Below are 57671 nucleotides of genomic sequence, written 5' to 3' on the forward strand. Positions count from 1 at the left end.
TGAACATATTTATCTCCATGTTCACTAGCTAACGCTTGTCCAAATCCAATAATATCCTGACCATGGTAGCCATTTTCAGGCATTGGTTTATCAAGTCCTAACGCTTGAAAATAACGTGCTTCTAATGAAAGAATCAAGTTATTGATCTGGTTCCCAGCATCATTAATATAATATTCACGCTCCACATCATATCCTGCTTTTGCGAGCACATTACATAATGCATCGCCAACCGCGGCACCACGAGCATGTCCAAGGTGAAGCGTACCTGTAGGGTTCGCTGAAACAAACTCGACTTGAATTCGTTTTCCCTCTCCAATATTTGTTTCTCCATATGTATCTCCCGCTTGTAAAACAGCCGGAACCACTTCACGTAAATAGCTATTATCCATAAAAAAGTTGATGAACCCAGGTCCAGCAATTTCAACTTTTTCAATAGAAGCACGTTGATGATTTAACTTTCCTACTAATTCATCAGCAATCATACGTGGAGCTTTTTTCGCTACACGTGCTAGCTGCATGGCCATATTCGTTGCATAGTCACCGTGAGCTTTCTCTTTTGGCGTCTCTAGTACGACTTCTGGAATCTCTTCGGCACTTGCCAGTCCTGCTTCTATAACAGCTGCAATAATTTCATCTTTTAATTGCTGTTTCATCTGTTCTACACTGTTCATTTCGATGTATCCTCCTCTAATGTTAACCGTACTTGGTGTGTTCCTGTATCCTGACCTTGCAGGGAAAATTGATAAGTTAATTGAATCCGGCCGCGATTTTTTCCAGACGGCCATTGAACGAGTAATTTATCTGTTGTTGCCGTTGTTTCCCAAGAAGCCTCTGGTGTCACATAGCGACCAATCGTTTTCTTTCCGACTTCAAATCCTTGTCGCATCAAGATCGTTCCTTGCCTAATGAGCATCAATTCACGCCCATCCCACTTCATCGTCGTTTGCACACTTTCACTTTCTGATAACGACTCTTCAAACCGCAAATAATCTTGACTCCCTTTATGAAATAATTGACCACGAGTCGTAAACTCATACGATTCTGTATGTTCACCATGGTCGATTTTTGTTTGAAAACGCATTTTCACTGATCGCTTTATCGTTTTATCCATGCTGCTCGCACACCTCTCTATTGTTCAAGTTTAGCGAGTTTACTTGCCAGTTGCAAGATTGAAATAGATCTAATCGTGTCTGACCCACCTTTAGCGCGGCGGAGTTCCACAGAAGGGTCTGACCCAAAAAGAGCAACCCATCTAGGTTGCTCTTTTTCATGATGTCCATTTCCTTTATTTCACTAAATCGGCTACAAACTTCGGTAAAGCGAATGCTGCTTTGTGAAGTTCTTTCGTGTAGTACTTTGTGTCAATTTCGTGAAAACGACTTTCTTCTACTTCAAGAGGGTCATGCTTCTTAGATGCAATTGTAAACGTCCATAGGCCACTTGGGTATGTTGGAATATTCGCTGTGTACAGGCGTGTAATTGGGAAAATTTCTTTTACATCACTGAACACTTTTGTAATTAAATCGCTATGGAACCACGGGTTGTCCGTTTGCGCAACGAAAATCCCATCCTCTTTTAATGCTTTTTTTATTCCTTCATAGAATCCTTTTTCAAACAATTTTATTGCAGGTCCTACTGGTTCCGTTGAATCTACCATAATAACGTCATACTCCTGCTTTGATTTCGCAATGTGCATGAAGCCATCATCAACTTGAACATCAACTCGCGGATCATCAAGCGCTCCAGCAATCGTAGGAAGATATTTTTTCGAATACTCGATTACTTTTCCGTCGATTTCAACAAGCGTTGCTTTTTCAACAGATGGATGCTTTAAAATTTCACGAATCACACCGCCATCGCCACCACCAACAACTAGAACGTTTCTTGGGTTTGGATGCGTAAATAAAGGCACATGAGCAACCATCTCATGATAGACAAATTCATCCTTTTCCGTTGTCATCACCATGCCATCTAACACGAGCATGTTGCCAAATTCTTCAGTCTCGATCATATCAAGCTTTTGAAAGTCCGTTTGTTCTGTATGGTGAGTTTGCTTAATTTTTGCTGTAATTCCAAAACGCTCTGTTTGTTTTTCTGTATACCATAATTCCATTATAATCACCTCATAAATATCCATACTTGTCATGTATAGAGTCTTCTACTTTTACTCGTTCTACTCTTAACAAATGAAAGTATAAAGCAACGAAAAAAAAAAGCAAGAAAAACTTATCCAAACTTCACCAGTTTCCACGTTTAAAAAAAGCATTTTCTACCAAAACTTGAGAGAAGGATATCTATACAGAATCTCAATCTAAGAAAGGGGTGACGTTATGGAAGTCGTTATTAACCGACGAATACGCCGGAGACGGCGCTTAGTCCGTTTGTTTTTTCGATTATTATTACTTTCACTTGTGTTAGCTGCTGGAGCAGCTGTTTCGCTATTATCCTACACAAAAATGCAAGGACCACCGCCTTTAAATGTGGCACAAACAACCGTCTTTTATGGCGTCGATAACTCACCGATCGGGCAACACCATCAAGGTGAAAACCGACATTGGGTTAGCTTGTCATCGATTGATTCAGATGTCATTGATGCAACGATTTCAATTGAGGACAGACGATTTTACCGGCATTTAGGATTTGATGTGAATCGAATTGGAGGAGCTGTGATCGCCAACCTTCGTGCAGGTTCGATGGCTCAAGGAGCAAGCACACTCACACAGCAATATGCACGAAATCTTTATCTCAGTCATGATAAAACATGGAAACGAAAGTGGAATGAATTACTCTATTCACTTCGCTTAGAGATGAACTATGACAAAGATCAAATTTTAGAAGGTTATTTAAATACGGTCTACTATGGTCATGGTGCATACGGAATTGAAGCAGCTGCGCAGCATTATTTTGGAAAACCCGCGAGTAACCTCACGCTTGCAGAAGCGAGTATGCTCTCAGGGATTCCGAAAGGCCCTAGTTATTATTCTCCTTTATTTGATTTAGAGCGAGCCAAACAGCGTCAAGCTGTTGTCCTGCAATCAATGGTGACAAATGGTGTTCTTAACCAAGTCGAAGCAGATGAAGCTCATGCAGAGCCGTTAGACTTTGTCTACGATGAACTCGATAGTCCATCAACAGTTGGTCCTTATTTTCAGGACGCTGTCGAACGTATTCTCACTGAGGAAGTAGGAATTGATCCAGTGTTATTTGAAGCGGGCGGGTTAAAAGTGTATACAACGCTTGATCCTGACATGCAAAAAGAAGCTGAATATTGGGTTGAACGAGAAATGCCTGACACAGAACTCCAAACAGCCCTTGTCGCAATCGACCCACGTACAGGAGATGTGAAAGCACTCGTTGGTGGAAAAGACTATGTCGAGAGTCCTTTTAATCGCGCCATTCGATCAAGAAGACACCCTGGTTCATCATTCAAACCATTTCTTTACTATGCAGCACTTGAACATGGCTATACACCTGCTTCGACTCTGTTAAGCGAGCCAACCACCTTTCAAGTTGATGATGGACGAGATACGTGGTCTCCAAGTAATTTTAATAATAACTATGCGAATGACTTTATTACCCTTTTGCAAGCAATGGCTTTTTCAGATAATATTTACGCCGTTAAAACGCATCTACTACTCGGAACGGAGAAAGCGGGGGAACTTGCACAGCGGATCGGAGTTGAAAGTCCGGTAGGTGCGAGACCTTCTCTAGCTCTAGGTACTTCTGATGTTGGAATTACTGAAATGGCTAGAGCCTATAGTGCTTTTGCCAATGGAGGAAAAAAAGTAGAACCTCGCTTCATTCGAAAAGTCGTTGATGCAAAAGGCGATGTTCTTTATGAATCAGAGCCTGAACTTGTGCAAGTGCTAGATCCTAAATTAGCCTATATTATGACGGATTTAATGAAGGGAATGTTTGAACCCTATTTAAATGCACATACATCGGTAACAGGACGTTCCGTTGCACACCTTATTAACCGTCCTGCAGCCGGTAAATCCGGTTCCACCGATTGGGACAGTTGGATGGTTGGTTATACACCACAGCTCGTCACAAGTGTCTGGGTTGGGTATGATAGAAAGCTGAAACTTAATCATTCTACCGAAGGACAACACGCGAAGAATATTTGGGCAAACTTTACCGAGCATGCACTTAAAGATCAGCCTGCTTTAAATTTTCCTAAGCCTGATGGAGTCGTTGAAGTGAAAATGAACCCAGAAAATGGCTTGCTCGCAACCGAAGACTGCCCGACAAACCGAGTCACGTATTTCGTCGAAGGAACCGAACCGACACAAGAATGTCCAAAACCAGCACCAAACGGCGAAGAAGTAGAAGCCATTGATGAAGCCACACATGAAAAAGAAAGATTCTTAGACCGCTTCTTTAAGTGGCTAGATCATTAGGAAAACGTTTCTAACAATTCGTGTGTAATGTGAAAAAGCGCGAGGGAAAATTCCCTCACGCTTTTTCGTGTCCTAGTATAAATGTGCTTTTATACTTTCTTCAGTTTACTCGCTCTTGTCGAAAAGCTCAAGAGTCGCATCCAGTGTTCAAAAATCGTTCGAAATTATTTAAATTTAGGGGTTTACAAATACGAAATAAAGAAATTCGGTAATCAAATTACACTGAGTTCGACCTTTTTACCTTCTTATACTTGCAATGGCTCCGCACGCTGCGCGCTTTCTATGAGAAACCCACTCATAGTAAGCTTCAAAGATAGCAGCGGCTTCGCTCATTGCTTCGAAATAGTTCAAAAAGGTAAAGTTCGACCTTTTTACCTTCTTATACTTGCAATGGCTCCGCACGCTGCGCGCTTTCTATGAGAAACCCACTCATAGTAAGCTTCAAAGATAGCAGCGGCTTCGCTCATTGCTTCGAAATAGTTCAAAAAGGTAAAGTTCGACCTTTTTGAACTATTTCTCTAATGCTTCGTGTAAAGATTTGTCTGAGTTTTCCCACATTTGTTCATTATGCGTTTTTAAGAACTCGGCTAAAATCTTCTTTGATTTATCATCCATATCATCAACGAGGATATGACCTTTTAGCGATTTATCCATTTTATTGACATGCTCTGGTAAGCTTTTGTACCCACGTCGGATCTCGATATCAACGGTCATCTCACAACCCGCTACTCCTGCATAATAAGGCTTTCCGTCTTTGGAATGAATCGTTACCCAAACAAGCCAATACAGCTTCCCATTCGGTACCTCTTCTTTATTTTTCAAAAACTTAATACGCTTCTCAACTGCAGAACGTGCATGCAAGGCTCCCATATCAACGAACGCTTCCCCTTCTTCTGGATCAACAAATACAGGAGAGACATTATCTAAATTCATCACACCAGCACCATAGCCACCATGACCATCGGTTGAGTCATTGCTTAAAATATTAAACCCATTCTTTTTCTTTTTGAGGTTGTCATTATTTAATAAATCCATTTTCTTCTTCACCCTTTCTGATTCAACTGGCTCCATTTAATCTTATTAGTCATTTTATCACAGTGATCCAAGTTCTTCACGTCTATTGAATACATACGAAAAAAGCTCTCTTCCCATTCGGAAATTGAGCATTTTTTGATTATTGCTTTAACGAGCGAAGCGATCTGATAAATTGATAAGCTTGCTCGATATCATCTTCCGTGTAATTGGACTTCTTTTTTAACGTAAAAACCTTCTCTTTTACTTCCTCACGCGTGAGCTCTTCAAAATACAAGAGCGTTGAGACAAGTTCTAGAAAACGAGAACTTTGTCCGTTTAAACAATCGATCAGTTCGCTAGTCTCCGGCAAATCAAACTGATACAAATCTAGAAACTTTTGACCTTCTGTTGAAAGAGCATAACGGTATTGATAATAGTTTCCTTTATCCTCTTTATTTTCCTCGACAAATCCAAGGTTGCATAACTCTTCCATTCGCAAGCTTAGTTCTTCTGAATATGGTCCAAACATATGAAATTTAAAGCGCTCTGAAAACGGCACGTCCATTTTTTTCGCAATGTAAATAATCTTTTGCAGCTTCTTCCGTCCAACAACCTCACCAGCTTGCAAAAAAAGTGCCATCACATTTGCATGATCCTTCAGCAATGCTTGTTCCCCCTTTATCCTATACGTTTAGCAAGTCTCGAATCTTCTTCTTCACGTCTTTATGTTCACGCTCGTCTTCTAAGTAATCAAGCGGAAAGTAGAGTTTGTGATCGGTACGTTTCTTTCCAGATATCGCTTCAACGACATCGGATTCACGCGACAATTCGCGTAACTTCCCATTCGGCATAACCAAATGAATTGGCAGGCGCTCTTCTTCTTCACCAGGACGATAAAAGTCATAGGGAAGATCTGATGATGAATCTACTACTAAATAATAGTTTGGATTCAGATTTGCTTGGCGGAACAAGTCTTGCAGTACTGGCCAATCATTCATTCTTAAATTGGGATTAAATTCAACGTACTTAAATAATTTTCTATTCACGAATCTTACACAAAGATCTCGTAAAATGCGATCCTCTTCTTCTTGCCAAATTTGAAAATAATAGAGAGTTATCGCCTCATCTAGTCGTAAATAATCGTCCAAGCTCCCTTTTCCATCAAAAAAGGAATAAAAATGATTTGGCTTATGTTTGAACTCATATCCTTGTTCATAAAGTTCTTTTGCCCGCATAAAAATTTTACTTAAAATGACTTCCGCACTACGTGTAACAGGGTGAAAGTACACTTGCCAGTACATTTGATAACGACTCATAATGTAATCTTCCACCGCATGCATCCCACTTTGTTTAATGACAACTTGATCTTCCATCGGGCGCATGACACGTAAGATCCGCTCCATATCAAAATGCCCGTAACTAACGCCTGTATAGTACGCGTCACGTTGCAAGTAGTCCATGCGATCAGCATCAATTTGACTAGAAATAATACTTGTCACCAATTTATTCGAATACGTCTTTTCAATGACATCCGCTACCGCTTGCGGGAAATCAGCACCGACATTTGAGAGCACTTCGTTTACTTCTGTATCACCTAGAATGATTTGTCTTGTCCATTCTTCATGATCGGTGTCAAATACCTTCTCGAATGAGTGAGAAAAAGGACCATGACCGACATCATGCAAAAGCGCAGAAGAAAGTGCTAGAAGCCGATCCTCTTCATTCCAATGCGGACGCCCTTCGAACACATCAAGAATTCTTTTTGTAATTTCATATACACCTAACGAATGGTTAAAACGTGTGTGCTCGGCACCGTGAAACGTAACGTATGTAGTTCCTAGCTGCCTGACGCGGCGTAATCGTTGAAACTCTTTCGTACCAATTAACGCCCAGATCAACTCATCCCGCACATGAATGTACCGGTGTACAGGATCTTTAAATACCTTTTCTTCTTCTAATTGACCGTAATATGGTTTTGTCATATCCGTTCCTCTCGTTTCACTATTAGTACCTTTATTATAAAGGATCGAAAAACCGTTGTCGCCTCTCGGGAGAAATCTAATGGGAATGAGTTATTTCCAAAAAGGTGAAGGGCGACCTTTTAGCTTGAAGAGTGCGAACATTTTGCAACGGCTTCACTCGCCGCGCGCCTGTTAGGAGAAGAGCACTCCTAAAGGCTTAAAACAAAGCGGCGGCTCCGCTCGTTGCTTTGATGTACTTTAAAAAGGTGAAGGGCGACCTTTTTAAAGTACATCAAAAAACCCCAATTACTATATAAGCAACTGGGATTCATTTTTTCAATTTCTTCAATACTTTTTCAATTAATTGATCTTCATCTGGTGCTGCGACCGGACGATTGTTCACGAATGCAAACGACTTTTTCCTACCTGGTCCACAATACGATTGACAGCGAATATCGATGCTTGCGTCTGAATCCACCTTTTTCAACCGTGGAACGAGTGTTTTAGTATTGGTCGCTTGGCATTCGTCACAAATACGAAATTCGTTTGCCATAGTTATCTGACCCCTTTTATTTACTGTTACCTCTATGTTTAACTAAAATGATCTACTTTTAAACCACAAACTAGTATAACACAAACTTATCGAGAAGCAATGTACAAAACTTGGGGTCTGCCCCCGCCTCCACCACCCTCCAAATACGTGTTATAATAGTTCCTAAACAAATTAGCAGGAGCTTTTGCCTATGAATAACCTTACGATTCCCTTTATCTCTGACACTTGGCGTTTAATCGATCACACGACATTTGGACCTGATTTCGATGCTCTGAAATCTTTTGCCTATGATGATACACTTTGCACATTTGTTGGTCAGCGTGACGGACTTTCAACTGTCCGAGCTTGGGTTCATCACAACACGATCGTACTTGGGATCCAGGATAGTCGGCTCCCTGAAATCGAAGAAGGGCGCGCTTACTTAGCAGCAAATGGATATCAGGTCGTCGTTCGCAATTCTGGTGGACTAGCCGTTGTGTTAGATGATGGCGTTCTCAATCTCTCCCTCATTTTCAAGGAAGAAAAAGGACGGTCAATCGATGATGGGTATGAATTGATGTACTCCGTTATTAAAAAAATGTTCGCTTCCTATCAAGTGAACATTGATGCTTATGAAATTGTCGGCTCTTATTGCCCAGGAAGTTATGATTTAAGTATTAGTGGAAAGAAGTTTGCAGGAATTTCACAACGCCGCATTCGCGGAGGGATTGCTGTTCAGATCTACCTCTGTGTGAAAGGGAGCGGGAGCAAGCGCGCTGAACTGATCAAACACTTTTACGAAAAAGCAGTCAACGGCAAAGAGACAAAATTTACATATCCAACAGTTCAGTCCTCTACAATGGCTTCCTTACAGGAACTTCTTCAAGCGGAATTCTCCATTGCAGATGTGATGAGGACATTATTGCTTACGATTCAAAACGAAGGCGCTCAGCTAACGATTCAACCTTTTTCAGAAGCTGAACAAAGCCTATTTTTAGAGAATTATGAGCGTGTAGTTAGCCGCAATGAAAAAGCATTAACGACGTAGAAGGGGATAGCTTGTGGCATCCTCTTCTGATCCATTTTATAAAACCTCCTTACCCTTCTTTACGTAGTCTGCATCATTACACATGAACAAGCTCATCCCCTGTTAATAAAAAAGCACAACAAAACCTGTGCGATTTTGATGTGCTTTGTTGTAATTTTTTCTATTCAGCAGGTGAACCCGTTAAGAGATTGTTGCCTTTTTTGTATAATATCGGATGAAGCCAAAGTAAGTATAGCTATAACCGTTTAGCTTGTTATTTTTTGGTTAATAGCTTGCATCGCTGTGATCAGTGACAATTTATAAACGTCAGCTGCGTTACAACCACGTGACAAATCATTAACTGGTCTGTTTAACCCTTGCAAAATTGGACCAATTGCATCGTAGCCTCCAAGGCGTTGGGCAATTTTGTACCCTAAATTTCCTGATTCTAGGCTTGGGAAAATAAAGACGTTTGCTTGCCCTTGTAGCGGCGAGTCTGGAGCTTTCTTTTGCGCAACGGCTGGAACAAATGCTGCGTCAAATTGGAACTCTCCATCGATGACTAAATCAGGTCTTGCTTCTTGAGCAAGTTTTGTTGCTTCTGACACTTTTTTTGTTTCAATTGAAGAAGCTGACCCTTTCGTTGAAAAGCTTAACATTGCTACTTTTGGATCTATTCCAAATACTTTAGCTGTTTCAGCTGTTGCAATCGCAATTTCAGCCAATTCTTCATTATTTGGAGCAATGTTAATCGCACAGTCACCAAATACAAATTTGTGCTCATCTTTAACCATGACAAACACACCGGATGTCCGCTTGATACCTGGTTGAGTTTTGATTATTTGCAAAGCAGGACGAACCGTATCACCTGTTGAATGCGCTGCGCCACTTACTAAACCATCAGCTTTGCCCATGTACACAAGCATCGTTCCAAAATAGTTCACATCAATTAACTTTTCACGTGCAGTCTCTTCTGTTTCTTTTCCTTTTCGACGTTCCACGAATGAAGCAACCATCTCATCGATTCCATTATAACTATGTGGGTCGAGTATTGTAATCGTACCTAACTCGATATTATGTGCGCTTGCAGTCGCTTTCACATCAGCTTCATTTCCAATAAGAATTGGTGTTACAACTTGATCCTTTGCTAAATTCGCCGCTGCTTCTAAAATACGTTCATCTGTACCTTCAGGCAACACAATCGTTGGTTTGTGCTTTTCCACTTGGGCTTTTATTTCATTAAAAAGATTACTCAACGTAATTCCTCCTCAATCTCTTACTCTATGATAAGAATACTCCTCTTGCATGCAAAAAGGAACCACCTTTGTCAACTTCATTCAAATGTTATTTCTTTAAAAAACCTTTATGTTTTCGCTTACATGCTAGTTATATTAGGGGTTTTCACTCTTATAGAGGTTGTTTTAAAAAAAATTGTTTTTTAGCTCTTGAACGATCTCTTTTGCACGTTCTTATTACGTACTTTTAGGATGACCAAAGGATTCTTGACTTATGTGTCGAATTATTACGCAACACGCAATGAATGATCATTCATTATTTAGGAGGTTTATGTAGATGACCAACTTACCCATTTTATATTCTGCAGAAAATAATACGGCAACAATCACACTCAATCGTCCACAAGTAAAAAATGCATTGAACAAAGACATGCACATCGCTTTATATGAAGCATTTGAAAAAGCAAAAACTGATGACACAGTCAGCGTCATTATTTTACAAGGTACAGACAATGCTTTTTGTGCTGGAGCTGATTTAAAAAGCATTTCGTTAGAACAAATGAAGACATTTGACTATGGAGATGCTTTAGAGGAAACGTATAACCGGTTAATCCGGCAAATTGTTTCCATTAACAAACCGATTGTTGCTAATATTAATGGCATTGCCGTAGGGGCTGGTCTTAGTATTGCGCTTGCATGTGATTATCGCGTTGCACATGAACAGGCTCATTTAGGATTAGGCTTTTTAAAAATCGGACTTGTTCCAGATGCAGGCGCCTCTTATTTCCTTCCAAGACTTGTCGGACTCGGCAAAGCAATGGAGCTGTCATTAGGAGATATGATTACTGCAAAAGAGGCTTTTCGAATTAACCTTATTAACGAAATTGGACAACCTGAACAACTTGTTAAAAAGTTGGTAAAAATGCCTCCTAAAGCTTTTGGTCTCATGAAGCAAACGTTTCAAGCAAGCTTTGAGCACAGCTTAGAGCAAGTATTAGAAATGGAAGTATTCGCACAACGTCAAGCTAGTGAGACAAATGAACATAAAAGGGCGATTGAGCAATTTTTACGTAAATAGTTATAAAACGTACAAAAACGGATAGACCACTCCTTGCTTCAAAGTTTTAGGTGTGCAACCAAATATGGTATAGTATCGTTGATTGCTTCGCGGTGGTAAAAGCGATTTTTCACATCACATCTATAAACACAAAGGAGTTGTTTTGAATGAGTGAAGCTGCAGTAACGTTAGATGGTTGGTATTGTTTACATGATTTTCGTACAATGAATTGGCCTGCTTGGAAAATGCTTTCAACAGAAGAGCAAGAACAAATTTTAGCCGAGTTTCATTCCATGATTGATAAATGGGAGCAAACAGAAGCTAACGAATTAGGAAGTCACGCTATTTACTCAATCGTTGGGCAAAAAGCAGATTTCATGCTCATGATCCTTCGACCAACGCTGGAAGAATTAAACGTAATTGAAAATGCTTTTAATAAATCACGTCTTGCTGAATTTACGATTCCTACATATTCGTACGTATCGGTTGTTGAGCTTAGTAACTATATGGCTGGTGAGAGTGATGAAGATCCTTACCAAAATCCACATGTACGCTCGCGCCTTTATCCGACATTACCTAAAGCAAATCATGTGTGCTTTTATCCAATGGACAAGCGTCGCACGGGCGAAGATAACTGGTACATGCTGCCGATGGAAGATCGTCGTTCATTAATGCGCAGTCATGGCTTAATTGGTAGAAGCTATGCAGGCAAAGTGAAACAAGTCATTACAGGTTCTGTTGGTTTTGACGATTGGGAATGGGGCGTGACATTATTTGCAGATGATGTCCTCCAATTTAAAAAGCTTGTCTATGAAATGCGCTTTGATGAAGTATCAGCTCGTTACGGGGAGTTTGGTTCATTTTATGTTGGAAATATTCTTAACCCTAGTCACCTTTCGAGGTTCTTTTACGTATAACTATGACATAACCACATTTTCACGATTACGTGATGGTGTGGTTTTTTTTATAGTTAGTGATAACTGGTTTGGTGGCCATGAGACTGGTTCGTTTAAAAACATATGCATACGCCCCTATGCAAAATCATATAGTGAACTAACTGCACCGCCTACGGCAAATCATCCATTTCTTATTTGGATGCAGTTCTTACGTTTCATTTCTTTTGCATCTTTAGAAAGTCAACTTTGATAGGAGGTGAACGGATGGCTGTTATAAAAGCAAATTCAAGTGACATTGATATTTTGGCTCGATTGATGCGAGCGGAAGCGGAAGGCGATGGAGAGCTCGGGATGTTAACAGCAGGAAATGTAATGGTGAACCGTACTCGAGTCCGTTGTTCAGATTTCGCCAACGTCAATACCATTCCTCATATGGCATTTCAATCTCCTGGAGGATTTGAAGCTGTTCAAAAAGGATATTTCTACCAACGCGCTAGAGAAAAAGATAGACGGCTAGCCCAAAGATTAGTCAATGGTGAACGCTTTCATCCAGCAGAAAATTCTTTATGGTTTTTCCGTCCAGAAGGAACCTGCCCCGCACAATGGTGGGGCCAGTGGAACACAGGTCGTTATAAGGCTCATTGCTTTTACTCTCCAACCGAATCAGAGTGCGCTGAAGTTTACAGCACCTATTAATTTAGCATAAAGGGGCGATCAATTGTGTATCAGCAACCATGGTATCCACAGACTCAAGCAACAAATGGTTATGATGGCTATGGACAACAGCACGGCTATCCACAGCAGCAACCAACCGCTCAGCCAACTGGGCAGCTTCCTTATATGTCATCACAAACGTATCAATTTCAACCACCTGGTTTTACGCAACAACAGCAACAGCAACAGCCATTTCCAGGAACACCTGGTCAACAACCCGGAATGCTGCCGATAGAACAGTCCTATATCGAAAATATCCTCCGCTTAAACCGCGGAAAAATTGGAACCTTTTACTTTACGTATGAGAACAACCCAGAATGGAACGCGCGAATTTACCGAGGCCGGGTCGAAGAAGCAGGTCGCGACCATATTATTTTAAGCGATCCAGAAACAGGTCAATATTTCTTACTTCTCATGGTCAATTTTGATTATGCTACGTTTGATGAGGAACTAGAATATGCATATCCATTTGATGGAATAAGTCCATTGGCACAATATTCGCCACGACCCTAATGATTCTTGATAATAAGTCCATAATACAATTAAGGGTCAGACCCCTAGTGCAACATCGGGGCCTGACCTTTTTATCTATTTACAACCCTCTTACTACAGCAACTCCTAGCAAAATCCATCCAATAATAAAGGCCAGCCCACCAATTGGTGTCACCGCACCAAGCTTCGTTACACCCGTTAACGCCATTGCATATAAGCTACCTGAAAAGAGAACGATTCCGATTAGGAAACTCCACCCTGCCCCGTTTAACCCTGGCAATGGAAACTTTAAAGCAATGATTCCAACAGCTAAAATCGCTAACCCATGAATCATATGATACTGCACACCGGTTTGATAGTTTTTCATCATCCGTTCTGTTAACCTAGGCTCAAGCCCGTGTGCGCCAAATGCACCAATGACAACAGATAGCGCCATGACGATGCTACCTATTAATAAAAATAACTTTGCCAACGTAAACACTCCTTATACATAGAAGAAAAATTCAATTTGATTGAAGCCACTGAAAAAGTCCATCGAGGAAGCGGCAATGGCTCCGCACGTTGCGCGCCTGCTATGAGAAACCCACTCATAGCGGGCTTTAAAACAAGGCAACGGCTACGTTCGTTTATGTTAAACAAGGTCTGAATCCTCTACAAGTATTGCCAAACTATTTAGAGGACGATGAATCCCTAAACTACGCCGTACTCGTTGAGTGGAGAAATAACCAAGCATAACAAAACCTAAGGTCTAACCCTTTAGTAAGCCATTTTAAAAATCAAGCAAGTTGCCCTTCTCACCTTCGCCATTCTCAGACTGAGTGGTGAGCGGCCTTGAGAAGGTCATTGGTTGTTGAGGCGCCGAATACTCCTTTTCTGGTACCACTTCAATGTTTGGATTTTGCGTTACGACGGGGGATCCTGATCCCTTTAGCAATTGACAATATGCTTCAATTACTGCACTCGCTTCTCTTATAGAAGTCCGGTCACCATCTGCTACTGCTTTTCGTAATTTGATTACTTGTGTGTCTATATGGTCGCAAATTTGCTTTGCTGGTATGTTCATATAAAACTCTCCTCACTTTCACTAACTACCTCCATCTTAGCATAGAGAGTGACACACACCAACAAAGAAAAGCCTTAGAATAACTACCTTAAGAGCTTAATCGCTCGTTTGATGACCATGTTCTTTCTTCCTTGGCAGATTTCGGACTCATTCCGCTCCTTTGATGCCTTCTTTCTCAAAGCCTAAGTCTCCTATTAATCATTGTCCATAATTTGCCCTTTCTTCAACCGGCAAATGAACGGGCACATCAAACCACCAAAGAAACCCTACCGATACGAGAGCAAAGAATACGTACGTTAACAATGGATGCTTCACGTGCAGCTTTAATAGAGGAAACATGAAAAAAAGAGCAACAATCGACCATCCTAATGTCCAGCCATATTGATACTCAATATGGCCTGTTAACGTATAGATGTATTCCCAAACGGCATAAATCGCTATCCATCTTAACATATGTAAAGTCTGTTTAGTAAATCCTTCTGGGGCATTCCCTAAGAATAGAATTCCTGTTGCAGGAAAAATAATAAATGTATAGAGCATCTCAGTAAGAGTGTGATTTGTTATAAAATCTGAATGCATCCGCCATAAGAAGTAATTGGCTGTTAAGAAGTTATAAACTAAGTTACCAAGAGCAAAGAATAATAACGTCGTATGATATTTCTGCCAATTTCTCCAGTCCCCCCAACCAATAACAGCAAGAATACTAATAATTGCAGTAAGCACATGCATCAGCTTTCATCCTTTATAATTTATTTGATCAGTTTATTCATCATCAAACAAAGAGGCACAGTATGAATAGAAATAGTGTGCTTCTTTACAAAGGATATTATCAAAATTTTACTAATTACCGCCTTTATTTATCGCTCTAATAATTAAAAAATGCGGGTTCTTCATTAATTTTTCGTAATTTTCTCGAGCTTGTAATTTGAAGTTGGTCGTCGGTTGAGGTTCAATGACGTTTTCAATTGTAAAATGACGCATCGTTTCGTTCAAAATCGAATGAATCGGCCTCCTATAGAAAGGAACTTCTATTTCCCTTCCTTCTTTCTTCCACGTATCAATAATCAGTTCTGTAGAAAAATAATCTTTATTCTGAGACATTTTTATATCCATAAAAGGGTGGTGAACTGAAAATAGCAAAACACCTTTTCGCTTAAGGATCCTCCGGAACTCACGGAATGTCTGACTCCATTCCTTAACATAATGAAGAGTTAGTGAACTCACAATGATATCGAAGGTATTGTCTTCAAAAGGCATAACCGTTTCTAAATCTAAACAGACTACTTCAGCCTTCAGTCCGACACGCCTCTTTGTCGCCGCAACCATCTCTGGACTAATGTCCGTTGCGACAACATTTGCTCCTCGTTTTACTAATTGGTCAGTATACCAACCAGCGGCACAACCAGCATCAAGCACTTTCTTATCTGTTAAATCATCTGGAAGCTGCTTTAACATCGAAGGTCTTTCATATTCATTGTTGTATAGACTTGTTGTGTCTACTTTATGCTCATAGATGTGTGCAAGTAAATTAAACGTATCTTTCACTCGTACTTTCATATGTCACCTCACAGCGTCTGCCTCACTACAACTTCTATATGTTTTGCTACGATCCTCCTAAAACTTCTTCAATAATTCAGTTGATTTCACGTAAACAAAAATCAGCTCTCTGCTAATTCTTTTATAACCCTTTTTGCACTCTTCGTAAATTCCACTGATGCGTTATAATACATCTTGCCGTTTTTTATTAGGGAAAAATCACCGATATCCATCTTCAGTAGCGTTTTTCCGTCTTGTTCTTCTAGGTGATACACGTACGCAACATCTCCTTCTGTTGGCTTGATTTCCCAATTCGATACGAATAGTGCAATTTTCAGCTCTTTGTGTTCTACTGCTTTGATGATCGTTGTAATCGATTGCCCTTCGTTCGGCAGATCCCATACGACTTTGCTACCTTCAGTCATATCTTCTTCAGGATAATCTTCCGGAAGTTCATCCCACTGTGCGACATATTTAGGTTTCGTTAGAATATCCCACACTCTTGCAGGTATTGCTCCAATTAGAATCTCATCTCTTACAATTAATTGCTCGGCCATTTTATCTAGCTCCTTTTATGTTGCTATAAATTACAATTCTCTTTTCTTACCCTCTGATTCAAGGATGATATTCACTTCAAAGTAATACCTGCCTTCCACACGATTCTCCACTTGAGACACTTCGACTTCCGTCTCTATTTTCACTTGTTTTTTCTTTCTCTTTAGGCCTTACCATTATTTCATAAGGGGCATTGTTGTTTAGAAGAGGATAATAGCAAAAAATACCGTCCTCCCTTAATATTTTTCAAGAGATTTTGCAAGAATAAGAAAGATAGCAATCTATATACTTTCTATTCTTTATGATCTAAATCAAATCCTTTCGTTACGAAAAATTAATCTAATTTCTTACTTCAGCTATTCTTATTACACTTTTGTTTCAACAAATAAGCTCTTGGCATATGCTTCTCGTTCTACTTCATTAAACAATCTCGTTAACCTCCGCGCATTTACTCGTTCCTTTACTAATTCAGGATCAGCTGCATAGTACAGCTCACCATCCAACATTTTTGCTTTTTCTGTTTTCATAACGAACCTCCTTCACAATCATATTGTTTGTTAACTGAAATTTTATTATAATGAGGCTTTCGAGCAGGAACTATTCCTTTTTAATGAGAACTTAATACGTATCTTTTAAAATTATCGCGGTACTTCTTTTTACTTTGAATGTACATCGACTCCTTCGCCTCATTAACTTCTACATTCGTTAATTTTTGTTTTAGCCTAAGGAGCCCGCAATCATACAAATCGAAATTAACAGCAAGCTATGATAAAATGACAAGTTAATAACATAATTTATTCGTTAGGTGCGTTGAAATGAGTTTACTCGAAAAGTTCTATACGTTAATCATTTTTTTAGCGATTATAATTGGAATAAGCATTGGACACATGGAAGGCATCCGAACAAGTGCGGAGAATTTTATTGTGCCGTTGTTAGTAGCTATGCTGTATCTTACATTCTTGCAAATCCCTATTCAACAAATTAGCACGGCTTTCAAAAATATAAAGTTTACCTACACAACCATTGTCCTCAATTTTGTCTGGACGCCTCTTTTTGCATGGCTTCTCGCTTTGCTTTTTTTAGCTGACAATCCTGCCTTGTATATTGGATTTATTATGTTGATGGTTACACCTTGTACGGATTGGTACTTAATCTTTACAGGGATCGCGAAAGGGAATGTTGCACTATCTACCGCAATTCTGCCTTTAAATTTACTATTACAGGTCATTTTGTTACCTATGTATCTACTTATTTTTGGTGGGACAACAGGGGTTGTCGAACTTTCATTTCTGCTAAAAAGTGTAGTGGTTGTTTTATTCATCCCACTTATTTTAACTTTTCTAACAAACATTTTATTAAAAAACAAAAAACAGATGAAAGAAAAGATCTTATTAAACCTAGGTATGTGGCCAATTGTTTTCTTAAGCCTAGCAATCGTTGCTATGTTTGCATCACAAGGACATTTATTACTTGAGAATTTGGCGTTAATGTGGAACATAACGGTTCCCATTCTTCTGTTCTTTGTTCTTAATTTTATCATCGGTCAAAAGGTTGGACAGTTGATGAAGTTCTCTTATTCAGAGCAAACAAGTTTAAGTTTAACGACCTTAGCTAGAAATTCACCTATCGCATTAGCAATTGCTATGACTGCCTTCCCTGAACAACCTTTAATCGCGCTAACATTAGTGATAGGTCCGTTGTTAGAACTTTCGATATTAGCCGTTATCACTCAAGTGTTATTAAGCAAGCGAAAAATGGGTGCCTTACCCAAAAGATGAGGCACTTTTTCTTCGTGAAGAATTTGATGTAACGAATCAGATTTCACCTTCTTTTCTTTACATAATTGCACCTCTATAAGCAGAAAATATGTTTGTAATTATTTAGTCAACAAGGAGGCAGACAACGACATGAGTAAACGTTCAAAATCAAAGCGTAACATGATTAAATCAAAAGACGCTGTACAACCAAGCACAGGTGAAGAAAGAATTACGATCTCAAAAGTGAGCAGAGAGTTAGAAGATCGAAAAGAATAGTGTTGTAAGAGGGTGATTTAAACTCAAAGGGTCTGACCCTTTTGAGGAAGCCACAATGGCTCCACATGTTGCACGCCTGCTATGAGAAACCACTCATAGCAGGCTTTATAGGTTGCACTCATTGCTAAGAGGTTTCTTCTACATCGTTTCATCATTATCATCCCAATTCCAACTCATGTTTTCTCCTAGATGAAAGGTATGAACTCCTTCAAGTTCTGTAACCGTAATAATTGTTTGACTGGACCCGTTACCGTTACAACTACTCCGTAAGCTTGGAACCTTCATTCTGAACATAACACTGTAAATGCAAGACCCTTTGCTTTTTTAAAGCTTTCATTACATTTTCTTTGATTCATTGTTTGAATGAAAGTAATTTGTTATCCTTTCAATAATGAAAGGAGCGATTTCTTAGAGGATAGAGTGTTACGTAAGCCTTTTAGAGAAATAACAGAATGAGGAGAGAAGGTGCTACTAATGTCAGATCCAAAAAAGAACATATTGAAATCATTGCTGGAAATTTTCCTTGTTTCAACTAGACTTGGCTTCACTTCATTTGGTGGACCTATTGCTCATTTAGGTTACTTTCATGATGAATACGTTCGCCGAAGAAAATGGATGGATGAACGAAGTTATGCAGATTTAGTTGCCTTATGTCAGTTTCTACCTGGCCCTGCTAGTAGCCAAGTTGGCATTGGAATTGGGGTGATGAGGGCTGGTATTATCGGTGGAATTGTATCGTTTCTTGGCTTTACCCTTCCATCGGTCATTGCTCTTATTGTTTTTGCGTTGCTCTTGCAAAGCTTTGGTTTTACAGATGCCGGTTGGCTACACGGGTTAAAAATTGTTGCCGTTGTCGTCGTCGCTCATGCGATTTTAGGGATGGCAAAAAATTTAACACCTGATGTGAAAAGGAAAACGATTGCCTTATTTGCTGTGGTTGTAACCTTATTATGGCAAACGGCTTTTACACAAGTTGGGATTATTCTGTTGGCTGGATTTGTAGGGTTTTACCTTTATAGACACCATACCATTGAGGAACAATCCGATCAGGTTCGCTTCCCGATCTCCCATCGTGCTGCTGTTGTCTCTTTATCACTCTTTTTTGGCTTGCTTGTTGCTCTGCCACTCCTTAGAGAGGCAACAAATGTGAATTGGATAGCAATGGTTGATAGTTTTTATCGTTCCGGTTCGCTTGTTTTTGGTGGCGGTCATGTCGTATTACCTTTACTAGAACGTGAATTTGTTCCAAGTGGATGGCTAAGTGAGGAGGAATTTCTCGCTGGGTACGGTGCAGCCCAAGCTGTTCCCGGTCCTTTATTTACCTTTGCAGCCTATATTGGTGCTGTTATTAATGGCTGGCAGGGAGGCTTACTTGCTACCTTTTCGATCTTCTTACCGGCCTTCTTACTTATTTTAGGTACCTTGCCTTTTTGGAACTCATTACGACGCAATCCGAAAATAAAGGGAGCGTTAATGGGTGTAAATGCGGCAGTTGTTGGTATTTTAATTGCAGCATTTTATCATCCGATTTGGAGTAGTTCGATTTTATCAACAATTGACTTTGCTTTTGCAGCGATTTTATTTAGTATGCTCGTCTTCTGGAAACTTCCGCCTTGGGTCATTGTTGTAACAGGAGCTATCGGTGGGTTCTTATTGTCGCTTTCATAATAGGGTGAAGTGAAGGAAAGAAGAAATGGAATTGATACGGCATCTTCTTTTCTTCCCTAACCGTTATACCTGTCTTTGTTCAGCATTTCTGAACCGAATAATCGAAAAATCGTCAACTGCATCGAGTAACCAACAATCGCGACATTCCCCCTCATTCATGTTTAGGAAGCATCATGCAAGATAGTTAGCCTCACGCTCTCATCAACGAGCTGGCAACTTTAAACTAACTTTTTATTTTAACATTTTTATCCAATGTATTTTGTTAGCCAAGCAAAAAAAAACCAATTCATTTTTGAATTGGTTTCATACTAGAAGAACCATTTACTACTCATCATAATCGGTCTTTTTTTCTAGCTCTTTCGCAGCAAATATCGCTTTCACTCCAGCAATATTCACTCCTTGCTTGATTAACTTTTTAATTTCAAGGAATCGTTCAATATCCTCTAATGAAAACATTCTTTGGTTTCCTTCATTACGCGATGGCTTAATTAGACCTTGCTCTTCATAATAACGAATTTGTCGGGCAGACAAGTTCGTCATCTCCATTACTACTCGGATGGGAAAACATGCTTGCCTTCTAGGAATTCCTGACTTCACTCGCTCCCCTCCTCCTTCGTTACCAATCTAAGATTGTGCAGTTCGACCTTTAGCAAGGTAAGAATACACATCTCGCAGTGATTCGAAGCCTTTCTCTCTCGCAAGTCGAATATTTCTTTGCCATAATTGTGCCGTTATCAACGCATCTTCTAACGCATGATGACGGATTTGGACAGGAATGTCGTAATAAGCACAACACTCATCCAACGTGACTAAATGATTCTCAGGTACGACTATTTTTGTTAAGAACGAAGTATCAATGATTCGGTGTTGAAAGGTTGTACGTAGAGTTTGCCATGTAGCATGAGACATAAACTTTTTTTCATGTGATGCATGATGAGCAACCAAAGTCGAATGTCCAATAAATTGATAAAAGTCAGACAAGACATCCACTAATGCCGGCGCCTCATGTAATTCTTCTGCTGTTAATCCCGTTAGTGCTAGAATTTCATCGGATGGAGTTTTACTACATTTAACAGTTGAATAGAAAACATCTTCTGTTATAATCTCGCTTCCTTTCATTTTCACAGCACCAATTGATAGAATACAGTCGCCTTTATCAGGGTAAAAACCACTCGTCTCTAAATCAAAAATAATGAATGGCAGCTCAGATAGAGGGCGATCTAATACATCTTCCTGTTTTAATTCGCGCTGAATTTGGCGTAAGTGAGACAACCTTGCCGCATCAGACTGCTGTTGCAATGACGTATAGACATTTGGACTTAATCTGCTTGATAGCTGCTTCACCAGCTGCACCATATTATTAATCATGCTAATTCACCCTTTGTAACAACCTTTCGATATTTTGGTACAGTTGACGCCCTTCCCTCACCCAACTTTTTAACTGCTTCCGTTCATCAGGACTTAATTGTTCAAGCGATAAATGATGAATCTTTTCATAGCGCTCGATTTCCTTCTGCCACAACAGCCTATGCTCAAGTAACTGCTCAAAAGATAGTTGTAATTGCTTGAATTGTTCATACCTTGAAGGTAACTGTTGAAACCGTTCAATTGTTGATGTAGAAAGGATTTCTTGTTCAATCGCAAGCAACCGCAATCCATTAACATAAGGAAACAAAACGATTTGTTTAAAGTCAAATTTCCCCTTATGCTTTCCTTTTGTTTCTACAAGCAATTGGTTAAACAATCCCAATCCCTTTTTAATTTTTCCTGTATTTTCTGTTAACCGCCTTAGCAAGTAAGGTTGACTGCTTATCATCTTAAACAATGTTTGTTTTAATTGCTCAACCATTTCATGCTTCCCAATAATGGATCGAGAATCTACAAACGTCAGGGTATACCTGAGAGTTTCCCACTTATCTTCATGCAACCATGATTTTAACTGTTCTTCCCACTTCGCATATGAACAACACCATTTCGGGTTTGATGCCATAACCTTCCCATCACAACGCTCATAGCCAACTTTTTCAAGAGCGTAGACAATATCTCCACCAAGATGAAGAAAATACGCTTCGTCTTCTTCAATACTACTGTCAAACACAAGTCCGTGATCTTGATCACTCCAAAACGATTGCTCAAACCTACCTCCGCTTCCCATTAGAAAGAAAGCAAAGTGAGCAGGCGGCTCGCCCCACTCACTTTTTGTCTTTTCAAGAGCGAGACACACCGCTTTTTTTATAATTTGTTCATGACTATTTTGAAGTGAGGCTGAGGTATGCTCCTGATTATGAATGGTTTGTTGACGTTGGTCATACAAGTGCTTATATTGTGCATCCCATTCATGATCACCAAAAGTAGGATAAACCTTTGCCCCTGTCATCTTTATGCTCCAGTCTTTTCGTTACCAGGCATACTTTCTGGATAACCGTAGCCACCGTGCTCACTAAGGTCAAGACCAACAATTTCTTCTTCCTCAGTTACACGTAAGCCGCCACAAACAGCTTTTGTTACTAGTAATAAGATGTAAGATGCGACAAATGCGAATGCACCACACGCCACAACACTTAACACCTGTATTCCAAGCTGACCAAATCCACCACCGTAGAGTAGACCAGCGCTACCACCGTTCATTGCTGCAAGCTCAGGAGTTGCAAAGAATCCAGTTGAAACTGTTCCCCAAACCCCTGCAACACCATGAACAGATAGAGCAAAGATTGGATCGTCAATACGAGCTTTATCAAAGAATTTCATACTGAAGAATACAATAAGACCACCGACAATACCAATGACAACTGCTGCCCAAGGAGCTACGAATGCACAAGATGCTGTGATTGCGACTAAACCAGCTAACGCACCGTTTAGCATTGAAGGAACATCTGACTTTCCTGTCATTGCCCAAGCAATAAATAGAGCTGCTACCGCACCAGCTGCTGCTGCAAGTTGTGTATTTAATGCAACATAACCAAAGAAGCCGTCTGCTACTTCTAACGTACTACCTGCGTTAAATCCAAACCAACCTACCCATAAAATTAAAACACCTAATGCTGTATAAACTTGGTTATGACCAGCTAAATCATTTGATGAACCATCTTTGTTATATTTACCAAGACGTGGTTTTAATAGAATAGTAGCTGCAAGAGCTGCCATAGCACCAGTTAAGTGAACTACTGTAGAACCTGCAAAGTCTTGCTTTCCTAAATCAGCTAACCATCCGTCACCCCAAATCCAGTGTGCAACGATTGGATAAACAAATGCTGAGAATAGTACTGCGAATACGATATATGCTGATAATTTTGCACGTTCTGCAAATCCACCAAAAGCAATTGTTAACGCGATTGCTGCGAACATTAATTGGAAGAAGAAATCTACTGAACCGACAAGACCTTCATCAACTGTAGTGAAATCTCCAAAGAAGAAATCTGACATTCCAATAAATGCATTCCCTTCACCGTAAGCAAAACCCCAGCCTACAGCCCAATAAACAAGTGACGCGATCCCAACTGTGAAAATTGTTTTCCCGGCAATGTGTCCGGCATTCTTCATTCTTGTGGAACCTGCTTCTAAAAGAATAAATCCACCTTGCATAAATAAAACTAATACTGCACAAATCATTACCCATAAATTATCCATAAGTGCTAATTCTGTCATTTCTCAACCTCTCCTCTCAAAATGTGTACACGTTAGCGTTAGAGAAGCTAACATCTCTTGTTAGTTCTCATTATACGTACATAACATTCTGAATCTACTCCATTGTAAGATAATCTGACACATTTTTCGAACTGCCCTTTTAATGAAATCGTTTTTATTATAGGTATCGTGGTTTGACGGCCCTGTGCTCGTTGCTTTGTTTTAAAGCCTGCTATGAGTCGGTTAAAGTGTAGACATATTAAAAAGCCTAGGTTATTTTAAGGAAGTGGTCTCTATATTGAACGAGGGGTCATCTTTTTTGATAGTTCATTCTCTGCTTTTAATAAGTTATGTTCAGCTTCCAATCGTACATATTTCTCTTCTAAAGAAAGCTCTTTTACACGAGATCTACCTCCAGTTCTGATATTTCGCAGAACAGAAAAACCATCTTTTCGATAGGCAGCACGCCATCTCTTCGCTGCAGATTCTAACCGGTGCTTGCCAACAATATCTATCTCCAAAATACCCTGTAGAGCAGTCTTTTTTCAAGTGTCTACTCTACAGGGTACATTTTAGGTTTTCTCATAGCAGGCGCGCAACATGCGGAGCCATTGCCGCTTACCCAAAAATCTTTTAAAGGTCATTTTTGGCTTTTTCAGTGTCCTCACGGTTTATAAGAGGAGGGATGCCCTTCCCAATAAGGAAATAACGCTAATGTTTCTATACATACCATAGTAGATTCAACATCCTCCTCTTCGATTTAACACAAACTCTCCTAAGTGGTCGACCGTACATACTAAACCCTTAATGATTTCATTCAATGCTTTGAATTTAGAGTGATTATAAGTACAGGTACCAATGTTAATCACAACCACTAGGCTGATCATCTTCTTTTAGTATAGCTAAAGTCATATCATGTATGACTCTATCACCCGGTTTCACATTCAGAGAAAGAATATTCCCACCTACCCCCATCTCTACCTTTTTCAGTACACCCTCATTCGTCTTTAGTTGAAATAAAGGCTCCCATTCATATACATAGTCCCCTTCATTTACGAATACCTGATCAATCGTTCCATCAAAAACACTTGCAACTGCACAGTAAGTATTCACAAATAACTCCTCCTTAAATCCATCCGCGAAATTTTGAAGCTTCAGCCATTTTTCTAGATCCAACCATATAGGCGGCTAACCGATTATCGACTTTGTGTAGATCAGCCGTTTCAATAACATTGTTAAAAGCTTCTACTAATTTTGTTTTTAATTTCGTGGAAACCTCTTCTTCCGACCAATAATACCCTAAATTGTTTTGTACCCATTCAAAGTAGGAGACAATGACTCCACCTGAACTTGCTAACACATCAGGAATAAGTAGCACATTTCGTTGACTAAGAATTTGTGTTGCTTCCATTGTTGTTGGACCATTAGCAGCCTCAACAACAATTTCCGCCTTAATACGATGGGCATTTTTAGCAGTAATTTGATTGGAAATAGCAGCCGGTACTAAGATATCACATGGAAGTTCAAGTAACTCCTGGTTGGTAATGGTATTTTTGAATAAATTCGTTACGGTTCCGAAAGAATCTCGTTTATCTAATAGATCATTTATATCTAGCCCATCTTCATCATAAAGAGCTCCATAGGCATCAGAGATACCAACTACTTTTGCTCCTGACTCCATAAGAAACTTTGCTAAGTAACTCCCTGCATTCCCAAAACCCTGAATGACAATCTTCGCTTGTTTCAATTCTAAATTTTTACTCTTTGCTGCTTCTTCTATGCAAATTGCCACCCCTCTTGCAGTGGCTGTTTCCCTGCCATGAGATCCACCTAAAACGAGAGGTTTTCCCGTAATAAACCCTGGTGAATCAAATTCGCGTATCCGGCTGTACTCATCCATCATCCAAGCCATTACTTGTGAATTAGTAAATACATCGGGAGCAGGAATATCTTTGGTCGGACCAACAATTTGACTAATTGCTCTTACATACCCTCGACTTAATCGTTCTAGTTCACCAAAGGACATAACCCTGGGATCACAGATAATGCCGCCTTTTCCTCCCCCATATGGAAGATTTGCAATCCCGCATTTTAAAGTCATCCAAATAGATAACGCTTTTACTTCCTCTTCTGTTACTTCTGGATGAAAGCGAACTCCTCCTTTAGTCGGACCTACTGAGTCATTATGTTGAGAACGATATCCGGTAAATATTTTTATTTTGCCGTTATCCATGCGAATAGGTATGCGAACACTCAGCATCCGAAGTGGTTCTTTAAGCAGTTCAAATACTTCACTCGTATACCCCAATGTATTCAAAGCTTCTTTAATAATTATTTGTGTTGACTCTAAGTGATTAAGATTATTAGAATGCTGTAGATTTACTTCCTCTAACTTGTCTTCTTTTATGGCCAGCTTCATTTTATTCACCTCGATTGATTACTAGAAAACTATTCTCAAATAAAAGCATTTCTGGCGGTCTATTTTGAAAGTAAACCTCTTAATGCAAATGCCACATTTTGCGGACGTTCAGCCATACGTCTCATAAAATATCCAAACCAATCTTGTCCAAATGGTACATAAACACGCACCACGTAACCTTTTTTTACCAATTCTAACTGTAAATCTGTCCGAAATCCGTAAAGCATCTGAAATTCAAATTGACTGTTCTGGATTTGGTTCTCTTTTACAAACGTTATCACTTTTTCAATAATATGATGATCATGCGATGCGATTGCCGTATAACTTCCACTTAGTAAATGGTCTTTGATGATGTTGAAATAATTTTCATCGATTTTCGCTTTGTCTTGAAAGGCTACTTCAGGCGATTCTTTATACGCACCTTTTACTAGTCTTAGAGAAATGCCTTTTAGGTTTCTAATATCTTCTTCAGCTCTAATTAGATAAGCTTGAATAACCGTTCCAACATTGTCATAATCTTTTCTTAACTTTTTCAAAATATCTAATGTCTGCTGGCAGTGTGAGTAATCCTCCATATCAATTCTTACAAAATTGTTAGACTGTTTCGCAGTACCAACAATACGCCGCATATTTTCCAAACAAAACTCTTCTCCAATATCTAAACCAAGCTGTGTCATTTTAAGCGATAGATTGCAGTCAACACCTGAAGATGCCATAGCATTTAATGTCTTAATACAGTATTCCGTTGCTTCTATTGCTTCTTCCTTACTGTCTACAAACTCCCCTAAATGGTCAAGTGTACACATTAATCCTTGTTTATTTAACTCTTTCACTTTAGCAATTGCACTCTCAATATCTTGTCCCGCTACTACTTGAGATGCTCCTACTTTTAACCCCCACCTTTTTGCGGCAACATTCATTGCTTTGTTTTGCGAAAGAAACATAAAGAAGAATTTCATTGGTTGATGTAAAATCATTTTAATCCCTCCAGTATTTAGTCTAGATTTTTTTCCCGCTACTCTTCTATATGCAAAATGCATGCCAATTCATTTTATAAAGTTTTTCAAGCGTTTATATAATGAATGCCTAGTTACCCATACACTTTAATATTACGTCGACTTTAGACAATATCGTAAACGCTATCATCCTTTGGTTTTACCCAATAAAGTTTACTATTACAACCACCTTTTTAAAAAAAAGAGCAAAGTCATATTGAACATATCAAATACTTTTTTTAAAACTATTAATCGAAACAATTCAATAATTTAATTGAAAAATATATTTAATTTTTAGTCAATTACGTCTATAATGAATTCCAACATAGACAGACATGTAAACATTTTACAGAATCTTGATTTCGTTGGGAGGTTTTCAATTTGCAACACCAAATGACTCTTGAAACATTAGCACTGCCATGGAAAAGCGATCTTGATAAAAGCAAAATGGACGTATACAGTCATACAACACTTTTATGTGACATTGACATTATCGAAGAAGGTAGAGATATTGCTTTAAAAGCGGAAAATGATGAAGTTTGTGGATGGATTCCCAATTCAACATTAATGAGAGAAGTTTTCAAACAATGGAAACTAACAAAAGCTTATTATGATGCTCTTCTTAACTCGGTTGAGGATGCTGTTACAACGGTTGACAGTAATGGAAATATCCTATTTTTGAATCATAACACTGAGGAAATGTATGGGCTTTTATTAAATGAGGTGTATGGCCAATCTATTACAAAATTTTTTGAAAAAGAGGCTGTTGTTTTAATGTCAACAATAAAAGAAAAACAAGGAGTTACAAACAAATACCACCAGCCTAATCCTAATGTTTATGTTTTAATTAACACATCTCCTGTCTATGTAGGTACAGAAGTCGTTGGAGGTATTTCAATTGAAAGAGATATTACTCAGATGGTTAAATTAAATGATGAATTGGCTTCAACAACCGCCCACTTACATGATTTGAAAAGCACGACTCAAAGCAAACAAAACCATTCTCCTTTTAGCAAAATTAAAGGTAGAAGCCCTGTTTTAAAAGAGGCTATTAATCTAGCAAATAAAGTAGCCAAAACAGATGCCGCGGTATTAATTACTGGGGACAGTGGCGTTGGGAAGGAGTTGTTTGCTGAAGGCATACACAATGCTGGAAAACGATCTAACCACCCCTTTGTTGCCATTAACTGTGGTGCCATCCCTACCGCGTTATTTGAAAGCGAACTTTTCGGGTATGAACAAGGAGCCTTTACCGGAGCGGTAAAGGGAGGAAAAAAAGGAAAATTTGATGCTGCAAAAGGAGGTACTATTTTCCTTGATGAAGTTGGCGAAATGCCACTTGAATTACAAGTTAAGTTATTACGTGTATTACAAGAAAAGCATTATTATCGTGTTAGTGGAAATAAAGCAATTCCAACTGACGTACGGATCATTGCTGCTACAAATCGAGATCTAGAAAAGATGATCGATGAAGGAAGTTTTCGGGAGGATTTATATTACCGTTTAAATGTCATTTCAATATCTATTCCCCCGTTACGAGATCGTATCGAAGACATCCCTGAGTTAATCCAATTATTTTTAAAGGAATTCTCTCTTAAATACACGATGCCGATCCCCGAAATCGATCCAGAAGTTATGTATACCTTGCTTCAACACCCATGGCAAGGAAATATACGGCAACTTCGCAATATTATCGAACGTATTATCATTTTGGCAAGCGATAACGAAGTGATTAAGCCCCACCATTTACCTAAAAATTTCGTGAAAGAAAATAATCCTCATACATTAAATATCCTTTTCGAGGAACCAAAGAAACTGAACGGTCAAAGTGAAGAAGAAATTCAATATGCATTACAAAAAACGTTTGGAAATAAAGCAGCCGCAGCAAAGTTATTGGGTATCTCAAGGGCCACTTTATATAACAAACTTAAGAAGCGTGATTTAAAGTAATAGATTAGGTGAGAACAATTGGTTCTCACCTTTTTTCATTTATGTCAATTTTCTAAATAGTTTATACATTATTTAATACACTTTTGTCTATTTTTTTGCAGTTAATATTATAGAACAACACTTATTATGATTGGCATGAAAATTGCAAGTAAAAGATAACCCCCATTATTAAGAAAACGTTTTCAAGAGGAAAGGAGTGCATGTTGATGGATTATAGTCTTTCATTTACCACATGGATTTGTATTTTTATTCCATTTATAGGAATCATCAGTCTATCTGTTTTAACACTAATTTTTGAAAAGGAGTGAAGAACTGAATGAATACTGCCACTATTATTACATTTAGTGTTTATTTAATCGGAATGTTAGGGATTGGTTTATGGACCTATAGAAGAACAAATACGATTTCTGATTATTTCTTAGGAGGAAGAAGTTTAAATAGTTGGGTAGCAGCAATGAGTGCACAGGCCTCGGACATGAGCGGTTGGCTACTTTTAGGTCTTCCAGGCGCTATCTATGTATCCGGCTTAAATGGAATGTGGATCGCCATTGGATTAGCGGTTGGAACATATTTAAATTGGCAGTTCGTTGCAAAACGATTACGCAAATATACTGAAGCTGTAAATTCAATTACTATACCAGACTATTTTGAAAGTAGATTCAAAGATTCGACTAAGACGTTACGTGTTATTTCTGCGGTAACGATTATTGTCTTCTTTTTATTCTACGCATCCGCCGGTATGGTTGCGGGAGCTGTCTTGTTTGAGCAAGCTTTTGGTATTGACTTTAACTTGGCATTATATATAGGTGCTATCGTCATTGTTTCTTATACCTTTCTTGGCGGGTTCCTAGCTGTAAGCCTAACGGATTTTGTTCAAGGAATTTTAATGTTATGTGCTTTAATATTTGTGCCTACTTTATTTATTGTTTCACTTGGCGGACTAACAGGACTATGGAGTAGCATCGGACAAGTCAACGTTGACTTGCTCGATATTATGAAACCTGTTGGAATTGAAGATAGCCAATGGATAACCAACGTAACTTCATTTAGTATAATTGGAACCATTTCATTACTAGCATGGGGACTTGGATACTTTGGACAACCTCATATTCTTACTCGATTTATGAGTATTAGAAGTGTTGCCGAAATTCCAAAAGCTAGGCTTATTGCTGTCGTATGGGTTGTCCTCTCTCTTATTAGCGCAGGATTGATAGGACTCGTTGCAATCACACAATTTGATGTGCCATTAGATAATCCTGAAAGTGTTTTTATCTTACTTGTACAAACCTTATTTAATCCTTGGATTGCAGGTATCTTACTGGCCGCCATTTTAGCAGCTATTATGAGTACAATCGATTCACAATTATTAGTTTCTTCAAGTGCAGTCGCCGAAGATTTTTACAAGCAGATTTTCAGAAAGAATGCTAGTGAAAAAGAGCTTGTATGGGTCAGTCGTAGTTCTGTTATTTTCATTTCGATTCTTGCTGTTATATTAGCTAAAAATGGGGGAAATGTATTAGAGCTTGTCTCTTATGCTTGGGCTGGTTTTGGAGCAGCATTTGGTCCAGTTATTATCCTCTCTCTTTTCTGGAGACGGATGACAAAAAATGGAGCTCTAGCTGGTATACTAACTGGTGCTTTAACCGTTATTCTATGGGGAAATATTAAAATATTAAATAGCATAGGCCTATATGAACTTGTTCCTGGATTCATTCTAGCATGGATTGCTATTGTCATCGTTAGCCTTATTGATAAAGACCCATCCTTTGAAATTAAGGAAGAATTCAATTTAGTGGTTAACCATTCAGGTGAGCAACGACATGAACATAACAAATCTGTATAAAACAATAAAAAGAGAAATTAGCTATCTAATCTCTTTCTATACAAGTAAAAAGGTAGACAGGCTGTGGTTTTCCTCACATCCGTCTACCTTTTTGAACAGCCTCGAAGCAATGAGCGTAACCACTGAATTTTCTCCATGATTCAAAAAGTATCACATAAATACTCTATACAAAACTAGTTAACATAAAACCAATTCTAGGAAGTGAGCAAAAACGCCAAACTTATATGTATCAAGGGTTTGGCGTTTGTTTGTTTTTTTCGTAGTAAAAAAAAGAGGTTGAAACAAAACATTTCAACCTCTTTTTTGCATTTTAAATTATTCTGCATCCATAAATGGATATGCAATTTCTGTAGTTGGAGCAAAGTTTTCTTTGATAATACGAGGACTGGTCCAACGAATCATGTTAAATACAGAACCTGCTTTATCGTTTGTACCAGAACCACGAGAACCGCCAAATGGTTGTTGATTAATCACCGCACCAGTTGGTTTATCATTGATATAGAAGTTCCCAGCTGCACCAGATAAGCGGCGTTCTAAGTGCATAATTGCTTGACGATCTTGTGCAAAGATCGCGCCTGTTAATGCATACATAGACGCTGTATCTACTGCAGTCAATGTTTCTTCTAATTTATTATTTTCATATACATAAATCGTTAATACTGGTCCAAAAATTTCTTCTGCCATTGTTTTGAAGTTTGGATTTGTTGTCACAATGATTGTCGGTTGAACGAAATATCCAACAGAATCATCATAAGTACCACCAGCAATAATTTCTGCTTCTTCAGAAGCTGCAGCATAGTCGATGTAACTTGTGATTGAATCAAAAGCTGCTTTATCAATTACCGCACCCATGAAGTTTGTAAAGTCTTGGATATCCCCTACTTTAAGCTTAGCAGTTTCTTCCACTACACCAGCTTTCACTTCTTCCCACATGCTTGCAGGGATGTAAGCACGAGAGGCTGCTGAACATTTTTGACCTTGGTATTCAAACGCACCACGAACAAGGCCAGCTGCTACTTTGTCTGCTTGTGCAGTTTCGTGAGCAAATACAAAGTCTTTTCCACCAGTTTCCCCAACCAAACGAGGATATGATTGATAGTTTGTAATGTTTTCTCCTACTGTTTTCCAAATTGTTTGGAACGTACTTGTTGATCCAGTAAAATGGAATCCAGACATACGAGGGTCTGTTAATACTACTTCCGATACTTGTGAACCACGAGAAGGTACGAAGTTGATTACGCCTTTTGGTAATCCTGCTTCTTCTAAAATACGCATAAAGTAGTAGTTTGATAGTAAAGCAGTTGTTGCTGGTTTCCAAACGACTACGTTCCCCATCATTGCAGGAGCTGATGGTAAGTTCCCACCAATTGCTGTGAAGTTAAATGGGGAAATTGCCAATACAAAACCATCTAATGGACGGTATTCTAAACGATTCCAAATATTCTTCACACTCTCCGGTTGAATTTGATAAATTTGATTAGCATAATCAACGCCAAAACGTAAGAAATCTGCTAATTCTTGTGCAGCATCAATTTCAGTTTGAATAGCTGTTTTGGATTGTCCTAACATCGTAGCAGCATTCATTACGTCACGGTATGGACCAGAGATTAAATCAGCAGCTTTTAAGAAAATGGATGCACGGTGTTCCCATGGCATATTTGCCCACGATTCTTTTGCAGCCATTGCCGCTTCTACAGCATCACGCAACTCTTTTTCTCCAGCTTGCGAAAAGTTTGCCAAAACATGTTGATGATCATGTGGCATTACCACTTGCTTCACTGTATCTGTCTTAATATTTTCTCCATTAATAATCACAGGGATATCGACTACGATATCAGATTGGCGGTTTAATTCTGTCTTTAATGTTTCCCTCTCTTTTGTACCTGGAGCATATATATTGCCAGGCTCATTTTTAGGTGTTGGGATTTTGAAAATTCCGTTACTCATACTTTCACATTCCTTCCTGTGTGGTTTATCTTGTATACATCTATAAGTAATGCAATATTCGTGCCAAAATGTAAAAAAGAGTATTATTTTCTCTATAGTAGCTGTTCAAACACCTATTCACTCAAAATTATCAGAAATATTTATACAATTGGTTTACAAAAGTGTCTAAACTGTTTAGGAAATTGACACAAATGAAAAAGAGAAAGTTTAGACTCATTAGCAAATGCAATAATTTCCTTTGAGATGTCTTGTTGAATGGCGGTACCGACAAGAAGCCGCTGAAAAAGTCCATCGAGGAATGGCAATGGCTCCGCACGTTGCTTCGAGGGCACTGAAAAAGATAAAAATCGATCTTTTTCAGTGCCCTCTACCGACAACTCTACTTTTTTTATTAAGAACAACTATAATCTTACATTCTCACTTCTCATTTTCTAAAGACCAGGAAATCGGATCCTTACCATTGCTCTTCAATAGTTGATTGATTTTTGAAAAAGGCCGACTTCCAAAGAATCCTCGGTTTGCTGAAAATGGACTTGGATGAGGCGATTCAATGATCGCATGCTGATTATTTGTTATGAGTTTCTTTTTTTCTTGTGCCTGTTTTCCCCATAACACAAAAATAACAGGCTCGCTCCGCTCATTTAATGCTTTTATAATTGCATCGGTAAACGATTCCCAGCCTTGTCTTTTATGAGAAGCTGGCTCCCCTTGACGGACACTTAACACGGTATTTAATAGCAATACCCCTTGCTTTGCCCAAGATAGTAAGGACCCGTGTGATGGAATATCGCAGTCAAGATCAGTGCGTAACTCTTTATAAATGTTTTTTAACGATGGCGGTATTTTTTCCGTTCGGTTCACAGAAAAACTAAGACCTTGCGCTTGATTGGGGCCATGGTAAGGGTCTTGACCTAAGATCACGACTTTTGTATTTGCATATGATGTATAGGTAAGTGCGTTCAATATATCGTCTTTTGGCGGATACACGATAGATTGTTCATATTCAGTGTGTAAAAATGTTTCAAGCTTTTTAAAGTATGCTTTTTCAAATTCCACTCCAATAACACCGTTCCAGTCATTCGATAGATAAAACATTCTTATCCCCCTTCTACTCCAATCCAGTTTAGCATGTCTCCCTATCTGTAGACAGATCGAGGACGAGGAACGAGTCTATTTACCTGCGAATGCGGTGGGATTCCAGTCGGTCCACTCTCTTTTTCAGTCTTTTGCTCTTTTTAGAGTCTTTCTGTCTCAGATTCGCTCTTTGGCTCACCTATTCTAGTCCCTCAACTCTCTTATTCTTTGCCCTCCTGAAAAAGAGTTTTTTGCTGTTTGTTTAAAGCTGTTTCCAATGACTCAACAGTCAATTCTTGCGTCGATGGTAAGTAAAGGTCTGCTTTTGTTAATGCAGGTTCAGCTCCAACCCCAACAGAAAACATCTCTGTTTCCATAATTCCTTTTAAACCTGCCTCTCCATCTTCTATCGCCACACAAGCCGACGGATTCACATCAACGAGTTCTGCCGCCTTTATGAATATTTCCGGATCAGGCTTGCCACGCTTTAATGTCGTAACATCAACAATTCCTTTAAAATAATCAACAAGCTCAAGTCGCGTTAAAACACGCCTCGCATTTCGACTCGCTGAAGCAATCACCATTGGGATTTCATGTTTTTTAAGTTTTTCTATAAATAAACGAATTCCCGGTTGTACGTCTTCAACCGTTAATGTATCAATCAATCCTTTATAGTGTGAATTTTTCTGTTCACAAAGCTGATCAAATTCTTGTTCCGATAAAGTGACTGCAGATTGCCGGGTGATTGACTGCACCGTGTCTCGCCTACTAAGCCCTTGTAATTGTTGATTCCACTCTTGACTATATGAAATCCCGAGCTGATCAGCGACTTTTTTATTGACTATGTAATGCAAGTGAACGGTATTAGAAATGACTCCATCCATATCAAAAATGACTGCTTTCATTTGTTTCATAATGATTCCCCTTTTATTTAGTAAATCGAAACTTTTTTATAGGCATTTGCTGTTAACTTGTGTAAAATAGAGCTACCTGATTTTGAGAGGAAGATAACTATGCAACAATCAGAGCATCACTTAGGCGTTCTTGCTGCCATTGGCGCCTATTTACTTTGGGGTGTACTGCCCCTTTATTGGAAACTACTTGAACCAGTTTCCGCTGGGGAGGTGCTCGCTCATCGAATTGTTTGGTCATTGGTTGTTATGATCTTACTATTAGCCATACGGAAACAATTACAACCAGGATGGAAAGAACTCGTTTCTATTTTTACAAATTATCGTTCAGCCTTTGGTATTATTGTAGCATCTTGCTTTATTACATTAAATTGGTTTGTGTTTATTTGGGCTGTAAACAGTGATCGAGTCATTGAAGCGAGTTTAGGTTACTACATTAATCCGCTTATTAACGTTCTTCTTGCCATGCTCTTTCTAAAAGAACGCTTTACGCGTTGGCAAGCACTCTCATTAGTACTCGCCTTTATTGGTGTAACCGTTATGACGGTCTATTACGGTGTAATGCCATGGGCTGCTTTAATCCTTGCTTTCTCTTTTGGAATGTATGGCCTGATCAAGAAGCTAATAAACGTTGGCGCTATGATTGGCTTAACGATTGAAACGTTGTTAATGACGCCATTTGCTCTTCTTTTCTTAGTATGGGTACATCGACAGCCCACTTATGAGGGCGCGTTTGGTTCAATCCAATCAGAAACAACATGGTTATTAATTGGAGCTGGTGCTGTTACAGCGGTTCCACTTCTCTTGTTTGCGATAGGAGCAAGACGAATTTCACTTTCACTTATTGGATTTTTGCAATATATCGGACCAACAATTATGTTACTACTTGGAATCTTTTTATATAATGAGTACTTTTCCATAATTCAATTTGTTGCCTTTGTATTCATCTGGATTGGCTTGTTCATTTTCACTACATCAAAAACAGAAATGTTTAAGAAAGTGACTGAAAAGCTTTTCCGAATCCAAACAGAACAAAAACAAAAAGTTGGCTAAAGCGTAAAAAGGCAGGTGAGAATCCAATTCTCCCTGCCTTTTTACATAAAGAATGCCAAAGCCTGCATCCTCCATGAATCTTACGAAATCACGATAAAAAGAAGTTCAAAAAGGAAACACCTTTTTGAACTTCTTGTCATATTAAAACTTAGATTGGTAAGCAGCAACTTCCCAGTTTGTAACAGCTAGACGGAAATCGTCACACTCAGCTTTTTTCAATGCAACATACTCACCAAAAGCATGTTCACCGAATGTTTTACGACCAATTTCACCTGTTTTGAAGCGCTCAAGTGCAGCTTCTAGGCTAGTTGGTAGATTTTCAATTCCACGAGCTTCAAGTTCTTCTTCGCTCATGTGGAAGATATCTGCGTTTGTAGCTGGAGATACTGTTAATTCATTATCAACACCGTCTAAACCAGCAGATGCAATAATTGCAAATGCAAAGTAAGGGTTAGCAGATGGATCTGGGCAACGAATTTCTACACGAGTACCCGCGCCACGTGTTGCAGGAATACGAATTAAAGCAGAACGGTTAGATGCAGACCATGCAATGTAGCAAGGTGCTTCATATCCAGGAACTAAACGCTTATAAGAGTTTACTAGTGGATTTGTTACTGCTACGAAATCTTTTACATTATCCATTAGTCCAGCAATAAATTGATATGCTTTTTCTGATAGACCAAGGTCATTAGACGGATCATAGAAAATGTTCTCTTGTTTTTCATTGTCAAATAACGAGATGTTTACGTGCATTCCACTACCGTTCTCACCAGCAAGTGGCTTCGGCATGAATGTAGCATGGTAACCAAATTGTTGAGCAACTGTTTTAACAACCCACTTGTAAGTTGTAGCTGCATCAGCAGAACCTAGTGCATCAGCATACTTGAAGTTAATCTCATGTTGACCAATCGCTACCTCATGGTGAGAAGCTTCGATTGTGAAGCCCATCATTTTCAAAGCTTTATAGATTTCAAGACGTACTTTTTCACCTAAGTCTTTTGGTGATGGCTCAAAGTAACCACCTACGTCTTGTGTGTCTAATGTTGGTTGACCATTCTCATCTGTCTTAAATAAGAAGAACTCAAGCTCAGGTCCAACACTGATTGAATAACCTTGGTCAGCTGCACGCTTAACTGTTTTTTTCAAAACATTACGTGGGTCACCATCAAAGTCAGAACCATCAGGCTTTTTTACACTACATAAGAAACGAGCTTCTGAATAGCCTTCTTGTTCTGTCCAAGGTAACACAGCGAATGTCGTTAAATCAGGATCTAAGTATAGATCTGATTCGTTAATCGGTGTATAACCAGTAATAGAAGAACCATCAAACATAACCTTTCCATCTACTACTTGATCTATTTGTTCAGCTGTAACTGTTACGTGTTTAAGTGTTCCTTCAATATCGACGAATTGCACGTGAAGAAGTTCTACATTTTTTGCTTCAATTGTTTCCTTAATAGTCGCAACTAGACTTTCTCTTGTTGGTGTTGATACTGCCATTTTTAAACACTTCCTTTTCATGTAATAATATGTGACATCGATTTGTTATGTTTTACTTTATGATGTTGTGCGATTTTTCGCAATTGGTATGTCAGATAATCTCACACGGAAAATGCAATTTGTTTTGAAAGGAAGATTGAGTTGGTTTGCGTCACCAAAGCAATGAAAGGGCTTTCTTTCATGAGGATTTCCTTATATTTTTTTTTTTATTATGTTAACTACACATGAGCTCAACAAGGAAAATATTACTATATTATTTCTAAAAAGAGGCTATAGATCAGCGCTAATTTATTGAAAACTAAGGGGGTAATACAATGAAAAATCATCATCATTACCTAACCGTCTCTAACTATAACAAGGAGTTTAGAACTGTACAATCGTTTAGCAAAGACTTAACAATTTCATTTTATCAGCATTCGCAAATAATCGTTTTAAATGAATTACCAATTAAGAAAAGAAGCTGACTCCCTTAAAGGAAATCAGCTTCTGTTACTTTTATGCGTTCTTTGATTTACGTTGTCCGCCGCTTCCGCCGCCGCTACGTCCGCCTTGACGACGAGCTCCACGATCATCTTTCCCCCGGTATTGACTTCTGCGACGATCATCACGATCACGATCGCGACGTTGACGATATGGTTTTCCACTGCCGCTTCCGCCAGTTCCACCACCGCCATGACGTTTTTTCACACGTAATGGCGCTTCTCCTGTTAAACGAACTGGTGTTGTATCCGGTTCTTTTGTCAGAAGTTTTAATGCAGCTGCAAGAGCAGTTGTTGCATCTGTTTCTTGTAATAAATCTTTTGCAGCTTTACGATAACTATCAGCTTCACCGCTAGCTACTAATGAACGTAATTGTTCAATCACTAATTCTTGCTGCCCTCTAATTGCTTGTTCATGAGTTGGCTTCTGAACCTTTGTCATCTTTTTCTTAGACACTTGTTCAATTATTTTTACATGATCCATTTCACGAGGTGTAGCAAACGTAAGTGCTAATCCTGATTTTCCAGCACGTCCTGTACGACCAATACGGTGAACATAACTTTCTGGATCTTGCGGAAGATCAAAGTTATATACGTGTGTAACTCCACTAATATCTAAACCACGTGCTGCAACATCTGTTGCAACTAAAACATCGATAAGACCGCCCTTAAATTTACGAAGAACGCTATCTCGTTTCGCTTGGTTTAAATCTCCGTGAATTCCTTCAGCACGGTATCCGCGTTTAATTAACGCTTCTGCTAACTCATCCACCCGTCTTTTAGTACGACCAAAAACGATCGCAAGCTCTGGAGAATGAATATCCATGAAACGGCTTAGCACATCAAACTTTTCTTTTTCATGGACTTCCACGTATTGCTGTTCAATGTTTTCCATTGTTACTTCTGTTGATTTCACAGCAATTAGTTGCGGGTTAGACATAAATTGTTGCGCGAGTTTTTCGATACGTTTTGGCATTGTCGCTGAGAACAAAAGCGTTTGACGTTCTTTTGGAACCTCTTTTAAAATTGTCTCAATGTCTTCAATGAAACCCATATTAAGCATTTCATCAGCTTCATCAAGTACAACCATATCTACTTCGTTCAGACGAATTGTCTTCCGTCTCATATGATCCATTAAGCGACCAGGTGTAGCTACAACTACGTGAGGCTTGCGTTTCAAATCAGTGATTTGTTTACGCATGTCCTGGCCACCATACACGACAACCGTACGAACGCCTTTATGCTTACCAAATGTAACGAGTGACTCTGCGACTTGATTCGCAAGCTCTCGTGTAGGGGCAAGGATAAGTGCTTGAACATGTGATTCTTCAACATTAATACGGTTTACTAGCGGTACACCGAATGCACCTGTTTTACCTGTGCCCGTTTGCGCTTGCCCAATAATGTCTTTGCCTTCTAATGCTGTCGGTATTGTTTCTGTTTGAATCGGTGTCGCTTCCTCAAATCCCATTTCTGTTACTGCCTGAACCACTTTCTGATCCAAGTCAAAGTCATAAAAAGTTGCCAAATATATAATCTCCTTTATTGGTGATTTCACCATGTTTCTAAATGTAAAACATCTTCAATAATATCATATCCAATCTGATAACACAATATGTTTTGGGAATTAATGTTTTTGAGTGCTGATGACAGACCCATTTTACTACTTGATCGCGTTAATCCTTTACAGTAAATTCCCCCTTCACAACCTATGTTACACACGATAGACCCTCGCTTCATACGGCTGCATTTTTGTATGTGACTTTCCTTTCCCTCCGCTCACGAGTAACAATTCTACTCTGTTCGCTTTCTTCAATAGATCATGTTCAAAGGTTGTTTTCACTGGAAAAACATTCACAAGAACAAGAAACTGTTGATCACCTAACGTCCTTGTATAGGCATAGATATGTTCATGTTCAGGAAGGGTTAGATCATACTGTCCATAAACAAGAACATCATGGGTTTTCCGCAACTGAATCATCTCTTGATAATGGGAAAGGATTGAATCTTTTTCTTTCAGCTGTTTTTCAACATTGATTTTTTTATAATTTCGATTAACTCCGAGCCATGTATCCTTCGCTGTTGAGAATCCAGCTTGAGCTGTTTTATTCCACTGCATCGGTGTTCTTGAGTTATCACGCCCCTGTTCCCAAATAACCTCCATAATTTCTTCGTGACTCTGTCCTTTTTCCGTTTGAATTCGGTAAAAGTTTTTCATGCTGACGTCATCATAATCAGAAATATGCGGATATTTCACATTCGTCATACCAATTTCCTGTCCTTGATAAATAAACGGGGTTCCTTGCATAAAAAAGAACATCGTAGCAAGTGCCTTTGCACTCTCTTTCCAATAGTCTTTGTCATTTCCCCATGTTGAGACGCTTCTTGGTTGGTCATGATTCTCAAGAAACAATGCATTCCAGCCACGACCTTCTAAGCCTTTTTGCCACTTCGTTAACGTTGTTTTTAACGAGGGCAAATCAAGTGTGCCACCCGTTTTTTTGCCCCAAAGATCAAGATGTTCAAATTGAAACACCATATTAAAAGCACCTATTTCTTCACTAACCCACAAATCAGATCCTTCAACACTTACGCCATTTGCTTCCCCAACGGTCATCACATCATAATTCGCAAACGTTTCTTGTTTCATCTCATGTAGAAAATCATGAATTCCTTCCTGATTCATATGCCCAGCAAACGATGGAACATAATCAAGGCTATCAGGATTTGGAAGATCAGGAAGACCATTTAATTTTTTAATATGAGAAATGGCGTCTACTCGGAACCCGTCAATTCCTTTGTCCATCCACCAATTCATCATCTGATACAAGGCTTCCCTCACTTCTTCGTTTTCCCAATTTAGATCAGGTTGTTTCGTTGAAAACAGATGCATATAATACTGCTCGTTCTTTTCATCAAACTCCCAAGCTGGTCCGCTAAAAATCGATTCCCAGTTGTTTGGTTCGCTCCTATCTTCTTTTGGGTTTCGCCAAATATACCAGTCATGCTTTTCGTTATCTTTTGATGACCTTGATTCAATAAACCAAGGATGCTCATCTGATGTATGATTGATAACCAAATCAATAATGAGCTTCATTTCACGCTTGTGTACTTCTTCTAATAGTTGATCAAAGTCCTCCATTGTTCCGAAGTCTTCCATAATCGCTTGATAATCACTAATATCATATCCATTATCATCGTTTGGTGATTGATACATTGGACAAATCCAAATGACATCAATTCCAAGCTGACGGATATAATCCAATTTCTCTATCATTCCTTGCAAATCACCAATCCCGTCACCATTCGAATCCATAAAACTCCGTGGGTACACTTGATATACGACTGCTTCTTTCCACCAAATTCTTCTCATCGCTTCCCCCTACATGCTTTTTCGATTCGAAAGCTGTTTAATCCAATCAGACTCATATATATTCCTATGCTGTTTCGAATTGTTTAGAGCAATTAATATCATTGCACTCGCGACATCGTTTGCCGAAACCGGTTGATATTTAGTCAAACGTCCTTTTAATAAGGGGGTTATCAGCTTTGCTGCGTATTCTCCTATTTTCTCACCTGCGCGAATCTCAAGCTCACTGCGAGAACCAAGCAATAGGGACGGACGAAGGATGTGAATGTGACTATAATCAAGCTTGCAAAGTTCTTGTTCCAGCTCACCCTTTACACGGTTATAGAAAAAAGAAGACTCTAGATTTGCACCTATTGCAGAAACAACGATATATTGTTTTGCTCCTTTTTCCAGCGCTCCTTTGGCAACTTTTAACGGAAGCTCAAGATCAACCTGCTTAAACGCTTCTTTTGTTTTTGCTTTTTTAATCGTTGTCCCTATACAACAAAACACATCATCTACATGTGGATATTCTTCTGGCTGAATGGCCTCAAATGCACCAGTCCGGATGTTCACATGTGGATCTTCTAACTCAATTTTCTTACGAACAAACAAGTGAATGTCTTGATATTCCGGATGCTGCCTTACCTTAGCAACAAGCAATTGTCCTATTAATCCTGTAGCACCTATAATGAGTGCGGATCTTCGTTTCATGCTATACCTCCAAACCAGCAAATTGATATACATCAAATCCCCTCTATTGGTTACATTATGAAAAACAAGTCCAACCCTGGAGGGATATATATGTCAGATAATTATACGCTTCATGATTCGAAACTTCCAAAGCAACCAGAGCCCTACTGGCGTGATTCTGTCGACCTACAAAGCTTCTCTCCTCTAGAGGAAGACCTACGTGTAGACGTTGCCATTATCGGAGGTGGAATCTCAGGAATTACAACCGCTTACCTCCTCCAAAAAGAAGGAGTGAAAGTGGCGCTTCTTGAAGCTGACGTGCTACTTAATGGTACAACAGGACACACAACAGCGAAAATAACCGCGCAGCATGGGGCCATTTACAACGAATTCATCGCTCATTTAGGGAAAAAGAAAGCAAAGCTTTATTACGACGCCGCAACAGATGCTCTTCACTTTATCGCAAATCTCGTGAAGGAAGAAAACATCGATTGCGATTTTTCTACAGAAGATGCCTATTTATATACAACGACAAACCGCGGCGTAAGCAAACTTGAAAAAGAAAACAACGCATACAAAGAACTCGGAATTAAAGGAGGATTAGTTGATTCAATTCCTCTAAACGTGCCAACAAAAGCTGCACTAGTGATGAAAGACCAAGCCCAGTTTCATCCACTTAAATATTTATCGCATTTAGTAGCGAAATTCGTTGAACATGGCGGAAAGGTCTTTGAACATACTGTCGCTATTGATGTAAAAGACAAGCCTAAGCCTACCGTCGTTACGAAACATGGGGCAAAGGTTGTCGCTGAATCCGTTGTCGTTGCTTCTCACTTTCCTTTTTACGATGGCGGTCTCTATTTCTCGAAAATGCATGCGGAACGTTCTTATGTGTTAGCAGCAAAAGTGACCAAAGGTGAATGTCCTGATGGCATGTATTTAAGCGTCGATTCTCCTTCGCGTTCATTGCGTTATACGATGGCTGATGGTGAAAAGCTTGCGATTATCGGGGGGGAGGAACACAAAACAGGTCAAGGAATCGATACGATGTTCCATTACGAAGCCCTTGAACAATTTGCAATGGAGCTATTTCCTGCTGCCAACATTAAATATCGTTGGTCGGCACAAGATTTAGTGACGTTAGATAAAGTACCGTACATCGGAAAAATGTCGCGAATGCATCCGAACATTTATGTTACAACTGGTTACCGGAAATGGGGAATGACCAATGGAACAGCTGCGGCACTGTTGATTGCTGATTTAGTCCAACAACGCAATAACCCTTATGAAACGTTATATCGCCCGTCTCGCTTCGTATCTGATCCAAGCATTAGACACTTTATTTCACAAAACTCTGACGTTGCCAAACAATTGCTTCAAGGAAAATTTGATCAAAGCGATAAACATCCAGACGATGTTGCAAAAGACGAGGCTGCGGTTGTAAATGTAAATGGCAAACGAGCCGGAGCCTACCGCGATAATGATGGGACCTTACACGTCGTTGATACGACTTGTACCCATATGGGGTGTGAAGTGCACTGGAATCACGGAGATCGTTCATGGGATTGCCCATGTCACGGTTCTAGGTTCTCTTATGATGGCGAAGTGATGGAAGGACCTGCAAAAGAACCATTAACAAAAATAGAGCCGAAATAAATGAAAAGTTAAGTTACATAAAAGCTACACCTCTTTCCTATCATCTAAAAAGCACATCCTCTTTTCCAACTGCGGAGGATGTGCTTTTATTTTGTTGCGAACAAGTTGTCAAAATCAACGTCTTTTATCCGATTAGATACATACGTATCTCTATTCGGATTCACTTCTTTTTGGTTGAGAAAAAAATTTACCACAGTTACAAAGAATTTTCCCATTTCTTTTGATTCGTCGTACGTTCTCTTTGACACGGTTGCATCCATTACTTGCGATTGATGAAGGTACTTATTTCGTAACACCTTTGCAAGTCTTTGCACCTCTGGTCGATACAGTTTCTCTTTTTTGCTTCTTTTAAAGCATTATATAACGAAGTTAGCAACTTACGAACCGAACCCGTTGACAGAATAGAGCTTTTTCCTTTCAGTCACACTTATCATTATTTGATCGGCTGTTCTACATGTAGTTCAATGATGTTTCCATCTGGATCACAGCAAAAGATTTGCGCAAATCCACTTTTGCTAGTTGGCTTCTCTACAATTTCCACTTGATGCATCTTCAGCCATTCCACTGTTTTTTGATAATCCTCTACTCTCAGAGCAAAATGTCGTCCCCTTGAATCAATTTTTCGCTCTTGCGAAAGTGTCTTATCAACAATCAAATGCAACTGACCTTCTCCAATCTTGTACCAAGCTCCTTCAAAACCAAAGTCAGGTCTTTTTTCCTCTTCTAAACAAAGAATGTTGCTATAAAATGCTTTTGCTTTTATTATATCTGATACTTGAAGACTGACATGGTGAAGCGTTAGTGCTTTCATTATAAAGTTGCATCTCCTTTTATGAACATTTAACTTGAGTAAAACATACAGAGCCTACTCTTTTAGTTTCAATTTCGCTAACGCATCTGCTAAGGCATTGTTTGTAAACTCTTCATCTTTGTTTTGTTTTTTCATGTAGTTGGATACTTCACGTTTTGAGACTTTCTTATTCTGGTTATTCTTTCTTCTTTCCTCAAATGCAGAGAGTTTTTCGCGGTGACCACAGACACAAGCAAAGGTTTGGCCTTCTCCTTCTCCCCACAGCTCTAGTTTTTTCTTGCATTTTGGACAACGAGCGTTCGTCACTTTTAAAATATTTTTCTTGTATCCACATCCCGGGTCCTGACAAACACGTCTTTTGCCATGCTTTGATTTGACCTCCAGTAGCAATTTTCCGCAATCTGGACAAGGACTTCCTGTCACATTATCATGCTTAAAGGATTTTTCACTTTGCTTAATAGACATCACAATCTCAGTCGCATATTGCTTCATTTCCGCAACAAATTTGCTTTTTTCGAGCTTTCCTTTTGCAATGAGTTCAAGCTTTTGTTCCCACTCAGCTGTGAGTGCTGGAGATTGTAAGTCATCAGGTACAAGGTCAAGTAATTGCTTGCCTTTACCAGTGACGTGTAGGTACTTTCCTCTTTTTTCAATTAAATGGGTGTTTAAAAGCTTTTCAATAATATCAGCTCGAGTTGCCACTGTTCCAATTCCACCTGTTTTGCCAAGTGTTTCAGCTAATTTCTTATTGTGACTTTCTAAATAAGCACTTGGTCGCTCCATTGCTGATAACAACGTACCCTCCGTTAAGCGCTCAGGTGGTTGCGTCTCTCCTGAAGCAAGCGATACCGTGTCGACCAAAACGGCTTGACCAACGTTTAATTTTGGAAGAATTTGATCTTTCTCGCTTTCACCTGCCTGAAAATCATCTGCATACACAGCCTTCCAGCCGATGTTTGTCATTCGTTTTCCTTTGGTAACAAGTTGTTCATCCTCTACCGTTGCAGTGATCGTCGTCTGCTCATACTCATAAGCATCAAAGAAAACAGCTAAAAACCGACGCACAATTAATCGATAAATCTTCGTTTCTTTTTCACTTAACGCTGTCGGACTTGGCGACTGTTCAGTCGGGATAATCGCATGATGGTCCGATACTTTTTGATCATTAATACAAGAAAGACTCTTATTTATTTTCACTCCTTTTACTTGTGAAACAATCTTACGGAACGGCTGAATATCACATGCTTTTATTCGTTCCGCTAACGTATCCACCATATCAGACGATAAGTAGTTTGAATCGGTTCTTGGGTACGTAATGACTTTGTGTTGCTCGTACAATCGTTGAATGGTCGAGAGCGTCTCCTTCGCAGAATAACCAAACCGTTTGTTTGCTTCTCTTTGTAGCTCTGTTAAATCATACAAAAGGGGTGCTGGCGTTTTTTTCGTTGTCATTTGGATATCGGTGATCTTCCCAGCTTTGCCCTTCATGCGCTCACGAATCGTTTCTGCTTTGTTTAAGTCAAAAATCCTCCGTTCATTTGTCTTTTGATCGATCCAATGAAACACCAACTTATCTTTCATCGTGATTGATACCTGTTTAAACGGCACTGGCTTAAATGTTTGAATGTCCTTTTCTCTTTTAGCAATCATCGCAAGTGTTGGTGTTTGAACGCGCCCACATGAAAGCTGTGCATTGAATTTTGTCGTTAGTGCCCTTGTTCCATTCATTCCGACATACCAATCAGCCTCCGAGCGGGCGACAGCTGAATGATACAGCCCTTCGAATTCTTTTGCATTTTTTAATTTTTGGAATCCTTCTTTAATCGCGCGATCGGTCACAGACGAGATCCATAAACGTTTCAACGGCTTTGTCACATGTACCTTCTCAAGCACCCACCTTGCAACAAGCTCCCCTTCTCTTCCTGCATCGGTTGCAATAATGATGTCGCCTACATCTTTACGCTGAAGCTGAGCTTTCACAGCGTGAAACTGCTTGCTTGTTTGTTTCATGACAACTAAATTTAGTCGCTTGGGAAGCATCGGCAAGTCTTCTAGCTTCCACGTTTTGTATTGATCGCCGTAGCTTTCAGGTTCCGCTAATGTAACTAAATGGCCCAATGCCCATGTAACAATGTATTTATCTCCTTCAAAAAATCCATTTCCTTTACGCCCACAATTTAAAACCCGTGCAATATCACGAGCAACGGATGGCTTTTCCGCTAACACAACTGACTTCTGCATCAATTCATCCCTTTCCAAATCTGATACTTCCATGATAGCACTCCCAAATGAAAAAGAGAAAGTCCGAAAAGGTCGCTCTTTGACCTTTTCGGACTTTCTCGAAGCAATGAACGAAACCGACGTTATGTTTTAAGCTTTTTGAGCGATCTTCTCAAAAGGCGCACGGCGAGTGGAGCCATTGCCTTCTTCGACTGGTCGCTCTTTGACCTTTTCGGACTTTCTCTTTCCTAATGGGTGTTTCTTTGAAAGTAGGTCTAAACACACTTTCATACTGTCTGAATTTCCGATTGATTGTTACTCTTTCCGAAAAATTGTAAATTACACTAGCTACACGTTTCACGTGAAACATTTCTTTTATACACAAATAAAAATTATCAGATCATAACTCCCGGGCTTTTGTCCCTCCGTGTTCGTAGTTAGAAAGCTTTGTAACTTATGTGGAGCAATGAGCCTCTTAATAAGCTCATTGTTTTTTTCAGCAGTGAATTATTTCAACACACTGCCGAATAGTCAACCTACTCTTTTTATAAACACAACTTTTAAGTAATTCCCTTCACGAAACGACTTATTTGTTCGGAAGTCATCCGGTAGTCGGTACTCTTCAAGAATCTGATAAGATAACTTTTCTTTTTTAAATGCATCTTTAATAAACGTTTGAAACTTCTCCATTGTAAAGGTACTACAGTTTGTTGAGGCAATTATAACCCCGTTTTTCTCTGTAATCGAAATTGCATCTTGTAACAAACTTGTGTAATCTTTAGCTGCACTAAATGTATGCTTTTTCGACCGTGCAAAACTAGGAGGATCTAAAATAACGAGATCAAAAGTCTTTTCTTTTTTCTTTGCATACTTGAAATAGTTAAATACATCCATAACAACGATGTCTTGTGCTTCATAATCAATTCCATTCACACTAAATTGCTCAATAGTTTTCGCATGGCTCCTCTTAGCTAAATCAACACTTGTTGTTTTAGTCGCTCCCCCAAGTGCCGCTGCTACAGAAAAGGCCCCTGTATAAGAGAAAGTATTAAGAACCTCTTTTCCTTTGGCATACTCATCGCGAATTCGGTTGCGAACGTCACGTTGATCAAGGAATACCCCAACCATTGGACCATCATTCAAATAGACAGCAAACGTGATTCCATTTTCTTTGACTAGTAGCGGAAAATCTCCACGTTCTCCCATCACAAAATCATCATCTTCCACATACTGCCCCTTGCTAGCAAAACGTTTCTTTTCATACACGCCCTTATAAGACATGATACTTTCCAACGCTTTGTACACGTGGTCACGGAAACTGTAGATCCCTTCGCTATACCATGTACACACATAATAGCCATCATAATAATCAATCGTTAAACCACCAATTCCATCTCCTTCTCCATTCAAAACACGGAACGCCGTCGTATGCTTATCTGAAAACAAAGAAGCTCTTTCATCCAAAGCAGCTTGAATTTTCCCGCTGAAAAAATTCGTATTAATCGACTCGTTCTCACGTTGAGTCAACATCCATCCAATTCCCTTATTTTGTTTTCCATAATAGCCTTTTCCAATAAAAACTCCAGATTCATCAACAAAGCGAAGAATTGACCCTTCATGCCCGAACTTTGCCTTTTCACTTAAAGCTCCTTGTTCCACTAAAGGATACCCCTTCTTCAATTTATCAGAGAATCTTCTTTTAATGATTACTGTCTGTTCATTCACAACGACAACCACCCAATCTACCCTTAGTTTGATTGCTTCGATTATATCACGTAAGGGACGAGACTTATAATCGAGCTACCGATAGAGTATTTAACTATGTTATCGTTTAAGTTAAAGAAACTTGAGGGGGATCATATGATTTTTATTTTTATGATAATTATCTTACTAGTTTTCATATGGGATTTCGCCAAATTACGAGAGCAAAACAAGAAAATAATCGAACAAAATTACCTAATCATTAGTCTTTTAGACGAGATCAAGAATCAAAACAAGCAGTGATTCTTTTTGTGACATGAATGTGAATTGTCCATAAGTTGTCAAAACTAACATCTATAGTTACTTGCTATCATAAAAAGGAAGATTTAAGATAAAAGCAAGTCCATTTTTATGGGAGATGATTTTATTGAGTCAAGCACTTAAACTGTTTCGTACTGTGAGTTATATAGAGGGTCTTTCCTTTATCCTTCTTCTTGGTATTGCCATGCCGTTAAAGTATATGTTTAATATGCCCATGATGGTTACCGTTACTGGTTGGATTCACGGGATTTTATTTATGCTATATTTTGCTGTTTTGGCCTATGTTATGTTTGTTGAAAAATGGTCATTTACAAAAGCGCTCATCGCAGCGATTGCATCTGTCATTCCGTTCGGTCCATTTATCTTTGATGCAAAACTGGTCAAACAAGAACCGAACATAAAAAGTATGTAATTGGGTCAGACCCCATAGCCATCAAGTTTATCGAGTATGGATAATGAAAATATAGCTGGAGAAAACATTAGATTTCTCTAGCTATATTTTTTATAAAATAGCTTTATCTCTTTTTAGAAACAAATCGATTCCCTTTCACCCAAAAGCGCCAAGGATAATCCCTTGCCTCTCCACTATTATCAATGCCAATTCTCACGCCTTTTTCTATTTCTTCTATTGTTTTCCCTTCTGCAATATATAAGGGTAGTGTATAACAAGGAAGTCCATAATCGTTTTTTGTTATATCGAGGGCTTTTGTAAGCTTGCCAGGGCCGTTTGTTAACTCCTGTTCCTTTTTTTCTTTTCCACGACGTTCATACATTAAGTCGATTCCAGTACACGGTTCTACTGCGCGAATCAAAACCGCCTCTGGCTGCCCTTTTTTTCCACTAACGATGTTAACTAAACAGTGGGTATGCATGACATAAGTATAAATATAGCCAGGTGGGCCAAACATCACTTCTGTACGCTTCGTTCTCCGGTTTCCAAAACTATGAGCCGCACGATCTTCTGGTCCTATGTAAGCCTCTGTTTCAACGATCCAACCTGAGGTTACTCCCTTTTCTGTTTCTTTTACAAGAAGCTTCCCAAGTAAGGTACGAGCAAGTTCTAACGTTGATTGCTGGCGATAAAAATGAAGCGGTAACGGTCGAAACAACATGATCATCCCCTTCTTTGTTAACCTATAACCATTATATCAACACCTCAAATAGGCTCAAAGACCTTTTGAGACGTCCCAAAAGAAATGAAGGATAAAGAAACATATACACCCATAGGTAAAGGCTACCACAAGGGGTATGCCCTTAGTGGTAGCCTTTACGATACGATAACTCCTTATCATTAGAGGAGCGTTTCGCCGTCATAGGATGTGATAATTTTATATAGATCTGGTCTTCTATCTCGAAAGATTCCCCACTCGATGCGTTGGATCTCTAATGCATCAAGGTCAAACTCTGCAACAAGAACCGTTTCTTCTGTACGGCCTGCCTCTACTACCTTACTTCCTTGAGGTCCTGCGATAAAGGATGATCCGTAGAATGTAATCTTAAAGTCACCATCTTCTTCGACTCCGACTCTGTTAGAAGCAACAACCGGTACTAAATTCGCTGCTGCATGTCCTAACATAACCGTTTGCCAATGGTCCTTCGAATCAATTGTGTCATCATGTGGCTCTGAACCGATTGCGGTTGGATAAAAGAGGATTTCCGCACCCATTAACGTCATACACCTAGCCGCCTCTGGATACCATTGATCCCAACAAACGCCTATTCCCATTTTTCCATAACGTGTATCCCATACTTTAAATCCTGTGTCTCCAGGATTAAAGTAGAACTTTTCTTCATAGCCAGGTCCATCTGGAATATGACTTTTACGATAAACGCCAAGTACTTCTCCATCTGCGTCAATCACAGCAAGAGAGTTATACCTAGCATTGTTTTTCTTTTCATAGAAACTAATCGGCAAAACAACTTCAAGCTCTTTCGCAATCTTTTTAAAGTGCTGAATCGCTTTATTTGTCTGTACTTCAGTTGCATACGCATAGTAATCAGATTTTTCTTTTTGACAAAAGTAAGGTGTTTCAAAAAGCTCTTGAATTTGAATAATTTGCGCTCCTTGACTGGCTGCTTCGCGTACTAGCTTGTCCGCTTTGCTAATATTTTCTTCAATGTTATTCGAACAGCTCATCTGCGTTGCTGCTACTTTTACCTTTCTCATGGTACTCACCTCTTTTCCGCTTAGTTAGACGCAATCATTTGCTGCGTTGTGCAGTGGACATTACCGCCCTCTTTAATAATTGCCATTCCATCTATTGTACTAATCGCTCGATCTGGGAACGTTTGTTGTAGTACATCGATCGCTTTTTGATCCGTTTTTGCAGCTGCACCGCCAAATACCGGTAAAATAATTCCGCCATTTACAAAGTAAAAGTTGAGGTAGCTTAGCGTCAAACGACTTTCTTCAAAGTAAGCTTCGGGTGGTTGTTCGATCTCAATCACTTCAAGCTGTCGACCTTTTGCATCTATTGCGTTACGTAAAATCTCCATGTTTTCTTGAGTGATTTCATAGTTGTCGTCACTTGGATCGTTACACACTTGCATAATGACCTTTCCTGGGGCAGCAAAACAAGCGACATTATCAACGTGACCATCCGTCTCATCCCCGCTCAAACCATTTTTCAACCATATGATTTTCTCAACATGTAAATAATCTTTTAAATATTGTTCAATTAACTCTTTTGTTAAATCTGGATTCCGGTTCGGGTTAAGTAGGCACTCTTCGGTTGTAATCAACGTACCTTCGCCATCAACATGAAAGGAACCACCCTCCATCACTATTTGTGCATCAAACCGTTTAATATCAAAATGCTTGAGGATTTTTGGAGCTAGTTGATCATCCAAGTCCCACGGGCTATACTTTTGGCCCCATGCATTAAAAACCCAATTGATCGCAGCAATATTCCCCTCATCATCTCGCAGGAAAGTTGGGCCATTGTCGCGTAGCCATGCATCATTGTGCTCGATTTCTAGAAATTCCACTTGCTTATCCGCAAATAGTTCGGTTAGTTTATCTATATCATTTGGATTAGTAATGATCGTGACAGGCTCAAATTCAGCGATTGCGCGAACAAGCTCGACATAACCATCAAAGACTTTCTCATAATCATTCGGGTATACCATCGAATCATGAACAGGCCAAGAAATAAAAGTGCGCTGATGGGTTGTCCATTCAGCTGGCATTTTAAAACCTAAATCTTTTGGGTACATAGCTTCCATCTCTCTTTTTTCAGTTATTTTTTAAGAATGTATTATTCATCATATACCAAAAAACATCGGTTCTCAAACCCTATCTTCTCGCTAACTTCTCGATGTTTTAGTTGCTTTTAAACTACAGCTACAATTGTTACGTCAGAGACAACCTATAAGAGGGTGTTGACAAACCTGAATGACATCGTTTGTCTTTTTTGATTAGCTTAAAGCCCTAAAAAATTATCAACAATATGCTACAAATTTAGACAAATATCTTCTAATTCCCCTTCAAAATTCTCTATATCTTAATGGGGAACAGTAATATGTTGTTCTATAAAGTCCTTCCCCGTTTATTTTGTGAAAAAAGTCGACAAATGTAAACCGATTGTAACAGGGAATTGGCTCATTTTGTAGAAATCAATGGTATAAGGAGAACGGTATTACAAAACTAGGAAAATATAGAAGGATGGTGAAAGGTATGTTTAAATGGATGCCACGTAAAGAGCCAGATATTTGTGAAAAAAGGCTTATAAGGGTTATGAAGCGTTTAAAAATTGAAGATTACAATTACAATTATGATCGCATCAGTTGTTTTATTCAATTTCAATATCAGGAAAATTCGTACAGGTTGGAACACTCCATTCAAAAAGCAAAAGAAAAAGGTCTTATGATGTTAGAGAACGGTTTAGATTGTCTAACTGGGTTGATCGAGTCCCTTGAAGATCTGTGTCAAATCATTGAAAGAGGAACTTATAAACTCGAGACTTGGTTATCCGGTATGAAACTGTCAACTTTAGCAGAAGAGTCACCTGAGTTTTTAGAAGAAGTTCATATAAAATATAAGCCATTAGGGAAACAAAATCTTTCCGGATATAATAGGGATGAGGAGCTTATTCATGCTGCTTCTGAATCATCACTAGGGGTTTTTGACCGAAATCATATTATCCAACGATCTCAAAGTAAATGAAGACTTATTTGAAGAATGCACCTCCACCAATTACTAAGCTAAGGAGAAGGAAAAGTTTCTTTACTAGTTCCAATCAAAAACACGTCATTTTACAATGTAATAAATAGTAGAATATGTGAACGGAACGCCTGATTGAAAGGCGTTCTTTTTGTTTGTTGACGTGGAACAGAACGCAGACGGACGTAGGAATGTTAACATGTGTATATCTATATTATTAGGCAGGGCTTCACCACAGAAAAAGTAAGAAAGAGATTATAACGGTCTTTCCATTAACGTCGACACCTCTTTAAACCCTAAGTTCTCATAAAGGAGTTTCGCTTTGTTTCCTGCAAAAACATTCAACTGTACTTTCTTAAACTTTCTTTTTCTTAAAAATCCCAGTGCATAATCCATCAACATAAGACCAAAACCTTTTTTACGATGTTGCGGTAATACATATAACTCTAAAATCATTCCGATTGGTTCAGGTTCAACCGGCGTTTTCGTTTCCCCTACTAGAATCCACCCACATAATACGCCATGATTTTCTAAAGAGAAGTACTCTGTATTATAAAAGAAATGAACTTCTTCATTGATCATTATATTGTTGCCATTCATATACCCTACCGTCGCTTCCTGCTGTACAACCGGTGCATAGCTTTGAATATACTGTCGCTCTTGATTTGTCGCTCTTCGGATGATCATTTGCTCTCCCCCTCATTGTTACCTTGTATTATCGTTACTATATTCAAAAACAGCATGACTTGTTAGTAGACACTCGCAAGCTACGAACGTTCCAATTGAAATATATATATATCATGTTATGCTTGAATAAAGCAGATGAATTAGGGTGGTGTGAATGAAAAACTGGGTTTCAACAAGCGAAAAAAGTAGTTTCTTAAAATGGTTTTTACAACAGTATCAACTTAAACATAAAGATGCGAGAATGCTACTTGAGTATATAATTAACAACCATCATATTTTGGAGAACCTTTCCATTACTGAGACTGTTCCAAAAAATGAACGAACCATTCTCATATCAAGTATGCAGTCTGATAAACCAGGATTCGTTTATTACAATCAGAAACGTACAACGGAAGACGTATCTAAAGCTCTTGGTGACCTTATGAGTAACCCTTCTGACAAACTAAATTTAAAGCTCCACTTTTATGGAAAACAATCCAATCACCGTTACCTACAGCTAGTCGAATCAGACACGAATTATTTTGTACGATATAAACAATTTAAAGAATACGAAAAAGAAACAAAGCTCATCATTGAAAAGGCTCTTGTTGATCAAGAAATAAACAAAGTTAGACAGCAAATAGATGAAGCGCTTGATCAAAATGACAAACAACTTTTTAATAAGCTAGTAGAGAGATTACAAGAATTAAAGGACCTGCAATGATACGTATCCTTCACGTCTTTTTTTGACAGAATAGTCCAACAAAGTTTCACATGGAACAATTGCAGAGTGTACACTCCTTATGTCACTATCTAATAGAAACCAACCTCTAAGGCGCAGGTTCCACTCATTCAATCTTTGGTTACACACGAAAAATAAATCCACTACGACCAAATCGTAGTGGATTTATTTATAGTATACATCAACCTGTATTCACTAACCCTGCAGCAACTCCGCTAATCGTTAGCAATACTTCTGTTAACAACTCTTCAGATTGCTCATCTGATTCACGCATTTTTTGAATGAGATCAACTTGCAAGAAATTGAGTGGATCAACATATGGATTACGTCTTTGAACCGACTCTTGAATATTTGGAGTATTATCAAGCAGCTTTTGATTGTCTGTAATACGCAAAAGAATTTCTTCAGTACGTTTGTACTCATCCGATATATCTTGGAAAATTCGTTCACCGATCGTCTTATCCTCAACTAAGTGAATATACTCTTTTGCTGTAGCTAAATCTGCTTTCAATAAAGCCATTTGTAAGTTGTTAATGGTTGCTTGGAAAAATGGCCACTCACGATACATATCTTGTAAGATAGTAAGATTGTCTTCGCCTTGAGCGGCAAACGATTGTAAGCCAGTACCAGCAGCATACCAAGCAGGGATCATTTGTCTTGATTGCGTCCAAGCAAATACCCATGGAATCGCTCGTAGATCTTCGAAACGTTGACTACCTTTACGACTCATAGGACGAGATCCAATATTTAATGCTCCTAATTCCTTAAGAGGCGTTGCTTGATTAAAGTACGTTAAGAAATCTTTATCGCCAAATACAAGCGATTGATATTTCTTTAATGAATGCTTTGAGATTTCTTCCATCGTCTCTTCCCATGATTTTTCCCTAGAATGACCTTGTACTGGATTTTGGGTTGATTTAGCACATGCTTCAAGTAAAGCCGATGCCGCCTGTTCCAGATTCCGATAAGCAATGTCCTCAAGAAGGTAGCGAGAAGATAACACTTCGCCTTGCTCCGTTATTTTCACACCGTCTCCTAATGTTTCGGCAGGCTGTGATAAAATGCTACGATTTAATGGACCGCCTCCACGTCCCAGTGAACCACCACGGCCATGGAAGAACTTCAGACGAATCTTAAACTCTCTTGCCATATCATGAATTTCTTGTTGTGCTTTAAATAATTTCCAGTTTGCTGTTAACGTTCCACCGTCTTTACTGCCATCCGAGTAACCTAGCATAATTTCTTGATGGTTTCCACGTTCATTAATGTGGTTACGATAAACGTCCATTTCAAATAAAGTCTTCATAATCTTTGGACCCGCCACTAAATCATCAATCGTTTCAAGAAGTGGAGCAATATGTAATCCACTTTCAACTTTCCCATCAGCATGAAGACGATAAATCCCCGCTTCTTTAGCCAACACGAGCACTTCAAGTAAGTCACTTGCTGATTGCGTCATACTGACAAGATACACTTCAATCGAACGGTTTCCAAATTCCTTATGTGCTTGTTTGATCATCTTAAATACTTTAAAGATCTCTTGCGTTTCTTTCGAATAATCATCCTCTAGTAACATAAGAGGTCTCGGTTCACTCAATACATTACGAAGTACAGAAACCTTTTCTTCTTCGGGAAGAGAAGCATAATCTTCTGTAACCCCTACAACTTTTAAGATTTCGGTAACAGCGGTTTCATGCTCACCGCTATGATTTCGAATATCAAGAGTCGCAAGGTGAAAACCAAACAACTCGACTTGACGAACTAACTTGCGAATCGTTTTTAACTGGCGATTCGATGGCTGATGTTTCTCAGCGCTTTCTCTAATAAGAATCAAATCATTTAGTAATTCCTCAGAACTGTTATACCCGACTTCAAACTCACCAACATGACGGAGACGCTTTAAGATTACCGCAAATTTCCTGCGATAGATCTCCGCTTCAATTGGCCACGCTTCGCCTTTATCCATATAAAGGTTTTCATCTTGTTCAACTGATGCAATTAGTTGTTCACTTAAAGCAACTCGAGTCGTTGTTTGACTGAAGCGTTTCATTAAGTCTACAACTGATTCCTCATATTTTTTCAGAGCAACTTGGCGTTGCAATTTGAGTGTTTCCCATGTGATTTCAGGAGTAACATTCGGATTTCCATCACGATCTCCACCAATCCATGAACCGAAGTGTAAGAAGTTAGGCACTTTCCAGTTATGATCAGGGAAATAGTCGTCTAGTTGTGCTTCTAACTCTTGATGAATATCAGGTAATGTTTCAAATAACGTTTCATTAAAATAATAAAGACCATTTTTCACTTCATCTAAGACCGTTGGCTTGCGTTGACGTAGTTCATCTGTTTGCCAAAGTGCAGTTACTTCATTAAATAAACTTTCTTCTAACGTTCTTCTTTCTTTTTTTGTCAACAAAGGGTTGTCAAATTGTTGAAGAATCGTAGAAATGCGTTTTTGGATTTCCAGTACCGTCCGTTTCGTTGCTTCGGTTGGATGGGCGGTAATGATTAATTCAATGGACAAGTCATTTAATACTTTTTGAATGACTTCATCCGAAAAGTTGTTTTCTTTAATCGAAATAACTGCACTTTCAAGTGATACAGGTTGTACAACTCCATCGTCCTGCATTTGATACTGACGTCTACGACGAATACGATGGTTTTGTTCAGCAATATTAACAAGATGGAAGTAAATAGAAAATGCGCGAATAACCTGTTGCCGTACAGGAGGCTTTAACGTGCTAATCTCTTCTTTTAACTTCTTGTACTCGTCCTCATTATAATCTTTCCTTAACTTCTTGGTCATCTCTCTTATTGTCTCAACTTTGTTAAATAGTGAGATACCACCATGATGAACAAGTATCTCTCCTAAAATGTTTCCAAGCTTTTTCACATCATTTCGTAAAAGAGTACTATTATCTACTACATTGATCATTTTATATCCCCCCTATTTAAAACTACATGCACCGCTGCTTTCATAAAAATCTCGTCCGCAGGGACCGAATTCGTCCCTGTAGGTCACCTAGCGTCCCTGAATATCTGTAAGTGCATTTCTAACTATTCTAACAGAATTCTAATAAAAGAACCAACATTTCTGACTATTTCGTATTCTGGAGGCTTTTTTGCTTATCTATTTCTTAGCATATCCTTTACAAAACGATCACAATCTTTATATTGCTAAAAAGATTTTTCTTTTTTAATAATTAGCCTTTTGATCCTTTTTACGAATTACTCTTTGTTTCGAGTGAATTGAAGTGACTTTTGTCTAGATATTCACATTGTTTCTCTTGACATTTGTATAAACAAACGCAACTTAATTATGTAAGAAAAACTGCAAAACACTTTACATTTATGCTTCATTTCTTGAAACTG

At 38.9% G+C, this 57671-nt stretch carries 52 protein-coding genes and 4 pseudogenes (1 of these 56 only partly in view); 18 read left to right on the forward strand and 38 right to left on the reverse strand.

Annotated elements, in window-relative coordinates; genetic code table 11:
* From argS to speE, 3 genes are all read right to left on the reverse strand, one after another.
* A protein-coding gene (argS, locus tag SAZ04_RS05215) for an arginine--tRNA ligase (RefSeq protein WP_332692113.1) crosses the window boundary here: on the reverse strand, positions 1-671 show its beginning. 1000 nt of this gene lie to the left of the window's left edge; 671 of the gene's 1671 nt are visible here — the first part of the coding sequence; its start codon is at positions 669-671; the stop codon falls past the left edge of the window.
* A complete protein-coding gene (locus tag SAZ04_RS05220; protein WP_332692116.1) occupies positions 668-1111 on the reverse strand; it encodes a YwiB family protein in 444 nt (147 codons plus the stop codon). Before SAZ04_RS05220 ends, argS begins: the two co-directional genes overlap by 4 nt.
* Before the next feature lie 174 nt (positions 1112-1285).
* Positions 1286-2113, reverse strand: a complete 828-nt coding sequence (gene speE / locus SAZ04_RS05225; RefSeq protein WP_332692119.1) for a polyamine aminopropyltransferase — start codon at positions 2111-2113, stop codon at positions 1286-1288.
* A 217-nt stretch (positions 2114-2330) separates the two neighbouring features.
* Between speE and SAZ04_RS05230 the strand changes: the two genes are divergently transcribed.
* Positions 2331-4400 carry a transglycosylase domain-containing protein gene (locus SAZ04_RS05230; protein ID WP_332692122.1) on the forward strand — a complete coding sequence of 690 codons (2070 nt, stop codon included), beginning with the start codon at positions 2331-2333 and terminating at the stop codon, positions 4398-4400.
* A 510-nt stretch (positions 4401-4910) separates the two neighbouring features.
* Here the strand turns inward: SAZ04_RS05230 and SAZ04_RS05235 are convergent.
* From SAZ04_RS05235 to SAZ04_RS05250, 4 genes are all read right to left on the reverse strand, one after another.
* A complete protein-coding gene (locus tag SAZ04_RS05235) occupies positions 4911-5435 on the reverse strand; it encodes a YwhD family protein (protein ID WP_332692124.1) in 525 nt (174 codons plus the stop codon).
* 139 nt (positions 5436-5574) lie between these two features.
* Positions 5575-6078, reverse strand: coding sequence for a YwgA family protein (locus SAZ04_RS05240; RefSeq protein ID WP_332692127.1), 504 nt, complete (start codon positions 6076-6078; stop codon positions 5575-5577).
* Between the two features lie 19 nt (positions 6079-6097).
* Entirely contained in the window at positions 6098-7396 is a 1299-nt protein-coding gene (locus SAZ04_RS05245) for an HD domain-containing protein (RefSeq protein WP_332692130.1), read from the reverse strand.
* A gap of 307 nt (positions 7397-7703) precedes the next feature.
* Positions 7704-7928: a YuzB family protein gene (locus SAZ04_RS05250; protein WP_332692133.1), complete on the reverse strand. Its 225-nt coding sequence runs from the start codon at positions 7926-7928 to the stop codon at positions 7704-7706.
* 190 nt (positions 7929-8118) lie between these two features.
* Between SAZ04_RS05250 and lipL the strand changes: the two genes are divergently transcribed.
* On the forward strand, positions 8119-8955 hold the full coding sequence (lipL, locus tag SAZ04_RS05255) for an octanoyl-[GcvH]:protein N-octanoyltransferase (RefSeq protein WP_332692136.1): 837 nt from the start codon (positions 8119-8121) through the stop codon (positions 8953-8955).
* Between the two features lie 245 nt (positions 8956-9200).
* On the opposite strand, the gene pta is transcribed toward lipL, so the two are convergent.
* A complete protein-coding gene (gene pta, locus SAZ04_RS05260) occupies positions 9201-10190 on the reverse strand; it encodes a phosphate acetyltransferase (RefSeq protein WP_332692139.1) in 990 nt (329 codons plus the stop codon).
* 316 nt (positions 10191-10506) lie between these two features.
* On the opposite strand from pta, the gene SAZ04_RS05265 reads away from it, so the two are divergent.
* From SAZ04_RS05265 to gerQ, 4 genes are all read left to right on the forward strand, one after another.
* Positions 10507-11247 carry an enoyl-CoA hydratase/isomerase family protein gene (locus SAZ04_RS05265; RefSeq protein ID WP_332692142.1) on the forward strand — a complete coding sequence of 247 codons (741 nt, stop codon included), beginning with the start codon at positions 10507-10509 and terminating at the stop codon, positions 11245-11247.
* Positions 11248-11393: 146 nt separating this feature from the next.
* A complete protein-coding gene (gene hemQ / locus SAZ04_RS05270; RefSeq protein ID WP_332692145.1) occupies positions 11394-12143 on the forward strand; it encodes a hydrogen peroxide-dependent heme synthase in 750 nt (249 codons plus the stop codon).
* Between the two features lie 243 nt (positions 12144-12386).
* Complete coding sequence (locus tag SAZ04_RS05275) at positions 12387-12818, forward strand: cell wall hydrolase (protein WP_332692148.1); 432 nt, start codon at positions 12387-12389, stop codon at positions 12816-12818.
* 24 nt (positions 12819-12842) lie between these two features.
* Positions 12843-13349 (forward strand): spore coat protein GerQ, encoded by a 507-nt coding sequence (gene gerQ, locus SAZ04_RS05280; protein WP_332692150.1) that lies wholly within the window; start codon positions 12843-12845, stop codon positions 13347-13349.
* A gap of 79 nt (positions 13350-13428) precedes the next feature.
* On the opposite strand, the gene SAZ04_RS05285 is transcribed toward gerQ, so the two are convergent.
* Entirely contained in the window at positions 13429-13800 is a 372-nt protein-coding gene (locus tag SAZ04_RS05285; protein WP_332692153.1) for a DUF423 domain-containing protein, read from the reverse strand.
* Positions 13801-13958: 158 nt separating this feature from the next.
* On the opposite strand from SAZ04_RS05285, the pseudogene SAZ04_RS23375 reads away from it, so the two are divergent.
* A pseudogene (locus SAZ04_RS23375) lies at positions 13959-14063 on the forward strand (GNAT family N-acetyltransferase); the annotation flags it as partial.
* A gap of 34 nt (positions 14064-14097) precedes the next feature.
* Here SAZ04_RS23375 and SAZ04_RS05290 read toward each other — a convergent pair.
* From SAZ04_RS05290 to SAZ04_RS05310, 5 genes and pseudogenes are all read right to left on the reverse strand, one after another.
* Positions 14098-14391: a DUF5327 family protein gene (locus tag SAZ04_RS05290; protein ID WP_332692156.1), complete on the reverse strand. Its 294-nt coding sequence runs from the start codon at positions 14389-14391 to the stop codon at positions 14098-14100.
* Between the two features lie 198 nt (positions 14392-14589).
* On the reverse strand, positions 14590-15120 hold the full coding sequence (locus SAZ04_RS05295; RefSeq protein WP_332692159.1) for a CBO0543 family protein: 531 nt from the start codon (positions 15118-15120) through the stop codon (positions 14590-14592).
* 111 nt (positions 15121-15231) lie between these two features.
* Positions 15232-15948, reverse strand: a complete 717-nt coding sequence (locus tag SAZ04_RS05300; RefSeq protein WP_332692162.1) for a class I SAM-dependent methyltransferase — start codon at positions 15946-15948, stop codon at positions 15232-15234.
* 101 nt (positions 15949-16049) lie between these two features.
* Positions 16050-16484, reverse strand: a complete 435-nt coding sequence (locus SAZ04_RS05305) for an SRPBCC family protein (protein ID WP_332692165.1) — start codon at positions 16482-16484, stop codon at positions 16050-16052.
* Positions 16485-16865: 381 nt separating this feature from the next.
* Positions 16866-17009 (reverse strand): annotated as a pseudogene (locus tag SAZ04_RS05310) (maltose acetyltransferase domain-containing protein); the annotation flags it as partial.
* Between the two features lie 288 nt (positions 17010-17297).
* On the opposite strand from SAZ04_RS05310, the gene SAZ04_RS05315 reads away from it, so the two are divergent.
* The 3 genes from SAZ04_RS05315 to SAZ04_RS05325 all read left to right on the forward strand — a co-directional run bounded on the left by SAZ04_RS05315 (position 17298) and on the right by SAZ04_RS05325 (position 20183).
* Positions 17298-18260 carry an arsenic resistance protein gene (locus SAZ04_RS05315; protein ID WP_332692171.1) on the forward strand — a complete coding sequence of 321 codons (963 nt, stop codon included), beginning with the start codon at positions 17298-17300 and terminating at the stop codon, positions 18258-18260.
* A gap of 129 nt (positions 18261-18389) precedes the next feature.
* Positions 18390-18515 carry a hypothetical protein gene (locus SAZ04_RS05320; RefSeq protein ID WP_332692175.1) on the forward strand — a complete coding sequence of 42 codons (126 nt, stop codon included), beginning with the start codon at positions 18390-18392 and terminating at the stop codon, positions 18513-18515.
* A gap of 474 nt (positions 18516-18989) precedes the next feature.
* The gene (locus tag SAZ04_RS05325) at positions 18990-20183 is read left to right on the forward strand and encodes a chromate transporter (RefSeq protein WP_332692178.1); all 1194 of its coding nucleotides are present in this window, start codon (positions 18990-18992) and stop codon (positions 20181-20183) included.
* 354 nt (positions 20184-20537) lie between these two features.
* Here the strand turns inward: SAZ04_RS05325 and SAZ04_RS05330 are convergent.
* The 8 genes and pseudogenes from SAZ04_RS05330 to SAZ04_RS05365 all read right to left on the reverse strand — a co-directional run.
* A pseudogene (locus SAZ04_RS05330) lies at positions 20538-20780 on the reverse strand (MerR family transcriptional regulator); the annotation flags it as partial.
* A 27-nt stretch (positions 20781-20807) separates the two neighbouring features.
* Entirely contained in the window at positions 20808-21551 is a 744-nt protein-coding gene (locus SAZ04_RS05335; RefSeq protein WP_332692181.1) for a 3'-5' exonuclease, read from the reverse strand.
* Between the two features lies 1 nt (position 21552).
* Entirely contained in the window at positions 21553-22560 is a 1008-nt protein-coding gene (locus SAZ04_RS05340; RefSeq protein WP_332692184.1) for a DUF294 nucleotidyltransferase-like domain-containing protein, read from the reverse strand.
* Between the two features lie 2 nt (positions 22561-22562).
* Positions 22563-23828, reverse strand: a complete 1266-nt coding sequence (locus tag SAZ04_RS05345) for an ammonium transporter (protein WP_332692187.1) — start codon at positions 23826-23828, stop codon at positions 22563-22565.
* A 293-nt stretch (positions 23829-24121) separates the two neighbouring features.
* Positions 24122-24325 (reverse strand): annotated as a pseudogene (locus SAZ04_RS05350) (IS3 family transposase); the annotation flags it as partial.
* Positions 24326-24668: 343 nt separating this feature from the next.
* Positions 24669-24920 (reverse strand): biotin/lipoyl attachment domain-containing protein, encoded by a 252-nt coding sequence (locus SAZ04_RS05355; RefSeq protein WP_332692190.1) that lies wholly within the window; start codon positions 24918-24920, stop codon positions 24669-24671.
* Between the two features lie 13 nt (positions 24921-24933).
* Positions 24934-26226 (reverse strand): Glu/Leu/Phe/Val family dehydrogenase, encoded by a 1293-nt coding sequence (locus SAZ04_RS05360; RefSeq protein ID WP_332692193.1) that lies wholly within the window; start codon positions 26224-26226, stop codon positions 24934-24936.
* A gap of 59 nt (positions 26227-26285) precedes the next feature.
* Complete coding sequence (locus SAZ04_RS05365) at positions 26286-27203, reverse strand: proline dehydrogenase (protein WP_332692196.1); 918 nt, start codon at positions 27201-27203, stop codon at positions 26286-26288.
* Between the two features lie 399 nt (positions 27204-27602).
* Between SAZ04_RS05365 and SAZ04_RS05370 the strand changes: the two genes are divergently transcribed.
* A complete protein-coding gene (locus tag SAZ04_RS05370; protein WP_332692199.1) occupies positions 27603-29171 on the forward strand; it encodes a sigma-54 interaction domain-containing protein in 1569 nt (522 codons plus the stop codon).
* 316 nt (positions 29172-29487) lie between these two features.
* The gene (gene putP, locus SAZ04_RS05375; protein ID WP_332692202.1) at positions 29488-31014 is read left to right on the forward strand and encodes a sodium/proline symporter PutP; all 1527 of its coding nucleotides are present in this window, start codon (positions 29488-29490) and stop codon (positions 31012-31014) included.
* A gap of 315 nt (positions 31015-31329) precedes the next feature.
* Here the strand turns inward: putP and pruA are convergent, their stop codons facing one another.
* The 3 genes from pruA to pgmB all read right to left on the reverse strand — a co-directional run bounded on the left by pruA (position 31330) and on the right by pgmB (position 34949).
* Positions 31330-32961, reverse strand: a complete 1632-nt coding sequence (gene pruA / locus SAZ04_RS05380; protein WP_332692205.1) for an L-glutamate gamma-semialdehyde dehydrogenase — start codon at positions 32959-32961, stop codon at positions 31330-31332.
* Between the two features lie 417 nt (positions 32962-33378).
* Positions 33379-34056 (reverse strand): uracil-DNA glycosylase, encoded by a 678-nt coding sequence (locus SAZ04_RS05385; protein ID WP_332692208.1) that lies wholly within the window; start codon positions 34054-34056, stop codon positions 33379-33381.
* Positions 34057-34256: 200 nt separating this feature from the next.
* On the reverse strand, positions 34257-34949 hold the full coding sequence (pgmB, locus tag SAZ04_RS05390; RefSeq protein WP_332692211.1) for a beta-phosphoglucomutase: 693 nt from the start codon (positions 34947-34949) through the stop codon (positions 34257-34259).
* Positions 34950-35048: 99 nt separating this feature from the next.
* On the opposite strand from pgmB, the gene rarD reads away from it, so the two are divergent.
* Positions 35049-35999, forward strand: a complete 951-nt coding sequence (gene rarD, locus SAZ04_RS05395) for an EamA family transporter RarD (RefSeq protein WP_332692214.1) — start codon at positions 35049-35051, stop codon at positions 35997-35999.
* 141 nt (positions 36000-36140) lie between these two features.
* Here rarD and glnA read toward each other — a convergent pair whose 3' ends face one another.
* Positions 36141-37499 carry a type I glutamate--ammonia ligase gene (gene glnA / locus SAZ04_RS05400; protein WP_332692217.1) on the reverse strand — a complete coding sequence of 453 codons (1359 nt, stop codon included), beginning with the start codon at positions 37497-37499 and terminating at the stop codon, positions 36141-36143.
* A 314-nt stretch (positions 37500-37813) separates the two neighbouring features.
* Here glnA and SAZ04_RS05405 point away from each other — a divergent pair, with 314 nt between their 5' ends.
* Positions 37814-37963 carry a hypothetical protein gene (locus SAZ04_RS05405; RefSeq protein WP_332692220.1) on the forward strand — a complete coding sequence of 50 codons (150 nt, stop codon included), beginning with the start codon at positions 37814-37816 and terminating at the stop codon, positions 37961-37963.
* Between the two features lie 31 nt (positions 37964-37994).
* Here SAZ04_RS05405 and cshA read toward each other — a convergent pair whose 3' ends face one another.
* The 3 genes from cshA to SAZ04_RS05420 form a co-directional block, all read right to left on the reverse strand.
* Entirely contained in the window at positions 37995-39506 is a 1512-nt protein-coding gene (gene cshA / locus SAZ04_RS05410) for a degradosome RNA helicase CshA (RefSeq protein ID WP_332692223.1), read from the reverse strand.
* Positions 39507-39692: 186 nt separating this feature from the next.
* A complete protein-coding gene (locus tag SAZ04_RS05415; protein WP_332692225.1) occupies positions 39693-41351 on the reverse strand; it encodes a glycoside hydrolase family 13 protein in 1659 nt (552 codons plus the stop codon).
* Between the two features lie 9 nt (positions 41352-41360).
* Positions 41361-42041, reverse strand: a complete 681-nt coding sequence (locus SAZ04_RS05420) for an NAD-dependent epimerase/dehydratase family protein (RefSeq protein ID WP_332692228.1) — start codon at positions 42039-42041, stop codon at positions 41361-41363.
* Positions 42042-42131: 90 nt separating this feature from the next.
* Between SAZ04_RS05420 and SAZ04_RS05425 the strand changes: the two genes are divergently transcribed.
* Positions 42132-43676 carry an FAD-dependent oxidoreductase gene (locus SAZ04_RS05425; protein WP_332692231.1) on the forward strand — a complete coding sequence of 515 codons (1545 nt, stop codon included), beginning with the start codon at positions 42132-42134 and terminating at the stop codon, positions 43674-43676.
* An 86-nt stretch (positions 43677-43762) separates the two neighbouring features.
* Here the strand turns inward: SAZ04_RS05425 and SAZ04_RS05430 are convergent, their stop codons facing one another.
* From SAZ04_RS05430 to SAZ04_RS05445, 4 genes are all read right to left on the reverse strand, one after another.
* Positions 43763-43972, reverse strand: coding sequence for a hypothetical protein (locus tag SAZ04_RS05430; protein ID WP_332692234.1), 210 nt, complete (start codon positions 43970-43972; stop codon positions 43763-43765).
* Between the two features lie 137 nt (positions 43973-44109).
* Positions 44110-44487: a VOC family protein gene (locus tag SAZ04_RS05435; protein WP_332692237.1), complete on the reverse strand. Its 378-nt coding sequence runs from the start codon at positions 44485-44487 to the stop codon at positions 44110-44112.
* Positions 44488-44541: 54 nt separating this feature from the next.
* On the reverse strand, positions 44542-46728 hold the full coding sequence (locus SAZ04_RS05440; protein ID WP_332692450.1) for a DNA topoisomerase III: 2187 nt from the start codon (positions 46726-46728) through the stop codon (positions 44542-44544).
* Positions 46729-47238: 510 nt separating this feature from the next.
* Positions 47239-48432: a class I SAM-dependent rRNA methyltransferase gene (locus SAZ04_RS05445; protein ID WP_431308964.1), complete on the reverse strand. Its 1194-nt coding sequence runs from the start codon at positions 48430-48432 to the stop codon at positions 47239-47241.
* A gap of 394 nt (positions 48433-48826) precedes the next feature.
* On the opposite strand from SAZ04_RS05445, the gene SAZ04_RS05450 reads away from it, so the two are divergent.
* Entirely contained in the window at positions 48827-49141 is a 315-nt protein-coding gene (locus tag SAZ04_RS05450) for a DUF3817 domain-containing protein (protein ID WP_332692243.1), read from the forward strand.
* 103 nt (positions 49142-49244) lie between these two features.
* Here SAZ04_RS05450 and SAZ04_RS05455 read toward each other — a convergent pair whose 3' ends face one another.
* The 3 genes from SAZ04_RS05455 to SAZ04_RS05465 all read right to left on the reverse strand — a co-directional run bounded on the left by SAZ04_RS05455 (position 49245) and on the right by SAZ04_RS05465 (position 51945).
* Complete coding sequence (locus tag SAZ04_RS05455; RefSeq protein WP_332692246.1) at positions 49245-49841, reverse strand: DNA-3-methyladenine glycosylase; 597 nt, start codon at positions 49839-49841, stop codon at positions 49245-49247.
* Positions 49842-50020: 179 nt separating this feature from the next.
* The gene (gene aguB / locus SAZ04_RS05460) at positions 50021-50896 is read right to left on the reverse strand and encodes an N-carbamoylputrescine amidase (RefSeq protein WP_332692249.1); all 876 of its coding nucleotides are present in this window, start codon (positions 50894-50896) and stop codon (positions 50021-50023) included.
* A gap of 20 nt (positions 50897-50916) precedes the next feature.
* Positions 50917-51945 carry an agmatine deiminase family protein gene (locus SAZ04_RS05465; RefSeq protein ID WP_332692252.1) on the reverse strand — a complete coding sequence of 343 codons (1029 nt, stop codon included), beginning with the start codon at positions 51943-51945 and terminating at the stop codon, positions 50917-50919.
* A gap of 460 nt (positions 51946-52405) precedes the next feature.
* Here SAZ04_RS05465 and SAZ04_RS05470 point away from each other — a divergent pair, with 460 nt between their 5' ends.
* A complete protein-coding gene (locus SAZ04_RS05470) occupies positions 52406-52894 on the forward strand; it encodes a hypothetical protein (protein ID WP_332692255.1) in 489 nt (162 codons plus the stop codon).
* Positions 52895-53146: 252 nt separating this feature from the next.
* Here SAZ04_RS05470 and SAZ04_RS05475 read toward each other — a convergent pair whose 3' ends face one another.
* Positions 53147-53578 (reverse strand): GNAT family N-acetyltransferase, encoded by a 432-nt coding sequence (locus SAZ04_RS05475; RefSeq protein ID WP_332692258.1) that lies wholly within the window; start codon positions 53576-53578, stop codon positions 53147-53149.
* 154 nt (positions 53579-53732) lie between these two features.
* Between SAZ04_RS05475 and SAZ04_RS05480 the strand changes: the two genes are divergently transcribed.
* A complete protein-coding gene (locus tag SAZ04_RS05480; protein ID WP_332692261.1) occupies positions 53733-54281 on the forward strand; it encodes a YpiB family protein in 549 nt (182 codons plus the stop codon).
* A gap of 199 nt (positions 54282-54480) precedes the next feature.
* Here the strand turns inward: SAZ04_RS05480 and ppc are convergent, their stop codons facing one another.
* Positions 54481-57234, reverse strand: coding sequence for a phosphoenolpyruvate carboxylase (gene ppc, locus SAZ04_RS05485; RefSeq protein ID WP_332692263.1), 2754 nt, complete (start codon positions 57232-57234; stop codon positions 54481-54483).
* Positions 57235-57671 lie beyond the last annotated feature (437 nt).

It is taken from the genome of Halalkalibacter lacteus, from assembly GCF_036663595.1.
GTDB classification, from domain to species: Bacteria; Bacillota; Bacilli; order Bacillales; family Bacillaceae_D; genus Halalkalibacter; species Halalkalibacter lacteus.

What these genes read in the sequence shown, in the direction of transcription:
- SAZ04_RS05220 (WP_332692116.1), bottom strand. Translation starts at nt 1,111, where the DNA reads ATGGATAAAACGATAAAGCGATCAGTGAAAATGCGTTTTCAAACAAAA.
- speE (WP_332692119.1), bottom strand. Translation starts at nt 2,113, where the DNA reads ATGGAATTATGGTATACAGAAAAACAAACAGAGCGTTTTGGAATTACA.
- SAZ04_RS05230 (WP_332692122.1), top strand. Translation starts at nt 2,331, where the DNA reads ATGGAAGTCGTTATTAACCGACGAATACGCCGGAGACGGCGCTTAGTC.
- SAZ04_RS05235 (WP_332692124.1), bottom strand. Translation starts at nt 5,435, where the DNA reads ATGGATTTATTAAATAATGACAACCTCAAAAAGAAAAAGAATGGGTTT.
- SAZ04_RS05245 (WP_332692130.1), bottom strand. Translation starts at nt 7,396, where the DNA reads ATGACAAAACCATATTACGGTCAATTAGAAGAAGAAAAGGTATTTAAA.
- SAZ04_RS05250 (WP_332692133.1), bottom strand. Translation starts at nt 7,928, where the DNA reads ATGGCAAACGAATTTCGTATTTGTGACGAATGCCAAGCGACCAATACT.
- lipL (WP_332692136.1), top strand. Translation starts at nt 8,119, where the DNA reads ATGAATAACCTTACGATTCCCTTTATCTCTGACACTTGGCGTTTAATC.
- SAZ04_RS05265 (WP_332692142.1), top strand. Translation starts at nt 10,507, where the DNA reads ATGACCAACTTACCCATTTTATATTCTGCAGAAAATAATACGGCAACA.
- hemQ (WP_332692145.1), top strand. Translation starts at nt 11,394, where the DNA reads ATGAGTGAAGCTGCAGTAACGTTAGATGGTTGGTATTGTTTACATGAT.
- SAZ04_RS05275 (WP_332692148.1), top strand. Translation starts at nt 12,387, where the DNA reads ATGGCTGTTATAAAAGCAAATTCAAGTGACATTGATATTTTGGCTCGA.
- SAZ04_RS05290 (WP_332692156.1), bottom strand. Translation starts at nt 14,391, where the DNA reads ATGAACATACCAGCAAAGCAAATTTGCGACCATATAGACACACAAGTA.
- SAZ04_RS05295 (WP_332692159.1), bottom strand. Translation starts at nt 15,120, where the DNA reads ATGCATGTGCTTACTGCAATTATTAGTATTCTTGCTGTTATTGGTTGG.
- SAZ04_RS05300 (WP_332692162.1), bottom strand. Translation starts at nt 15,948, where the DNA reads ATGAAAGTACGAGTGAAAGATACGTTTAATTTACTTGCACACATCTAT.
- SAZ04_RS05305 (WP_332692165.1), bottom strand. Translation starts at nt 16,484, where the DNA reads ATGGCCGAGCAATTAATTGTAAGAGATGAGATTCTAATTGGAGCAATA.
- SAZ04_RS05315 (WP_332692171.1), top strand. Translation starts at nt 17,298, where the DNA reads ATGAGTTTACTCGAAAAGTTCTATACGTTAATCATTTTTTTAGCGATT.
- SAZ04_RS05320 (WP_332692175.1), top strand. Translation starts at nt 18,390, where the DNA reads ATGAGTAAACGTTCAAAATCAAAGCGTAACATGATTAAATCAAAAGAC.
- SAZ04_RS05325 (WP_332692178.1), top strand. Translation starts at nt 18,990, where the DNA reads ATGTCAGATCCAAAAAAGAACATATTGAAATCATTGCTGGAAATTTTC.
- SAZ04_RS05335 (WP_332692181.1), bottom strand. Translation starts at nt 21,551, where the DNA reads ATGATTAATAATATGGTGCAGCTGGTGAAGCAGCTATCAAGCAGATTA.
- SAZ04_RS05340 (WP_332692184.1), bottom strand. Translation starts at nt 22,560, where the DNA reads ATGACAGGGGCAAAGGTTTATCCTACTTTTGGTGATCATGAATGGGAT.
- SAZ04_RS05345 (WP_332692187.1), bottom strand. Translation starts at nt 23,828, where the DNA reads ATGACAGAATTAGCACTTATGGATAATTTATGGGTAATGATTTGTGCA.
- SAZ04_RS05360 (WP_332692193.1), bottom strand. Translation starts at nt 26,226, where the DNA reads ATGAAGCTGGCCATAAAAGAAGACAAGTTAGAGGAAGTAAATCTACAG.
- SAZ04_RS05365 (WP_332692196.1), bottom strand. Translation starts at nt 27,203, where the DNA reads ATGATTTTACATCAACCAATGAAATTCTTCTTTATGTTTCTTTCGCAA.
- putP (WP_332692202.1), top strand. Translation starts at nt 29,488, where the DNA reads ATGAATACTGCCACTATTATTACATTTAGTGTTTATTTAATCGGAATG.
- pruA (WP_332692205.1), bottom strand. Translation starts at nt 32,961, where the DNA reads ATGAGTAACGGAATTTTCAAAATCCCAACACCTAAAAATGAGCCTGGC.
- SAZ04_RS05385 (WP_332692208.1), bottom strand. Translation starts at nt 34,056, where the DNA reads ATGTTTTATCTATCGAATGACTGGAACGGTGTTATTGGAGTGGAATTT.
- pgmB (WP_332692211.1), bottom strand. Translation starts at nt 34,949, where the DNA reads ATGAAACAAATGAAAGCAGTCATTTTTGATATGGATGGAGTCATTTCT.
- rarD (WP_332692214.1), top strand. Translation starts at nt 35,049, where the DNA reads ATGCAACAATCAGAGCATCACTTAGGCGTTCTTGCTGCCATTGGCGCC.
- glnA (WP_332692217.1), bottom strand. Translation starts at nt 37,499, where the DNA reads ATGGCAGTATCAACACCAACAAGAGAAAGTCTAGTTGCGACTATTAAG.
- SAZ04_RS05405 (WP_332692220.1), top strand. Translation starts at nt 37,814, where the DNA reads ATGAAAAATCATCATCATTACCTAACCGTCTCTAACTATAACAAGGAG.
- SAZ04_RS05415 (WP_332692225.1), bottom strand. Translation starts at nt 41,351, where the DNA reads ATGAGAAGAATTTGGTGGAAAGAAGCAGTCGTATATCAAGTGTACCCA.
- SAZ04_RS05420 (WP_332692228.1), bottom strand. Translation starts at nt 42,041, where the DNA reads ATGAAACGAAGATCCGCACTCATTATAGGTGCTACAGGATTAATAGGA.
- SAZ04_RS05425 (WP_332692231.1), top strand. Translation starts at nt 42,132, where the DNA reads ATGTCAGATAATTATACGCTTCATGATTCGAAACTTCCAAAGCAACCA.
- SAZ04_RS05435 (WP_332692237.1), bottom strand. Translation starts at nt 44,487, where the DNA reads ATGAAAGCACTAACGCTTCACCATGTCAGTCTTCAAGTATCAGATATA.
- SAZ04_RS05440 (WP_332692450.1), bottom strand. Translation starts at nt 46,728, where the DNA reads ATGCAGAAGTCAGTTGTGTTAGCGGAAAAGCCATCCGTTGCTCGTGAT.
- SAZ04_RS05450 (WP_332692243.1), top strand. Translation starts at nt 48,827, where the DNA reads ATGATTTTATTGAGTCAAGCACTTAAACTGTTTCGTACTGTGAGTTAT.
- SAZ04_RS05455 (WP_332692246.1), bottom strand. Translation starts at nt 49,841, where the DNA reads ATGTTGTTTCGACCGTTACCGCTTCATTTTTATCGCCAGCAATCAACG.
- aguB (WP_332692249.1), bottom strand. Translation starts at nt 50,896, where the DNA reads ATGAGAAAGGTAAAAGTAGCAGCAACGCAGATGAGCTGTTCGAATAAC.
- SAZ04_RS05465 (WP_332692252.1), bottom strand. Translation starts at nt 51,945, where the DNA reads ATGTACCCAAAAGATTTAGGTTTTAAAATGCCAGCTGAATGGACAACC.
- SAZ04_RS05470 (WP_332692255.1), top strand. Translation starts at nt 52,406, where the DNA reads ATGTTTAAATGGATGCCACGTAAAGAGCCAGATATTTGTGAAAAAAGG.
- SAZ04_RS05475 (WP_332692258.1), bottom strand. Translation starts at nt 53,578, where the DNA reads ATGATCATCCGAAGAGCGACAAATCAAGAGCGACAGTATATTCAAAGC.
- SAZ04_RS05480 (WP_332692261.1), top strand. Translation starts at nt 53,733, where the DNA reads ATGAAAAACTGGGTTTCAACAAGCGAAAAAAGTAGTTTCTTAAAATGG.
- ppc (WP_332692263.1), bottom strand. Translation starts at nt 57,234, where the DNA reads ATGATCAATGTAGTAGATAATAGTACTCTTTTACGAAATGATGTGAAA.